Here is a 57671-nt window from a genome sequence, read left to right on the forward strand (position 1 = left end):
AACTATACCACTAAAACCCACAGAGCAACAACAGGAACTTATCTCTATTATCATGAAAATTTAGAGTGGGTGTCCCATCGCACAAAACAGGAAAAAAACTTATCGATTAGAAATTAATCAAAGGGTCATCTTAAATAGTTTGATTTTAACCATCAGTTACTTAATTTTCTAAAAATTTTACATCCAATCCATAATGTTAACCCTGACCGGACAAGAAATTGAAAAAATTGCAGGCTTACTGCAAAAGGGCATGATTTGTTTTTATCAATTGAATAACAAAAAAATACATCACTTGCCCGATGATGAGGATTACTTCAACTATGACCTCACGCCAGAAGAGGAAGATATCTTAGATGAAATAGAAGATAATCCCGACAACTATGCTGAGTTTACCAAGCCAGAGCCTAACCAAGAGCATCAAATGATGGAGACGTTTATTGATCGCGTGGTCAAAGAAAAAGCTTTTCAAGACGAATTAGTCAATGCTTTGAGTAAACCAAAAGCTGCGACAGCTTTCAAGTTTCTGATTGACGATTCAAAGTACAAAGACAGATGGGCTGAATATAAGCTTGACAAATACAAAGATTGGATTCTTGAGCAAGTAGATGCTTATAATTTTGCAGATGAATAAAAAACAAAGGGCTGTGATGTTCACAGCCCTTTGTTTTTTATGTCCTTAGCTCTCTTTAAAGAACGTGGTTTTTTAGACGTTTACATGTCTCTCGGCATGATAAGAAGATCTTACCAATGGGCCAGACTCCACATACTTCAAGCCTCTTTTTAATCCTTCTTCTCTATACATAGCGAAAGTATCTGGGTGAATAAATTCAGCTACTTCAATATGCATTTTGGTAGGTTGAAGGTATTGACCAAGCGTAAGAATATCACAGCCATGTGCTGCTAAATCATCCATCGCTTTGAATACTTCGTCTTGTTTTTCGCCAAGTCCAAGCATGATACCTGTTTTGGTTCTTTTACCATATTCTTTGGTCAATTTAATCTGCTCTAAGGACCTAGCATACTTCGCTTGTGGTCTCACTCTTCTATAAAGACTCTCTACAGTTTCCATGTTGTGAGATACCACTTCTTGTCCACCGCTGATCATCCTATACAATGCATCCCAGTTGGACTTCACATCGGGGATCAAAGTTTCAATGGTTGTCTCAGGAGAAAGATTTTTTGTCTCTACGACTGTTTGATACCAAATTTCAGCACCTTTATCTTTCAGTTCATCTCTATTGACAGAAGTGATAACGGCATGCTTGACTCCCATCAATTTGATTGCTTCTGCTACCCTTCTTGGCTCGTCTGTGTCATATTCTGGTGGTCTTCCTGTAGCTACTGCACAGAAGGAACAAGAGCGGGTACAGACGTTCCCTAAGATCATGAATGTGGCTGTGCCAGCACCCCAGCATTCACCCATATTGGGGCAATTCCCACTTTCACAAATTGTGTGTAATTTATGTTGATCTACGAGCTTTCTGACTTTGGCATATTCTTTTCCTACAGGCAGTTTCACCCTGAGCCAGTCAGGTTTTTTTCTTTTAGTTGCCTCTTCGGAAATTACTGGTAATTCGATCATCGCTTTTTCTTATTGATGGAGCAAAATTAAGGGTTAATGAAATAGAAACCCAATAGATTCCTTACTTCCTGTAGCCGTAGTACAAGGTGAAATAAGCAGATTGGAAAATCTGTCTATTCTCTGTTGTTGGCATCAGTTCAATTTCTTTGTTAAAACCCTCTAATTGGTAACCGAGTTCCAATCCAATGGCGCTAGATTTGAATGTACCAAACTCAAAGAAGAGCGCGGCTTTTGCATTTGCTCCAATGGCAAGCTCTGATTGACTTAGCCCTTCAAAAATTCTTCCTGGACCTAGTATGTTGAATCGGCTTTGATGAACTTCAGGATTGTATTGTTCTCTGACTGTTTCAAGCCTATTCACAGCATATTCCACATAATAAGGAGCAATCAATCCTATCGAAGGTCCTACTGCTGCTAAGGCAGATATCTGAACTCCTTGTTGTGGTGCCTTTTTGAAAAATACAATCTCTCTTCCGTAATAAGGACGTATGGAATAGAGGTAGTTGGATTTCCCAAAAATATAAGAGTTACCTAAAACGGTATTATATCGTACTTCTTTTGGGTTTTTGACATTGGCTAAGTCTAAACCAAAAAACTGGTATTTGTCTTCTTCAATTTGAAAACCAGCTTTGATAGAAAGCCCTCCAATCAATCCGCCATTCGTATTTTTATTGATGCCAAAAAATAACTCTCTTTCGTAGTCATAATTGCCAGCACCCTCTCTCTGGGCTTGACTGACCAGACTGATCAATGCCAAGATGCCTGTAAATAGATATTTTAATCCCTTTGTCATAGTTAGTCAGGAATTTAACGCTAATTTTGGTTTCAAGTTATTTAACCGATAATAAAAGTAAGAGTTTATGCCAACTATAAAAAGTTCATACTTAGGAAATCTCAGAACTGAGATGGAACACCTTCAGTCAATGACTAGAGTACTCACAGATGCCCCTGTAGATAACAATGGTAAAGGAGAGGCATTTTCCCCTACAGACCTTGTGGCTGCAGCTTTGGGGAGTTGCATGGTGACGATCATGGGAATCGTGGCAGAAAGAGAATCGGTTTCTTTGGATTCATTATCCTGGGAAATTACCAAAGTGATGAGTGCTAATCCTAGAAAAATCGAAGAGATTATTGTTGATTTTTCTTGGGAAAAGCCCCTGCAAGATGAGAAAATCATTCAAAAATTGAAGAATGCTGCTAAAACATGTCCTGTTGCCTTAAGCTTGGATCCTGCTATTAAGCAGACGGTTAATTTTAATTTCTGATTTTCTTTCCAGTAATTTTTTTTTCTCTTGTAGCACTTTGGCTGATTCTTGCGTCTCGTATTTGAAGCAGGAAATTATTAATTCTATTCCTTGGAACAGCACCTGATAGAAAAAGCAAAAAATGGCGATAGAAAGGCTATAGAAATGCTTTACAAGCAATTCTATGGCTATGCTATGAGTATTGCGCTCAGGTATTCTAATTCAAGAGATGAATCCTGCGAGATCGTCAATGATAGCTTCATGAAAATGTTTGACAAACTCCACCAATATAATAAAGAAAATTCCTTCAAAGGGTGGTTTAGAAGAATCCTCGTCAATACTTCTATTGATTATTATAGGAAACAAGTCAAGCACTTTGCCATCATGGATATAGATCAACTAGAAGTTGAAAGCCTCAATCCAGAAGTGATAGATCACCTTTCAAAAGAAGATATCCTGACTCTACTTAGAGAACTGCCCGACATGCTCAGAATAGTATTCAATATGTACGAAATAGAAGGTTTCGCGCACAATGAAATCGGGGAACAACTAGGAATTCCTGCTAGCTCTTCAAGAGGCTACTTGGCTAGGGCAAAACAATGCTTAAGAGAAAAAATCTACGCTGTAAACCAAATCAACAATGAAGGAGCAGTTCGATAAAAAACTTTCAAATAAAATAAAAAGTGCTTTTGAAGACCATCAAGAGCCCTTTGACCCACAAGCTTGGGAAAGCTTCTCTGCTGCTTATTTCAAGACAGGACTACCGGGAGGTAGGTCCATTTGGAAATGGTGGCTTTCAGGTATAGCTGCTTCTATTGCTTTAGCTTTTATGGTTTTTGCTTTGCTACCTACTGGAGATTTATCAGAAGATAATTTTCACGTAAATGAAAATAAATCACTCAACCAAGAGGAATTAACTGACACAATTGATTCAAAAAATGATAATTCACCACGAAGTTTTGAGAAAAGGGAGATAGGATCTACTAATAATTCACAGTCGACGAAAAACCAGACTATAGGTGATCCTAGCAAAAATATTGATCCTAACTCCGCTATTTTGGCAGATGTATCAAATAAGGTCGTAAATCCTTCTGGGTTGCTCGTACAAAAAAATGAATCGTTGGCTTCTAACCTTAAAATCGATAGGACTCCTGATTTTAAGTTCGTAAGTCCGGATGATTCATTGAAACAAAATTCTTTGATTGGTTTAGAATTAAAAGCTTCTAAATCTGAAAAGCTAGACCTGATGACTTCCAAATTGATGGCGGAAGAAAGTCAGTTAGCTGAGAAAACCATTCAGCAATGGTTAGAAGAAGCTTCTAATGTTGATGACAGAGTTGTTGATAAGGCAAGTCAGTCTAACTTTAGGTTAGGACTACTGTTGGCACCTCAGTCGATATCAAATGCGACACAAAATCTTAACCTTGGTGCAGGATTGATGTCAGAACTCTCCTTTAGTAAAAGACTGAAGCTTGATATGGGGGTTTCTTATGCTCGTCACAGCATGAATCCGGCTGTGAACTCTCAGGTAATGGCTGCAAATAGTGATTTTGTTCAAGCAGCTGATAGTAGATTGGCAAATTTTAGTAATAATTTTGTAAACGCTAGTTACGAGCTAAGTTTTGGACAACTGGAACTTCCTGTCAATCTGAAGTATAAAATTGTAGATAAGGAAAAAGCAGATGTATATCTAATAACAGGAATTTCTAATATGGTGTATTTGAATCAAAGAAATACAGGGACCTTTACGGCGGCTAATTTCAATACTCTTGGATTGATGACTGGAGACCAGACTGTTCAACGATTTACTGAGACAGCAACACCCAGTGATGTATCTGATGGAGCGGGATCAAATGTGGGACAATTACTAAATTTATCTTTTGGCTATGAGCATAATTTAAAGAATGGCACGTTTTTGTCTTTAGAGCCTTTCTATAAAATGTCCTTGGGAGGGCAGACTTTCGTCAACCAACAATTTGGAATCGGCGGTCTTAACCTTAGAATGAATTTCCAATTTAAAAAGTAAGTATACTGTATGAAATTATTAAAACTGTCAGCAATGACGTTTCTGCTGGCGACAATGGTAGCCTGTTTGCCTGATAACGACTCTGATTATGAGAAGATTGTCGAGAGAGATAATAGACTCCTTAAGGATTATTTAGATAGAAATGGGATTAATGCCATTGAGAATCCATTAGGATTTTTTTATCAAAAAGTAGAAACCAATGATGTAGGAAATCAGATTGTGAATAATGACGTGGTTGGGATTTATTATGAAATCAAAACTACCGATGGGCAATTGATCGACTCTTACCTTGATGAGAATAAAAAACCAAGATTATACAAGCACAATGATGGTGGTCTTGTTCCAAGGGTAATCAACTTCGCCTCAGGAATTGCAAAGGAGGGAGAGACATTAATGATTTACTCACCTTCTTATTTGGCATATCAGCAATACAGTTTTGAACAACTGATCAATGAAAATTCAAATCTTGTCATCAAGGTGAAATATGCCCAAGTATTTGATAATGATGAGATTAAAATCATGGAGCGAGAAATCATTGAAGACTACTTAGCAGATAGTGATCTAAAAGACTTTGAAGTCACTGAGAATGGGATCTTTATCAAGATCATTGGTGAAGGAGAGGGTGAAAAAGCAGCAGCAACAGGTGATGTTGTAGCCTTTGAATTTGAATTAAAACAACTCGGTGAGGATATTGCGATTTCTAAAACGAATAACAATTCACCGATTACTGCAAAAGTAGGAGAGCAAGGCAACTTAGATTTTCTTAACCAAGTATTAAAAGACCGAAAAGCAGAGCAAGAAATAGAAGTCTATGTGCCTTCCCATTTAGCATTTGGAGGATCCACACAGGTTTTTCCTTTTGCTATCAGAAGAGATTTGTTTCTCAGGGGAGCATTGGGGACTGGAGCCCGACCTTATGAACCGATTTATTTCAAAGCAAAAATTAAAGAAGTAAGATAAATTTTATGTCCCCTCTATTCGAGGGGATTTTTTTATTATGGGCTTACTTTTTGTTTTGTGGCCTACATTTTTGAATTTTGTTGTTCTATAAACCCAAATGAATATGAGCTTTCTTTTTAATAGTTTCTCAGGATGGAAGCAATACTGCCTGGACCATAATATTAGCCTGTATGAGGCTGTCATAGAATATGAGATTGCCCAAAGAGGAAAAGAGGAGCAAGCTATATGGGATGGTCTTCTAGCGGCTTATCAGGTCATGAGGGATGCTGTAGAGACAGGTCTTAGGGAAGAGATGACATCTAGATCTGGCATGATCAACAATGGTGCAAAAAAGGTATACAAGCATCCTGTAGCAGTACTCTCTCCAGAATTCCAAAAGTTGATATCAAGAGCCTTAGCAGCTAAAGAAGTTAATTCTTGTATGGGTAGAGTGGTCGCAGCACCGACTGCGGGTGCTTCTGGGATTTTACCAGGTACATTATATACTTTACAAGAAATTCACAGGCTTTCTGATAGGTCTATTTTGGAGGGATTGCTAATTGGAGCAGGAATTGCCTTAATCATAGAAGAAAAAGCGTCTCTAGCTGGAGCTGTAGGAGGCTGTCAAGCAGAAACTGGTTCTGCGGCAGCCATGGCTGCAGGGGCTATGGTTCACTGTTTAGGCGGGACAGTTGATCAGATCTTCAATGCAGTAGCCATTACAATTCAGTGTATGCTAGGTCTAGTATGTGACCCTGTAGCAGGCTTAGTAGAAGTACCCTGCGTAGTTAGAAATGCGAGTGCCGCAGCTATAGCCAATAGTTCTGCCCAGATAGCACTAGCAGATGTAAGTGCAGTGATTCCAGTAGATGAATGTGTAGATGCCATGGGGGAAATTGGTGCAAGTATGGAAAGTAAATACAAAGAAACTGCTATGGGAGGTCTAGCAGCTACATTGACAGGACAGGATATCTCGAAGCGGGTTTTGATTCAGGACATCGAAATGCTTCCAGACGAAGATCTACCTGAGTAAATCCCCTATCATTGGAATGGCGAGAATTTGCTGAATACTTGCTCCAAGAATAATAGCCCAAAATAGACCACTAATAAACATATAAGTAAATACCTTTTTCTTCTCTACTCGGAATGCGGTCATTACGATGGTACCACCTACAGGTGTGAGAAACATTGGTGTGATGGCTGCTATACCTATAGGGCCAAATTTCTGCCATACTTTTACGATTCTTCTAGAGCTTTTGGAGAATCGTTTTTTCTTATTCTGGATATTTATCGTCCAGTTTTTTTTGATCCACTCACCCAGATAAGTTAATGAAAACACAGTGGTCATCAAGCCTCCAACTGTGACTATAATGATTTCCCATAGACTATAGCCTGCTGCAGAGCCCAATATTGGGCCGGCGACAAATTTGAACAAGCAAGAAATGTAGATCACCAAAAATTTGATCAAATATTCTATCATAAAATTGTATAGATATAAATTAAATAAGCAAACAACAAGACACCACCCTCGATCCTTGAAATGTTTAGCTTACTTTTGAGAATAGGGAAGAGTAAAAGTGTCAGCCCTATCATCCAAATAAAATCACTTTTCAAGAATTGATCGGACACAGGAATAGGTTGAACTATTGCCGTGATGCCAATAATACCCAATACATTCATGATGTTACTACCAAGTATGTTACCGATAGCGATATCAGTTTTTTTATTGAATGCCGCAATGACAGACGTTGTGAGTTCTGGTAAGCTCGTGCCAATAGCAATGACTGTGATACCAATCACCCTTTCGCTGACACCAAACTTTCGTGAGATCTCTACCGCAGAATCTACAAATAAATCCGACCCATAGTAAAGGCCTAACACCCCGACTAAAATCAATAGAATAGCCTTAAGACTACTATAATTAACATTGATGTCTCCTTGTGATTCTTCAGAATTGGTTCCTTTTAATTTTTTATAAATGTAAAGGTTTACAGCAATCAAAAGAATTGTCAAAAGGATGCCTTCTAATCGAGAAACTTCCTGATTAAGAGCAATTAAATAGAATAATACAGCGGAGATCAGGGCGAAAAAATAATCAAGTTTGAGGACTGATAGATGTAAAGCAATGGGATAAAGAATAGCACTAATTCCCAAGACCAAGGAAATGTTAGCAATATTGGACCCCACTACATTTCCTATTGCAATGTCACTTGTGCCTTTAAGAGCGGCATTGACACTCACTAAGAGCTCTGGAGCAGAAGTCCCAAAGGCTACTATCGTCAAACCAATCAAGCCAGCACTCAATCCTAGCTTGATAGCAATCGCAGAAGCCCCATCTACCAAGAACTTACCTCCAAGCAGAAGAATGACTAGCCCTAAAATTAAAATTATATAAACCATAATTACAGTTTCTCACCGAATGCTAAATCACCAGCATCTCCCAAACCTGGAACAATATAAGAGTTGGAGTTCAGTTTTTCATCTAGAGCACATGTCCACAATTTATAAGGAAGCTTGATGTTTTGCTCTAAATAGGCAACACCTTCGGGTGCTGCTATGACTGAAGCAATATGAATCATCTTTGGCAGGCCATTTTTCTGAAGGTTTTCTATACTTTTTAGAAAAGATTTCCCAGTAGCTAACATGGGGTCAATCAATATAACTTCTTTCCCATCAATGTTTGGAGCAGCTTGATAAAGCAAGCTGATTTCTATTTCAGCCCCACCTTTTACTTCTTCAGTTCTGTAAGCTCCTATAAATCCAGAATCAGCGTGGTCATATATGTTCAGAAAGCCTTGATAAAAGGGCATCGCTGCTCTTAAAACACTGATCAGAATAGGTTGATCAGAAATTAAATTTATACTGGTGTCTTTCAGAGGAGTCGTGATTGATGTTTGCTTGAAGCTTAGTGATTTGGATATCTCGTAAGCTAATAACTCTCCCAGTCGCTCTATATTTTTTCTAAAACGAAGCCTATCATGCTGCACTTCGACATTCCTTATCTCTGCCAAATATGTATTGGCTATACTGTTTTGCTGATTGAGTATAAACATAGCTGTGGAATTTGGGCATAAAAAAACCCGACCATAAAGATCGGGTTTTATATTGAAATATTAGAATCTTATTTTACTTCGAAGCTAGTTCTTCTTGCAAGTTGACGTGCATCAGCAGATCTCTTATCTACACTTGTATCTTCGCCATAGCCTTTGTAAGAAAGTCTAGAGCCATCAATACCTGCAGCGATCAAGAGATCATAAACAGATTTTGCTCTTCTTTCAGACAACTTCATGTTGTAATCTTCTGGACCTAATTCATCTGCATAACCTTTGATCTCTAGGCTAACACCTGGATTTCTTTTCAAGAAGTTAGCAACATAGTTTACAGAAGAAGATGAGTAACCAAGTGGCTTAGCGCTATCGAAAGCGAAGTATACGTTTACATATCCTTCATTGATTGCTTTCTTGAAGTAGTCAACTTCTTTCACTTCTTCGATAGGACAACCATCATTAGATGCAGGTCCTGGAGCGAATGGACACTTATCCAAGTGATCAGGAATACCATCACCGTCAGAATCTAAAGTTCTACCGTGTGAATCAACTCTTGCACCAGCTGGAGTATTAGGCTCTTTGTCTAGGTAATCTGGAACTCCATCACCATCTGAGTCTTTCAACATGTCTTTGATCTCGCCAATCTGAGAAGCAAGCTCTTCTTTAGTAGCATACTTGTCAGCTGCGATGTACCAGTCAGCGTGAGTACCTTTGCTTCCTAAATAGAAGCTAAGACCTAATGTACCAGTCCACCACTGAGCGCCCATTCCATAAAAACCATTGTTGGTAGATGGATTGACCATTGTTGCTCTTGTGATATTTGAAGCACCGTCAAATGCTGTAGTTTGTCTACCATTTAAGATAGTAGTGATGTCAGCATTTAAGGCAACTCTTTCAGACAATTTCACCTGACCAGTAAAACCAGCGATGAAATTATAAACGTTGTCATTGAAACCTGCATTTGCATTCTCTTGAGGGTTAACTTGTCCTAGACCAGCACCAAAGTGACCCAATAAGTTAACTCTTCTTGTGAATGATTCCCAACCCATGATTCTACCAAGGTTAGCAACCCCTTGAAGGTTTGCTCTCCAGTAATTGGTAGAGAATGAAGGGCTAGAAGTGTTAGCGGCTTCGCTGAATGAACCGAAACCATAATCTAGTTTCGCACCGAATTTCTCGTTGAACATGTATCTAACCCCAAGGTCAGCATGTCCAATGTTTAACGTTGGAGACAAGAAACCTTGAGTCAAAGGAGCCATAGGCTTGTTAAATCCACCGTTTACTTCGAGAGACCACCTGTTGTAGTCAGTCTGGGCGTTTACTCCTAAGGTAAGCGCACCTGCCATTAATGTAGATAGTAGTAATTTTTTCATGATAAAAAGTTTTTTTCCAAAATTTTGAGTGTTTAATTGATTTGATTGCAAATTTATAAACTTTTACTTTTACACAAATGTATATTTAATTTTTAATTCTTTAAACTTTATTCCAATTCTTTTAGAATTTTCACCCTAAATTCGCCGATAAATCTTCATAAACAATGCCAAAAATGAAATTTTTAAAAGATTTATTTGACATCAGAAGTGTATCTGGTGACGAATTCAAGGTGTCTCAATTCCTTCTCAACACCATCCTACAACGTAAGGCTACATGGAAGGTTGCGCCTATTATTTATTCTGGTGAAGAATTTCATGATTGTATCCTTTTAAAGTTTGGGACGCCTAGAACGGCTGTTTTTGCTCATATGGACACCATAGGATTCATGTCTCGTTATGAAAATCAGCTAATTACAGTGGGGGGACCCGAATTAATAGATGGGGCTACTTTGGTGGGTGAGGATAGTATGGGGCCGATTACTTGTAAATTAAAAATTTATAATGGCGATCTATTTCATGATTTTCCTCGTGCTATCGAAAGAGGTACTTATTTGTCATTTGAGCAAAATCTAAAAATAGATGATGACTTTATTCAAGGAGCTTATTTAGACAACCGATTAGGGGTGTATAATGCCATAGAACTCTGTGAAGAATTGGAGCATGGCTGGGTTGTTTTTTCGACCTATGAAGAACATGGTGGAGGAAGTATGCCCTTTCTATTGGATTTTATCATGAAAAATAGTCCAATCAAACAAGCTTTGATTTCTGATATTACTTGGGTCACAGAAGGTGTAGGTCATGGAGGAGGTGTCGCGATCTCCATTCGAGATAAGTATATACCTAGAAGAAAGTTTCTGGATAAATTGATCACTTTAGCCGCGTCGAGTGGTATTGCATATCAGCTGGAAGTGGAAGATGCGGGAGGAAGCGATGGTAGAGAAATACAATTTTCCAATCATGCTATAGATTGGTGCTTTGTCGGTGCGCCAGAAGACAATGTACACTCACCAAATGAACTGGTTGCTATCCATGATTTAAAATGTATGTTAGCCATGTACAAATTTTTAATGGCTCATCTATAATGTATTAGCAATATTGTACATGATTCGGAATCATTTTTTTCTATATTTGTAATGCCCTTCTAAACGAGGGGCATTTTTATTTAGTTATAATGAAGAAAATTAAAGATAAGGAATTCGTTCCATTTATTACTGCTGAAGCAATAGATACAAGACTCCAAGAAATGGGGACCAAGATTTCTGTTGATTTCAAAGAGGATAATCCAGTCATCTTAGGGGTATTGAATGGAGCTTTTATGTTTTTATCTGATTTAGCTAAATACATCAGTATTCCAGCTGAAATATCCTTCATCAAAGTATCCTCTTATCAAGGCACGAGCTCTACTGGTAATGTCAAGGAATTAATAGGCCTTGATGCTGAGTTAAAAGGAAGGAAAGTAATAGTAATAGAAGATATCATCGATACAGGATTGAGCATGACTCACCTGCTCAAAAAACTGGAAATAAATCAACCAAGTCAAATATCAATAGTAACTTTGCTATTCAAACCCGAGGCACTTAAACACGAGCTAGAAATTGATTATGTAGGGTTTGAGATTCCTAATAAGTTTGTAGTGGGATACGGTCTAGATTATGATGGTTTTGGTAGGAATCTGCCAGAGATTTATCAATTGAAATAAATTATATTGTCAAAACATAAAAGACAGTAGCTAACTATATTTATATAATTCCAAAAGTATTCGTTATGCTTAACATCGTATTGTTCGGCCCTCCAGGTGCTGGTAAAGGAACCCAAAGTGAGAAGCTGATTGAAAAATATAACTTGACTCACCTATCTACAGGTGATTTATTTAGGAAACACCTCGGAGAAGGTACGGAGTTAGGAAAGCTTGCTCAAAAGTACATGAATGAAGGGCGACTAGTACCTGATGAAGTGGTGATTGGAATGGTCGAAGAAAAAATCAAAAGTACTCCTGATAGCAAAGGTTTTATTTTTGATGGTTTCCCGAGAACTGTAGCCCAAGCGGAAGCTTTAGATGTGATGCTAGAGGCTTTGGGGATGAAGATCTCTGGGATGATCGCATTGGATGTTCCAGAAGAAGTGCTGAAAGAGAGAATTCGAGAAAGAGGAAAAACATCTGGAAGGGTAGATGATCAAGACGAGACAAAAATCGCTACTAGGATCAAAGTTTATTTGGATGAAACGTTACCAGTTGCTGGGTTTTATGAAAATCAAGGTAAATTGACCAAGATATATGGTGTAGGAACCATTGACGAGATCTTTGGTAACATCACCAGCGTAATAGATCAGTATAAGTAATCAAATTATTGCTAACTTTGCAATCTAAATATTTTGGCTAAGCTTTCAGGCTTAGCCTTTTTTATTATCAATCAAGAAAAAAGTGGCAGATTCCAATTTTATAGATTATGTGAAGTTTTGTTCCCGTTCTGGAGCAGGAGGGGCAGGTTCTGTTCATTTCAGAAGGGAAAAACATGTACCCAAAGGGGGGCCTGACGGAGGGGATGGTGGACGCGGTGGTCATATTATATTGAGAGGTAGTTCTCAATTGTGGACATTGCTCCATTTGAAATATAAGAAACACGTCATCGCTGAGGCAGGTAAAAACGGTGAAGGCGGGAGAAGAAAGGGGAGAGATGGCCAAGATATAATCCTTGAAGTACCACTTGGGACAGTAGCCAAAGACGCTGAAACGAGAGAAGTAAGATTTGAAATTACCGAAGATGGACAGGAAGTTATCCTAACCCCAGGTGGTAGAGGTGGCTTAGGTAATGATCATTTCAAGTCAGCGACTAATCAAGCGCCACATTTTGCTCAGCCTGGTGAAGAGGGGATAGAGGAGTGGATTATTTTGGAGTTAAAGTTATTAGCAGATATCGGATTAGTAGGTTTCCCAAATGCAGGTAAATCAACCTTGCTATCAAGTATCTCAGCTGCTAAGCCTGAAATTGGTGATTATCCTTTTACCACCTTGGTTCCTAATTTGGGAGTAATTCCATACAGAGATGACAAATCTTTTGTCATGGCAGATATTCCAGGGATTATAGAAGGTGCGGCAGAAGGTAGAGGTCTTGGGATTCGTTTTCTTCGACACATAGAGAGAAACTCCATACTGCTTTTCATGATTCCAGCGGATGCAGATAGCATTCAGAGGCAATATGACATCTTACTTGGAGAGCTCGAAAAATACAATCCGGAATTGCTTGATAAAAAAAGACTTTTGGCGATTACCAAGGCTGACATGCTAGACGAGGAGTTGATGGAGCAAATGAAAACAGATGTACCAAAGGATATCCCGTATTTATTTATTTCTTCCGTAAGCCAATATAACCTAGATAAGCTAAAAGACATGCTTTGGCAAGCAATCAACCATTAAGCTGTGTCAGAATGTCAGTTTTGTCCTTATGGCAAGCATATTGATTCCTAGCGTTAGCGAATCATTTGATGACGATGAACCAGGTAATAAAAAGAAAAGTTAAATATGGATAAGGAAAATATCACCTCTGAGGCTGAAGATTTAAAAAACTTGGAAGAAAATCAGCAAGAAGAAGTAGTAGAAGATAAAGTAGAGGATCAAGCTGATGAATTGTCAGTTGAAGAAAAATTGTCAGCAGAGGTTCAGGAATTGAAAGATAAATACCTGAGGCTTTATTCTGAATTTGATAATTTTAGAAGGAGGACTGCCAAAGAAAAATTGGAATTAATCAAAACAGCTTCAGAAGAAATGATATCTGCGATTCTACCTGTGGTTGACGATTTTGAGCGGGCTTTCAAAGCAAACGAATCAGAAGAAGATGCAGCAAAGGTCAGAGAAGGCAATCAATTGGTCTTTAATAAATTCCAAAAGGTACTTGAAGGTAAAGGTCTGAAGGTAATGGAAGGTTTGATCGGCGAACCATTTGATGCAGATACACAGGAAGCAATCACTCAGATTCCTGCTCCATCTGAAGAGATGAAAGGAAAAGTGATAGATGTAGTAGAAAAAGGATACACACTTGGCGATAAAGTGATCAGATATGCCAAGGTGGTCATTGGAGCATAAGATACCATGGCAAAAAGAGATTATTATGAAATCCTTGGCATAGCCAAAAACGCTACCCAAGACGAAATCAAAAAAGCTTACAGAAAACTCGCGATACAATATCACCCAGATAAGAATCCCGACAATCCAGAAGCAGAAGAAAAATTCAAGGAAGCAGCGGAAGCTTATGAAGTCCTGAGCAATCAGGAAAAAAGGCAACGCTATGATCAGTTTGGTCACCAAGGCTTAGGTGGTAATGGAGGCTTTGGCGGTGGAGGGATGAATATGGATGACATTTTCTCCCAATTCGGTGATATCTTCGGTGGAGGAGGAGGCTTTGATTCTTTCTTTGGTGGAGGAAGTCGCGGAAGAAGAACCAAAAAAGGAACCAACCTGAGAGTCAAACTGAAACTCAATCTCAAAGAGGTTGCCAATGGCGTAGAGAAAAAAATCAAAGTAAAACGCCATGTTTTAGCAGATGGGGTGACTTTTACAACTTGTTCCACTTGTCAGGGCACTGGTCAGATCAAAAAAGTGGTCAACACCATGCTTGGTCAGATGGTCTCGGCGAGTACTTGTCATGTTTGTGGAGGAAATGGTCAGATTGTAGACAAAAAACCAGCTGAAGCAGACGCTAGAGGCCTGATCCTGAAAGAAGAAGTAATTGCTATTAATATACCTGGAGGGGTTGCTGATGGCATGCAATTGAGTATGTCTGGTAAAGGGAACGAAACAGCTGGAGGAATTCCTGGTGATCTGTTGATCGTTATTGAAGAAATTGAAGATGATATCTTGCAAAGGGATGGCAACAATGTGGTCTATGACCTGTATGTAAACTTTGTAGATGCTGCACTAGGAGCTCAGGTAGAGGTACCAACCATAGATGGTAAAGTGAAGATCAAACTTGATCCTGGAACTCAAAGTGGTAAAATGCTTCGCCTCAAAGGCAAAGGCATCAAGGATATCAATGGATATGGAAAGGGTGATCAATTGATTCATGTCAATGTATGGACACCTAAACAACTGAGCAAAGAAGAAAAACAAATATTAGAGGGTTTGAGAAATTCTGAAAATTTCAAACCAGATCCAGGAAACTCGGAAAAGAGTTTCTTTGACAAGATGAAGGAATTCTTTTAAGTAAGAATGATGAATTTTGAAGGTTGGAGACAGCGTCTCCAATATGTTTTTTGGATCAAAAATTTAAAAGCTGGAAAATTTTCCAGCTTTTTTTTGTCTTAAACAAACCTTTTGCTTTCGAAAGCGTAATTTACCCGTATGTTGAGAGTATTGTGTTTATTGCTTTGCCTATCTTTCTGGAGCGAATCACCCTTAATAGCCCAGATAAGCAAAGAATTTACAGTCGAAGAGCGCCATGGGTACAACCTTGTACATGTTGATTTCAATGTGTATAAAGGCATCACTGATGTCAAAAGAAAACATGGAGATAGACCCATATATATTCAATCCCATCTTTCCAAAGTAAATATTTTGCCATCTTTCTCTCACGAGATAAAAGATGGAGTGCTGAGGGCACAATTGCATCACAGAAATGTAGAGTCAGAAACACTAGGGAAAAGCCTATCCTACAAGCTCTTTTCCAGTGATAATGAGGATTTTGATCATAAGTGGGATTTAGGACTCAGCTCTAACCATCTTTACGACCTAAACTTGTATTTCGGAATCGGTAAGGCCAATTTAGATTTTTCCAATATACCGGTATCCAACTGCACCATCAGGTCAGCAAGTGCTGATATCAAGCTTGATTATTCAAAGAGAATTGCTAATTCTGTCACCATGGACACCATGGTAGTTGCCATCAATATGGGAAACTTGGATGCTTATAATATTAATTATGCCAATGCAGAGAACATGTTTTTTGAAATCAACTATGGCACACTCAACTTGTCTTTTTCTGAAGGGGTGATTCACGATTTGAAAGTATCAGCTGTCATCGGTGCTGGCAAAGTCAACCTCACCCTTCCAGATCAAAATCAGCCTTATAGACTCAAAATTAAGTCTACACCTATGTGTAGAACAAGCCTTCCTGCTTATCTCAAAGACATAGGAGATAAAACATACGTGAGTAAAGCCTACAAAGCAGACGCCCCAGATTTGGTAGATATGGTGATTGATATTTCAGTGGGGTCATTAGTTGTTAAGTGATATAATTTTTTACTTTTTCATTTTAAAACCCCTCAGTACCTTAAGCAGCGACTGTGATGATAAGAAGAATAATAGTTAATTTATTACTGGCATATACATTCGTCCCTTGTTCTTTTGTACTAAACAAGTGGATTAGAATTGATGGAGAGTTTGGTGAAATAATGGATGTTTTTGAACCGTTCTATTTTCAATTTGCCTCTTTTTATTTAATCTTGGTTTTACTTCCTTTTAATATCGTTATAAAATCAAAAAATAAATATTTGAAGTTTGTGATTTGGAAAAAAATTCTGATTTTAATCATACTCCAACTTTCTATTATCTGTTTTACTGGATTGTTTTCAAACATATGGGCTCATCCAATATGGAAAAATCTTTGGTTTATCGTTTTCTTCATTCCACCAAGTATCATCTTTGCAACAGCGATTCATTTTCTGGTTGATCTGCCAGACATTAGGAAGCTGGACAATATGGTGGAAAAAAATTGATTCTAAAGAATAAGGCGACTTCGTAGAGAGGTCGCCTTATTTTATGGTATACTAACAGTTGGATTATTTCAAATAAGCGGAGAGCATCCACACTACTTTTTCTTTGCCAGTAATGTATTCACTCATCATGGATACGGTACCCTCGTCATTTTGTTCGGCAGCGATTTCCAATACCTCTCTTTCTAAGCTTAATAGTGTATTGAGGTTGTCTCTGACGATTTCCACCATTTCCTTGGCTTCATGTATTTCCTTGGCCTCTTTGATTGCTGCATGGCTGATGTATTCTTCAAAAGAGGAAAGCGGCCTAATACCCAGTGTCAGAATCCTCTCTGCGACCTCATCTATCCCGAGATTGGCTGCATTGTACAATTCCTCAAACTTGGCATGAAGCTCAAAGAAATTGGGTCCAGTTACATTCCAATGGAAGTTTCTGAGATTTTGATAGTAGATTTCATAATTAGCCAGAAGTTCGTTGAGTTTTTTGGCTAATACTTTACTGTCTTTTATTTCTAATCCTATATCGTTTGTGTTCATTTTATTATATTTTTGGTTTTAACATTTCCTATAACTCAAATTTGACGCCAATAGACCCCAAAAGAAAATTTTGTCCGATTGATAATATCTATGGTCAAATTGAGTTCTCTATAGTGTTACGCCCAACCTTCAGAATTGTTACAAAATGAAGTATACCCTTCAGGAAATTGCCACACTAGATTTCTATCAGAATAAGAACAGGATCAAATGGCTGATCTTTATCTGTTCCGTTGTGATTAGCTTTGGATCAATTTATTACACCAATAACTTGGTGGAGGAGCTTAAAGACCGTGAAAAAAGGCAAATTGAATTACTCGCTCGTGCATTGGAGTATGCAGCGATCTATACTGACAACTTGACATTCATCAATCAGGAAATCATTCAGCAAAACAATTCTATTCCATTGATCATCATGGATGAATTTGGGAATCCTGGAGAGTTCAAGAATATTAATTTTGGTAAGAAAACTGCTCAAGCAGAGCAAGAAGAAGTATTAAGAAATGAACTGGTGAAAATGCGGGATCAATATGAGCCCATACAAATGGAAAACGGGTCCTTTATTTTTTACAGAAATTCCGAATTGCTTACCTCACTTCGCTTTTATCCTTATGTGCAATTGGCTGTGATTTTGGTTTTTGGAATCCTAGCCTATGCTGTTTTTAACCAATCCAAGATCGCTGAACAAAATCAAGTCTGGGCTGGTCTGACCAAAGAGACCGCACATCAGCTTGGTACCCCCATAGCCTCCCTGATGGCTTGGATAGATTATCTGAAGAACTCCCCAGTCTGGGACGAAAACAAAGAAGTCATCCAAGAGATGGATAAGGATGTGGTCAAACTCAGGATGGTGACAGAACGATTCAGTTCGATTGGTAGCAAGCCTGTGATTCAAACTGAAAATGTCTTTGGTGTGGTCGATGAAGCTATTGCTTACCTTCGCCCAAGGATAAGCAGCAAAGTAGAGATCAAAGTAAATGGCTATTCGAGAGATATTGAAGCCATGATCAATAAGCCTCTATTTGAATGGGTAATTGAAAATATCTGTAAAAATGCTGTAGACGCCATGCGTGGGCAGGGTCAAATCTCCATCGAAATCATCAAAGAGAGTGAGCAATTTGTGATTGTAGATATCACCGATACAGGCAAGGGAATGGAAAAAAGCATGTATAAGAAGGTCTTTAATCCTGGATTCTCTACTCGTAAAAGAGGCTGGGGGCTTGGGCTAACATTAGCCAAAAGGATCATAGAAGGCTATCACCAAGGGAAGGTATTTGTCAAAAATTCTGAAATAGGCAAAGGAACCACATTTCGAATCGTACTCAATGGCGTTCCGGAACAAATGACCGAAGTCAAAAAAGATGATTTTTTCAAGTTCTAATAGATGAGCTATAGTTGCTTTGCTAGGCACTTTAGAAAAGACTAAAAAACAAAAAAGGCTTCGAAGAAGCCCAGATTAAAGATAAGACAGCCATAGGCCATCAAATCTTTCCAATTATTAAACCTTACTGCTACTAAGGTACTATTCTATACTGATTTATCAAAATCAATCAGTTAATGTTGATAAAACTAGCAACCCCAAAACGTACTCCGCCTCTTTTGAAGCTGTCATTCTCAAAACCCGCGCCCATCTCCAAGCGGAATATCCTAAACAAATTATCCAAAGAATACCCTAATTCCCAGTAATGTGGGGAATTGGCTGTCTTCAGGTAGTTAAAGAAGATGTTTTCTCTCAATCCAGTGAATCTCAACATGGGCAACTGGGTCAGTAAGAATTTTCTGAATTGATAATGAACAATTCCACTGAAATATTCACTTTGCGTGCTGTATTGGTAGTAGTCCAAGAATCGGTAATTAGAAGTCACACCCATGTTGGCGAATATTGTTCTATTGCCTCCAAAATGCATGAAGTCTTGGAAATAGACCTGATTGCTGTTCAAAAAGCTTCCTGCTTTTACATTAAAATCTAGCTTGCCACTGACGCCAAAATTAAAAAAATGCTCCAAGCCTAATTCAACTAAATCAAAATCCGCTTGATTACCTGCATAGCCATGCCTAATGCCCTTGGTATAGCCCAAGTTGATTACTGGAGCTGTTTCGTAGATGGGGAATTTTCGGCCATTGCGAATCCTATATTTCAGTCCAGGCCTCCATCTGATCGTGTTGTTCCATATCATTGCTCTATGATTTTCAAAAGCGGGATCATCAGCTTCAAGATTATCTGGAATATTGGAGGTATAGGTTCTTTCTGGCCTATTGTAAAAACTGAAGTCGCTGTTGTTTTCCAAAGTCCTCCTATCAGCATAAGTTAGATTGGATCGGTATGTGAAAGCATCACTCACGCGATGCGCAAAATACAAAGTGGCAAAATCTTGCTCGTATAGCTTCATGTAATTTTGTCTGAAAAATAAGGAATATAAGGCATTCACTTGTTCGTTGATCGGATTGTCTCCATTGTATTGAAATATGTAGGATCCGCCGCGAAGCCCTAAAGTATAGCCAGGTCTTCCTTTGTTGACAGACCTACGGATATCCATGACACTATATAGTTGATTGCTAGAGAAACCATATCTTAATTCAGGCTCGAAATTCCATGATCGATTATGATATGTAACTGAGTCAGCCATTTTTTCGGATTTTTGAATTCTGTAAAATCCTCCAAGTCCAATTTTATAACCTTCCACAGTATTGAAGGAAAATTTGGTAAAATTCGTTTTGAAACCTGCAGACCTTCCTTTACCAAAGAAATATCTCCCTCCAGTGAGAATTTCTCCTGGTTTGAATTTCCTTTTTGCCCCTTGAGCGATGCTATCATTGTCACTTTTTTTAGCAGCTTCTACGACTGCCAGGCTATCATCTCTTTGGTATCCTTTGAGTTCCGCCTCGGTGAGCTTGACTGGTCTGATACTGTCCCAATAAGACAAATCTCTTTTCTTTGCCAAGGAGTCAATTTTATAATTCCGCTCAGAGATTACTTCTACATTTTCTCTATCCATAGCGGCTTCCTTTTCGTAAGCATTGACGAGTTTGCGGAAGTCTTTCCTACTGAGCTCCTCCGATTGAGCCATTTGATCTAAGGCAGAGAGGTTTTTGTCTAGGCTGATCTTACTTTTGGGTACTTCTTCTATTTTTTCGTCAATGATTTTCGTCTCCACGATCAAGTCAGGGTTCAGCTTTACCTTGTGATCTCTGGCAGAAGCGAGGTATTTGTATTCTCCAGCAAACCCAAAGAATTTTCCTCCAAACACATAAGTGTGCGTAGTGGGCATCCAGACATGCGTAGCTACTTCTGTGTACAATTGTCGCACTGCAATATCAAAACCCAACAAGGAAGTCTTTAAGTCCAAGCTATGTATAGCCCAGTGATCCTCTATGATGAATATAAAACCCTCAAAAACACGCTCACCTCTTGATCTTGGTGTGACACGGATTTTATTGATTGTATAGCCATTCTCGATAAAAGACCCTTCAAACCTGAATCGGTAATAAGCAAAAGCGGATGGAGCCAAAGGAGAGATAGCTTCATTGATTTTTTCTTCGTAGAAACTGCTCACGATATACGGGGCTGGAGAGGTCTGATTATTGTCTCCGTTGGTTCGGATACTGATGACGCGTTCTTCTACAGTATTGGGTTGCTTGAAGGTGATTTCGGAGACCGACTCAGTGGTATAGGCTTCATTCAGCTTAAGTCCTTCTTTTTCTAATTCTTTCTTCACAAAGAATGGAGCATTAGTCAATTGCCCAGTACCCTTGAGGTAGACCATCATGGAGTACTCCTCGACTTGTAGGCGGTGGTATTTTGCTTTGGAGATTGCCTTGCGCATTACTGTCAATGCTGGGTCTTCAGCTTTGCTATTGATCGTCACTTCTTGCAATGCGTATGTTTGTTGCTCTAGTACAAAGTCTAAAGTGACCCAGGTGTCTTTGATCTCCACTGTTTTGACCTGTGAAGCATATCCCATATATTGAACGACTACATCATAGACACCTGAATTCAATTTGTATTCATATTCCCCTTGTTGATTGGTAGGGATGCCGTCTCCGATATTCCTGATGTAAACGGAGGCATACGCGAGCGCATCTCCAGCATCACCTTTGACAGTTCCTCTGATGCCTTGAGCCATCAGCTTCAGTTGCGTAAGACTGACGAGTAGAGTTATAAAAAAGATCGTTTTTGGTAAAAACTGTTGCATACAAATGTATTAGACGAATTACTTGATTCAGTTAGTTAAACATAAAGCAATTCAACGGGAAAATGATGTAAGTGTATGTTTTTTAACAAGATTTAGTGGGGTCTTAGATTAAGACAGACAATTTGGAGTTTTCTTACAATTTCACACCCTTTACAATTGCAGTTATTTACCCTGATGTTGAGACCATCATCTAGCCCTTTCTTAGGTAATTAACTCACCCTCTCTTTTGACAAGTAATTCAGATTCTTTTCAGGGTGAATTTAAAGGGTGTTATGATTTTGTCATATAGGCCATCCCCGTAATTCGATTTAGCAAATTAAGTATGTGCATCTTTCTTTACAAATGCTCAAAGTTCATCAGCATGTAAATACTGATTTTTCCATCTAAAATTTCATAAAGAGCCATTCAATCAGATCATAAGTTTTGCTTATGGCCAATTGAACTTTATTTTTATTCTAATTGGCTAAGAAAATCCAAGTTTCTGATTCATGAATAGTCTATTTTTCACTTTTTTAATAAAACCCAAAAATTTTAACTATTCGAAAAGTTCAATCGTTTTCGGTTGCTGATATGATAATATAATGACAAAATTTTAACAGATTTAGAAAAATACCTTTGTTCTGTTAACACAGCATTCCTCAAATGCCTTATAGTGACTTTGTTAAAAATTGCAAAATTCAATTTTATCAATCAACTTGGTTTAGAAATTAACTATTAAACCAAACCGTTTTTTTCAAAACAACAAACCCTATGAGAAATTATTTACAACAAGTAAAGGCGTTGTTGATGGTTACAATGTTGCTTTTTGCAACTGTGTTATCAGCCAATGCGCAAAGCAGGGAGGTGTCTGGAACAGTTCTGGACAAGACCATGGGCGAGCCCCTTCCTGGAGTAACAGTACTCGTCAAAGGTACAACCCGAGGCGTGACTACTGATTTAGATGGTAAATACACCATAAATCTTCAGCCTGGTGACCAGGTTCTAGTATTTTCTTTTGTAGGCTTTGCCGCTCAAGAAATCACTGTAGGCAACCAAAGTACTATTAACATTGAACTTGATGAGGACATTCAGTCTCTTCAAGAAGCAGTGGTGATTGGATATGGTACGCAGGACAAAAAGGAAATTACTTCCGCTGTGGCAAGTGTCGGAGTCGAAGGATTTAACAAAGGTAACTTCACCAATCCACAAAGTCTATTAACTGGTAAAGTTGCTGGTTTGAACATTTCAAGCCCAGGAGGCTCTCCAAATGCACAGCCAACAGTTAGATTAAGAGGTATTTCTTCTTTTGGTGCGAATTCATCTCCTTTGATTGTATTGGATGGTGTGATTGGTGCTTCTATCGACGCAGTCGATCCCAATGACGTGGAGACAATTGATGTATTGAAAGATGCATCTGCTGCGGCGATATATGGAACAAGAGGAGCTGCTGGTGTGATTTTGATTACGACTAAGCAAGGATCTTCTAAAAAAGGTTTTTCAAATGTGACGATCAATACTTTTGGTTCTGCAGAACAAGCTACAGGATTGATTCCAGTACTTTCTCCGGATGAATTTAGAGCTAGAAGACCTGCTACAGCTGATTTCGGAAATGATACCAATTGGAGAGATGAAATCTTAAGAACAGCGCTTAATGGAACCACAAACGTTTCATTATCTGGTGGTTTTGAAAACACAACCTACCTTGCTTCAGTTAACTATAGAAATAACCAAGGTGTAGTGAAGAATTCAGGAAGAGAGACGTTGAACACTAGATTGAACTTGGGACATGGTGCCTTAAATAACCGTTTGAGAATGAATTTGAATTTGTCATTCACAGATACTGAGGCAAATGATGTTCCTGGTGAGGCTTTGCTTTACGCAACCATCCTCAATCCTACCATGCCTATTTTTGACAATTCACCTAATGGTCTATTGAATGGTGGTTACTTCCAACCTTCAGGTTTTGACAACAATAACCCTGTTGCATTGATCAATTTGAGAGAAAACCAAACTAAAGTTAGAAATGCCCTATACTCATATAGAGCAGAGTATGATATCACAGATGATTTGATTGTTTCTGCACAGTTTTCTCAGGATATCTTGAATACCCTCAATGGGCAGTCAAGATCAAGATTTGATGGTGCACCAGGTGGAGGTAGAGCCAACAATGGTACTGCACAACAGAACACTTATGATAGAGTAAATACCATCCTTTCTGGTAACTTGAGATATGAAAAGGAAGTGGCTGATGGATTGAATATGTCGATCTTAGCAGGTGCTGAAACCCAGCTTTTCAATGAAAGAGGCTTTGGTGCACAATCAAGACAATTTCTTTTTGACCAGTCTTGGAATAACTTAGGAGCAGGCGGTATTAGATTCGGAGAAAACACAAATCTTTATTCATTTGCTAATACTTCAACGTTGAACTCTGTTTTTGGTAGAGCCAACTTCAATTACCAAAACACCTATTTCTTCTCTGCAACAGTGAGAGCAGAAACGTATTCTGGATTTGGTAGAGAAAACCAAACAGGTTACTTCCCTGCATTTTCTGCAGGTGCTGATTTGACCCAAATTTTCGACATGGGAGTATTCAGTCAGTTTAAGTTAAGAAGCTCATTCGGTGTAGTAGGTCAGTTACCTCCTTCTCCAACTTTGGCTTTGGGTGTATACGGCAACGGAAATAGAATTCAATTGGATCCTACGGATATCAACACGGCTTGGGTAGCGCCTAGACAAGTTTCTAACCCTAACCCTCAATTGCAGTGGGAAACCACTACTGAATTTACAGTAGGTTTAGATTATGCCTTATTCAATGGCAAAATTTCAGGTAGCATGGATTATTACCAGAGAAATATTTCTGATTTGCTATTCGAAGTAGGTGTTGGTGTAGGTAATGCCAACCCTTTTGATCCAGGTAACTTTTACACAGCTCCAACCATATGGGCAAATATTGCAAGTTTGAACTCCGCAGGTTTTGAGTTTTTGATGACTGCTGATAGAGTGAATCTTGGTAGAGGTATCACTTGGACACCTACTGCAATCTTCACGATTTACAAAAGGGCAACAATTGGAGATATTGGTACTGGTGGTCTTCAACTTCCTGAAATCAGAAGAGGGGTGCCAGGTTCTCCAGGTGTAAATAATGCACAAGTAATCAGAAATATTGAAGGTGAGCGAGTAGGAGATATTTATGGTCCTAGACTAGAGGGTATCCTTGAAGATGGTCGAACCATCTTGTCTACTGAAAGCCCTGATGAGTTCGAAAGATTAGGGAATGCCCTACCAACTGGTGACTTTGGATTCACCAACCAATTCAATTATGGTAATTGGGATTTGAATTTCATCTTGAGAGGTTCTTGGGGACATCAAATGCTCAACTCCTTCAGATTATTCTATGAAGGCGATGGTAACGCAACTTGGAACTCTGTAATCACAAGAAATACCCCAACCAACCCAGTAATATCTAATGCGCCAAGTCAAATATCTGACTTCTATATTGAGAGAGGTGACTTTATAAGATTGGACAACCTTCAGCTAGGTTATACCCTACCAACAAAATCCCCAGCCATATCTAATTTGAGGTTCTATGCGGGTGTGCAAAATCTGTTCACAATCTCCAGCTTTACTGGTGTAGATCCAGAAGTAAGATGGACTGACGGCGGTGATCAGTTGGCACCAGGTATCGAAAGAAGAGATACTTATTTTATCCCTAGAATCTGGACTACTGGATTAACAATAACCTTTAAATAACATAAACTAAGTATAAATATGTTACGATCAATCAAAACAATATGTGTGGGAGGACTCGTGGCGCTGACAATGGTGTCATGTGAGTTGGAGCAGGAGGTATTGACAGGGGTGACCCGTGATCAATTAAGAGATAACCCACCTGCTGAGTTAGCAGAAGTACTCAAGCAATCTGCTTACAGTAGGTTGATGGGGGACGGTAGCTTTGGCGGACACGGTGGATTCTATAGCTATCAAGAAATTACATCAGATGAGATCGCTATTCCTGTAAAGGGCGGTGACTGGAATGATGGTGGTCTTTGGGTGAGAGCTCACAGACATACTTGGAACGTCGATGATGGAGAATTAAATGGTGTTTGGAGTATTCCTTACAGAGTAATTGCTGAGACAAACTTGTTGATTCAACAATATCCAGATGTTGAGGCGCTTGTGGGGGAAATGAAAGTGTTGAGAGCTTTGGGTTACTTATGGTTATTAGACAACTTTGGAAGTGTTCCATTGATTATCGAAACAACTACGGATCCAGCTCCTCCTTCCAACACACCTCAAGAAGTTTTCAATTTCATTGAAACCAGTATTTTAGAAAATGTAGACTTGTTGACAACAACAAATACTAGAATAAATTTAAACTACTGGACTGCTCATATGATTTTGGCTAAGCTTTACTTGAATGCTGAAGTTTATATAGGCGAGCCAAAGTGGGTTGAAGCAGAGCAAGCGATTGATGTGATTATCAACGAAGGTCCATACAGTTTAGCACCAAACTTCTTTGCGAACTTCGCTACATCCAATGCGAATTCAGTAGAGAATATGTTTACGCTACCCTATGATGCAAATAATGCAGGTGGATTTAATTTAGCTCAAATGACGCTTCATTACGAGTCTCAAAAAACATTTGATCTAGTGGATCAGCCTTGGAATGGGTATGCCGCACTAGAAGAGTTCTATAACAGCTATGATGATGATGACTTTAGAAAAAATGGATTTTTAGTAGGTCCTCAGTTTGAGTTGGATGGTGTTACTCCTTTGAGAGATGATGCAGGGTTTGATGGTGATCCTGATGGCGTTGAAGTTGTCTTCACACCTGAAATCAATGAGCTGGAGCCAAATGCGTTCAGACAAGCGGGGGCAAGAGTTGGGAAATTTGAATTTGCAATAGGTGCGCAACCAGATTTGAATAACGATTTTCCTATCTTTAGATATGCAGATGTCTTGTTGATGAAGGCAGAAGTAAGATTGAGAAGAGGCGACCCTGCTGGTGGTTTGCCATTCGTGAATCAAGTAAGAGAAAGAGCAGGTGTTCCACCTTTCACACAGTTGACAGTGGACAATCTCCTTGCTGAAAGAGGTAGAGAGATGTTTGCCGAAGGTTGGAGAAGATCAGATTTGATTAGATTCAATAGATTTGGAGCTCCATGGTGGGAGAAGCCAGCTTCTAATGAAAACAGAAGAAGGTTCCCAATTCCTTTGAATCAAATCCAGGCTAACCCTAACTTGACTCAAAACCCAGGTTATTAAACCTATTTGATTATATTTCAATAATAAAAGAAGTGTGCATCTGCACACTTCTTTTTGATTTCATACCTAGCAATTCTAAGCTCAATATTTACTCCATCTATGTCTATTTCTAGACTATATCTTTTGATTCTGTTTTTATCTGCTTTTGCTTGTCAATCTGAGGTAGAAAAGAGGACTACTTTATTTGAACTTTTGGATAAGTCTTATACTGGAGTGGATTTCAGAAATGATCTGAACTATAACGAGCAATTCAACCCTTATACTTTTAGAAATTTCTATAATGGTGCTGGTGTCGCCTTGGGTGATATCAACAATGATGGTCTTGTTGATATCTTTCTAGCTGGCAATCAGACTGGTAATAAACTTTATCTTAATAAAGGCAATTTTCAGTTTGAAGATATCACCGAAATAGCCGGCCTCGCGGTTCCTGGTATTTGGTCTACTGGGGTAAGTATGGCGGATATCAATGGAGATGGTTTGTTGGATATTTATATCTGTAAGTCTGGCCCCCTTGGTGGTGAACAAAGGCATAATGAACTTTTCATCAATAATGGAGACCTTACCTTCACAGAAATGGCTAAGGAGTATGGCATAGCCGATGAAGGTCTCTCTCAACATGCTGTGTTTTTTGATTATGATAGAGATGGTGACCTGGATATGTACCTACTCAATAATTCTGCTCGTTCTGTTGGAATCAATGATTTGCGAGATGGGCAAAGAGATGTGAGAGATCCACTGGGCGGAAATAAGCTTTACCGAAACGACAATGGGAAATTTGTTGATGTCAGTGAAGAAGCTGGTATTTATGGCAGTGCAATTGGTTATGGGTTAGGTGTAACAGTTGCTGATGTCAATCAAGATGGTTGGCCTGACTTGTATGTATCGAATGATTTTTTTGAAAAGGACTACCTCTACATCAATAATGGAGACGGGACTTTCAATGAATCTTTAGAGGAAATGATGACCGAAATCAGTATGGGCTCTATGGGCGCGGATATCGCTGATTTAGACAATAATGGATGGCCAGATATTTTCGTCACAGAAATGCTCCCTGCTGACATAGAACGGGTAAAAACAAAAACACCGTTTGAAGAATGGGATAAATATCAAGCTAATGTGAAGGCAGGCTATTATCATCAGTTTACAAGAAATACCCTACAAAGAAACCTAGGATATCAACCTGGTTCCGATCAAGTTCACTTTATCGAAGTTGCGAGGCAAGCTGGTGTTCATGCCACTGACTGGAGTTGGGGGGCTTTGATTTTTGATATAGACAATGATGGTCTCAGGGATATTTTTGTAGCCAACGGTATCGTCAAAGACTTGACTGATTTTGATTATGTAGATTATTATGTCAATAATCAAAATCTTATTGCACAGTATCGGAAGGATTCTGTATTGTTGACTAAAATGATCGATGAGTTTCCATCTGTTCCATTACAGAATTATTTATTCAAAAATAAAGGGAATTTCTATTTTGAAAATATTGCATCTGATGCTGGTATGTCACAGTTATCCTTTTCTACTGGAGCGGCTTATGCAGATTTAGACAATGATGGAGATTTAGATTTGGTGGTAAACAACCTAAATGGTGAGGTTTTCATTTTTAAAAATAATGCAAGCGAGCTATATCCAGAAAATCGTTATTTGCAGCTTGATTTGGGAAGCAACTTTGGTACAAAAGTGATTCTGCATGCTGCTAATCAGAAATTTTACGCAGAGCATAACCCTGTAAAAGGTTACATGTCCTCGATTGACCACCGCATGCATTTTGGCCTAGGAAATATCAAGCAGCTGGACTCTTTAGAGATTTTCTGGCCAAATGGGACCTATTCGACTCAAAGGAATGTAGAAACAAATCAATTGCTAGATTTTCAAAAGCTGGTATCAGACAAAACTTGGCCCCTAAAAAAAAGAGCTAATCAAAATCCGCTTTATAACTTGAGTGAAAATCAAATCCCATGGAGTCATCAGGAAAGTAATTTTATAGATTTTGACAGAGACAGGTTGCGGTTTCATATGATAAGCAATGAAGGTCCGAAAATCGCAGTAGGAGACCTGAATGGGAATGGGCTCGACGACCTCTGCCTACCTGGTGCCAAAGGGCAAGCATCCGAGATTTGGCTACAGCAGGAGAATGGGGTATTTGTAAAGTCACAGTTATTGGAAGATGGAACTTCAGAGGATATTCAAGCATTGTTTTTTGATGCAGATGGTGACGGGGATTTAGATCTTTATCTTGCCTCAGGAAGCATAGAGTTTGGAGCAGGGAGCCCCAATTACCAAGATCGTTTATTTATCAATGATGGACGAGGCAGATTTGAGCCAAAGGATGATGCACTTCCTCAGATTTATGAAAGCACAGCTTTTGTGAAAAGCTTTGATTTCAACCAAGATGGAAGCATTGATTTACTAGTCGGTGGCAGGGCAATTCCATTTGCACATGGATTGCCACTTGATCTAAGAATCCTTGAAAATGACGGAAAAGGGAATTTCAAAACTGTAGACTCCCCAGTAGCAGAAGAGTTCAAGAAACTGGGAATGATGAGGGATGCTGTCATTGCAGACATTGATGCAGATGGTCAAGAAGAAATCATCGTGGTCGGAGACTGGATGGAGATAAAAATTTTCAAACTTATTGATAATAAATATCAAGATATAGCTCCAGAAATAGGATTACAAAACAGCGCAGGCATATGGAACACCATACAGCTGCTTGATATCAATGGTGACGGACACATGGATATCCTTGCTGGAAATATGGGCTTGAATACCAGGCTAAAAGCCAGCCCAAAGCAGACATTGAAGTTTTATATCAACGACTTTGACCAAAATGGCAGCATAGAGCAGATTTTGACCCAATATGAAGGTGATGAAGCCTATCCACTGGTTTTAAAAGGAACATTGCTGAAGCAATTACCAGGTTTAAGAAAGCAAATTTTAAATTACGATGCTTATAAGGATAAGCGAATGGAGGATTTGTTTCCAATGGAATTGTTGAGTAGAAGTCATTTGCTCAGCGTGGAATCCTTAGCTTCTTCCTTGTTTATCAACAATGGAGCAGGTAAGTTTACAGCCCAGCCATTGCCTCCAATTCTGCAATCTGCCCCGATTCACGCAATCAAAGCCATCGAAGGAGCCAATCAAATCTGGCTGGGGGGAAATCAATCCAAAATCAAGCCCGAGCTGGGAATCAATATGGGCAGCTATGCTTGGGTAGTTGATTTCTCAGAAGGTGTAAATGTACTCTCAGCTGAAGAATCGGGTGTGATGGTGCGAGGTGAGATTAGAGATTTACAGTTGATTAGAACAAGAAAGGGCCAGAAAATAGCAGTAGTAAGAAATAATGACAGTATCCTTCTTTATGACAAGAATTAAAATGAATACAGTAAAAGTTGATTTCAAACAGTTTCAAATCTTAGTGATAGTAGCATTTTGCTTATTAAGTTCCTGTACTTTGGAGACTGAATATGAAAAGATCAAAAAGAGAGAACTTGCCTCAGGGAAAGTCTACAAGGATCTTTTTCTCGGATTAGAGTTTGAAATGGCTAGAAAGCGATTTTTTGAAACTTGTTGGGAACTGAATCAGCAAGGGATTTTGATCAATGGAGCACATGAGTTAATGGTCAGGTATCAACCTGAGCTACCTTCAGGCAATCCAGTCAATATGTTTTTCTATCCTAGATTTGAAGAGGAAAAGATCTATTACATGCCGGTTGAATTTCAATACCAAAACTGGTTTCCAACAAATCAAGAAACAACTGCAGAGAAGCTCGTTGCTGATGTGGTTGAACTTTTTGAAGGCTGGTACGGTCAAGGTTTCTTTAAGGTAGAAGATAAATCTGGAGCTTTTGCTATGGTGAAAATCGACGGAAATAGATTAATCAGAGTCTACATCAAAAGTCTGAGTGCTGTACGAGTAGACATACTTGATATGAGAATTAAGGACATTAAGGATGTAAGTAAATGAATAAAGGGAATATATATCGCGTATTGGTTTTATTGCTTTTGACAGTTGGCTGTTCAAAAGTAGAAGAGCAAAAAGACACCCTTTTTGAAGCAATCCCTTCATCATATTCTGGTGTAGACTTTAGCAATGACCTAGAATTTGACGAGGCATTCAACATCTTCACCTATCGAAATTTTTACAATGGAGGAGGTGTAGCTTTGGGTGATGTCAATGGAGATGGGCTTTTAGACATCTACCTTACATCTAATCAAGGGGAGAATAAACTATACCTCAACGAAGGTGACTTCAAGTTCAAAGATGTAACAACAACAGCGGGTGTAGCAGGGAAGAGAGCATGGAGTACAGGTGTTGCCATGGCAGATGTCAACGGAGATGGACTTTTGGATATTTACGTCTGCAATTCTGGTGACCTTGCAGGAGATAATAAGCAAAACGAGCTTTTTATCAATAATGGAGATGGAACCTTTACAGAAATGGCCGAATCCTATGGACTTGCTGACCAAGGTTATTCGACTCATGCTGTGTTTTTTGATTTTGATAACGACGGAGACTTAGATCTTTACTTGCTCAACAATAGCTATACAGCTATCGGTAGTTTCAATAAGATGCAGAATGAAAGACCTAGAAGGGATCCTGTGGGCGGAGACAAGCTTTTTAGAAATGATGGTGATCGATTTGTGGATGTTTCCGAAGAAGCAGGGATTTATGGTAGTTTGATCGGATTTGGCTTGGGCATTACCATTGGGGATGTCAACCAAGACGGCTGGATGGATATTTTTATCTCCAATGACTTTTTTGAAAAAGATTACCTCTACATCAATAATCAAGATGGTACATTCACAGAAAGCTTGGAGACTTACATGCGTTCGATCTCTGCAGCTTCTATGGGTGCCGATATCGCAGATGTGAATAACAATGGTTTCTTGGACATATTCGTAACAGATATGCTTCCAGAACCACTTGAGCGACTCAAGCAAGTGACGACTTTCGAAAATTGGGACAAGTTTCAGTTCAATAGGCAGCATGGCTACTACAATCAATTCAACCGCAACATGTTCCATGTCAATAATGGTGACGGTACTTTCTCAGAAGTGGGCAGAATGGGAAATATGGAAGCGACTGATTGGAGTTGGGCAGCCTTATTTTTTGACATGGACAATGATGGGCTCAAGGATGTATTTGTGGCAAATGGCATCTACCAAGATATCACGGATCTGGATTACCTTAATTTTATAGACAATGAAGAGACCAAAAGAAAGATCATCACCCAGCAAGGTGTGAACTACAAAGCCTTGGTTGACCCAATCCCTGTGACTCCTGTATCCAATTATGCATTCAAAAATCAAGGAGACTTGGTTTTTACCAATGTGATTCATGAATGGGGTATGGGAGACCCGATTCATTCCAACGGTTCAGCTTATGGAGATCTGAACAATGATGGAGCTTTGGATTTAGTCATTAATAATGTGAATCAGAAAGCATTGATTTATAAAAATCGCAGTCGGGAATTTTATCCAAATAATCACTACCTGCAAATACAGATCAAAGGAAAAAATGCCAATACCCAAGCCATAGGGACGCAGGTAAGGTTGCTGTCCGAAGATCAGATCTTCTACCAAGAGTTGATGCCCAATAGAGGTTTTCAATCTTCGGTAGATCCCAAGCTCACTTTTGGGCTTGGCTCAGTTGCAATAATTGATGAAATACAAGTAAGGTGGCCTGATGGCCAAGTCACAGTATTGAAAGATATTTCTGCAAATCAACTCTTAGAGATCGATTGGGAAGAGGCTGAGGAATTAGCAGACTTTGATTTTTTCCAAACTACTTCTAATCGACAATTTGAAAAGGTTGATTCAAAGCAAATTCTTGATTTTACTCATGTAGAAAATCCTTTTGTGGACTTTGACAGGGATAGACTTACATATCATAAATTATCTACAGAAGGTCCTGCTTTCGCATTCGGAGATGTCAATGGTGATGGCCTGGAGGATGTATTTATTGGAGGAGCAAAGGGACAAGCAGGTCAATTGTTTTTGCAACAAGCCAATGGAAGTTTCAAAGCTTTGAATAACCAACTTTTCGAAACAGATAAAAATGCGGAAGATACCGATGCCTTGTTTTTTGATGCTAATGGGAATGGTTTTTTAGATTTATATGTCGCTTCTGGAAGTAGTGAGGCATCGTTCAGTTCATTAGATTTGACCGATAGGCTTTACCTCAATGACGGTAAGGGTAGCTTTAGCAAAGCTACTGGGAATGGCTTAGAAAACTTCCGATACAGTACATCTGTAGTGCAAACCATCGATGTCAATGGGGATGGCGCTTTGGATTTGTTCTTAGGGGCAAGATTGGTTCCTTTTGTTTATGGGGTCAATGCAAGTTCTCTGATTCTGATCAATGATGGAAAAGGAAACTTCTCGGATCAAACAGCGCAATTTGCACCTGCCTTGAAGGATTTTGGTTTGGTCACTGATGCCGTGGTGGTAGATTATGATCAAGATGGCTTACAGGATTTAATCGTAGTAGGCGAATGGATGGAACCCAATGTTTTCAAAAACACAGGACACCAATTAGAACGCATTGAAATACCCGAATTAGCAGGGTTCAAAGGATGGTATAGGACCATTGAAGTTGGAGATTTCAACAATGATGGTTTACCAGATTTTGTTCTAGGTAACCATGGGCTTAATTCTAGATTCAAGCCAAGTCTGGATTCACCGATCAAGATGTTTGTGAATGATTTCGATCAAAATGGCACCGTTGAGCAAATCTTTACCAAGAAGGTAGGAGAGCAACACGCACCATACATTCTCAAGCATGAACTAGAGAAGCAAATACCAAGTATCAAAAAGAAATACCTCAAATACAGCAACTACAACAAAGAAATGCTAGAGGATATTTTTGAGGCTCCTGTATTGGCGAATGCTGTTGTTCAAGAGTTTAATTATGCGGCTTCTGCTATTATGCTCAATCAGGGCTCTGGAAAATTTACTATACAGCAATTGCCTAGAATGGCACAGCGATCATGGATCTTTGCTGCGGAAGTGGTAGATATAGATGGGGATGGCCATCAGGACCTTATTCTAGGAGGCAATCTCAAAGGCGCCAAACCTGAAGTAGGGCAATATGATGCCAGCTATGGTGAAGTACTCTTGGGTAATGGAGATGGTACATTCAGGTACTGGGAAAATCGGCAACATGGTCTCCAACTCCATGGGGATATCAGAGGAATCAAGGTACTGGAAAGCCACGGTCAACGTAGACTGATGATAGTGAAGAATAATGACGCAGTAGAATGGTGGAAATTTTAAAAAATTCAATTACTGCTTTGCGTGCTTATTTATTACAAGCATACTTGTTATTGTTACTTTTTTCATGTGGAGAACAGGAAGAAGAAAAGCTTTTCACCCTGCTTCCTGCCTCAGAGACTGGAATTGATTTTAGCAATGACCTGACCTCCACTGTGGACATGAACATCCTGGAATACCTCTACTTTTACAATGGGGGTGGCGTAGCGCTTGGGGATATCAATAACGATGGGCTGATAGACATTTACTTTGCTTCTAACCAAGGGGAAAATAAACTGTATCTGAATAAAGGAGATTTTCAATTTGAAGACATCACTGCTCAGGCTGGGGTAGATGGGGGTGGTGGCTGGTCTACTGGGGTTACCATGGCAGATGTCAATGGGGATGGATTACTTGATATTTATGTATGCCAAGTTGGAGATTACAAAGGTATCAATGGGAAAAATAAGCTTTATATCAACAATGGCGATTTGACCTTTTCGGAGCAAGCTGAATCATATGGCATAGCTTTCGAAGGGTTTTCAACCCATGCCTTATTTTTTGATTATGACCAAGATGGCGATTTGGATTTGTATTTACTCAACCATTCTATCAAAAAACCAGAGGTCTTTTCACATGCTGATACCAAATTTGAGGATCAGGATGAAAAAGGAGGGGATAAGCTGTACCAGAGTCAACTTGCTCAAGGTGCTACAAAAATGATAGAAGTGACCGAAGAAGCAGGGATTCTCTCTAGTAGCTTAGGTTTTGGATTGGGTGTGGGAATAGGAGATGTCAATGGAGATGGCTGGTTGGATATATATGTGTCCAATGATTTTACAGAAGATGATTACCTCTACCTCAATCAGGGTGATGGGACATTTAAGGAGTCACTACAGACCATGATCAGCCATACCAGCAGATATAGTATGGGCAATGACATCAATGACCTCAACAATGATGGATTTCCTGAGATTTTCACGACAGACATGCTTCCAGAAGATCCTGTAATCTGGATGAAGTCAATAGGAGAGGATAAGCAAGAAGTGTATGATATCAAAAAGAGGTTTGGCTATGGAGATCAATATGTCCGCAATCACTTGCAGCTCAATATGCAAGGGGAGCGATTCTCAGACATTGCTTTATTGACTGAGACTTTTGCCACAGATTGGAGCTGGTCTCCCTTGATTTTTGATATGGATAATGATGGGCAGAAGGATATTCATGTCACTAACGGGATTGTCAAGCGGCCAAATGACCTTGATTTTGTGCAATACAGTCAGTCCCCAAATGCGGCTCTCTCTGAGAAGGAACTGTATGAAAAGTTGGTTTCCATGCTTCCCACCATGAAGCTGTCGAATTATGCTTTTCACCAACTAGACTATTTGACCTTTGAAAATAAAGCCAAAGCTTGGGGGCTAGATCAACTGTCCTATGGGTCAGGGTCGGCTTATGGAGATTTGAATAATGATGGCGCTGTGGATCTGGTCATCAATAACATAGATCAAGTAGCCTCCATTTATAGAAACAATGCTCAACAAATAATGAAGCATCATTTTTTTCAGGTGGATCTAGAAGGAGATGCGCAGAATCATTTTGGAATAGGTGCACATGTGCAGATTCAGACTGCTTCGGGGATGCAGCATCAACTCCTGAGTACTTCAAGAGGGTTTCAATCAGGGCCTGCACCTACCATACATTTTGGTCTAGGTAATGAAAATAAGATTGAAGAAGTACAAGTAAGGTGGTCTTCTGACTTTATAGAATCATTTGGCCCATTTGATAGCAATCAAAAGGTCAAACTCAAAAAAGGAGGTGGAAAGCGTGTTTTAAAAGAAGCTAAAGAGCAACTGAAATCTTTTGAGCAAGTAGAAGTAGGGTTGGACTGGAGTCATGCTGAGAATCTGGAATTTGACGACATGCGCAGAGAGTACCTGATCCCAAGAAAATACAGTACCGAAGGACCAGCTTTGGCAGTGGGTGATGTCAATGGAGATGGGCTTGAAGATATTTATCTCGGGGGAGCCAAGGGGCAGGCTGGTGCATTATACCTACAACTCAAGGATGGGACTTTTCAGAAAAAAGAACAAGCCTTGTTCGAACAGATGAAGCCAGGAGAGGATGTGGTTGCTGAATTTGTCGACCTCAACGGCAACGGGCATCTTGATCTTTATGTGGGAAGTGGAGGTTACGAAAATCCCCAAGGGCATGTTTTTAACTTTGATCGCGTCTATTTCAACGATGGTAATGGAAACTTTAGCTTCTCACCTAACGCTCTACCTCCACTTGGAGAAAATACCTCCTCAATAGCAATTCATGACATCAACGGAGATGGTGCGCCTGACATATTTATAGGGTCTGCTGCTGTGACTGGTAATTATGGAGCAGAACCTTATAGTTACCTGCTGATCAATGATGGCCGAGGTTTTTTTACAGATCAGACCAAAAAGTATTTTGGAGAAGCTCCAGCATTTGGAATGCTCCAAGCGGCAATTTGGCAAGATACAGACGCAGATGGGCAAAAAGAACTGGTACTTACAGGTGAATGGGGAGAGGTTCAAATATGGAAGCAAGAAAAGGATCAGTACTTTAGCAAAATACCAAATCGCTCCCCAAGAGGAATGTATCTTTCTGCATTACCGATCACTTGGAATGGACAGTCGGCTGTATTGCTTGGGAACATGGGGACTAATCAAAAATGGAAAGCCAGTGAAAAAAAACCGCTTTGGTTATACCATGCAGATTTTGATGGAAACGGTCAGGAGGATCCCCTGATTTTCCACTATATGGGCGAAAAGTTACTACCATTCGCTACTCGAGATGACCTCATCAAGCAGATTCCAGCGATCAAAAAGCTCCATGGAAACTATCTGGAATATGCTCAGATCAATAATCCATCTGGGATTTTGAATTCCAAGCAAATCGAAGAAGCTAGAAAGCTTTCAGTGGAAAATTTGGAATCAGGGATCTATATATACGGGGATGATAATTTTATCCCATTGCGTATTGAAGGACAATTTGCTCCAATTCAAGCTGCGTATGTCTGGGAGAATCATGGGACTACACATTTGCTGACAGTGGGTGGTTTTTATGGCTATAGAAATGACTTAGGGCGTGCTGATGCCATGCCTATGGCCCTCTTCGTATTAGAAGAAGGAGCATTTAAGTTCAAAAGCTTACCTTTGGGACAGATAGGTGGGGAGTATAGACAACTCAAACCTATCATGATCAAAAATCAGCTTCACCTCATCGCTTTGCGAAATAATGATAGTCCTATAGTGCTGAAGTTGTAGTTTTTGTCTCTCTGTCAGCTATTTATTAAATTTGAAATTGAAAATCACAATATCCATGAAATTATATAATCACCTTTTGTCAGCTTTGATCTTTGCATCACTTCTTTTGTCTTGCCAAGAAAAGGATTATTCCCAAGTGATCACAAATGGGGATTATCAGTTTGCTGCCCAAAAAAAGCTGACGGAGATTATCATACATGATATTTTTTCTCCCCCAGTGGCGAGTAGGATCTATGCTTATCCCTCGATAGCAGCCTACGAGGTAGCGGTATTGTCAGGAGGAGATTATCAATCGCTGATGGGACAGTTGAATGGTTTTGAAAAGAAGGACTTTCAAGCGTCTGAGGATGTCTACTTCCCTTTGGCGGCTTTGGCTGCCTATTATAAAGTGGGTACTTTGCTAATTTTTTCAGAAGAAATGATGCAGGAACACCGAGACGAAGCTTTCAAAGCCATTAAAGCACAGGGTGTTCCGAGTCGCGTGATGGAGGCCTCGATTGCGTTTGGAGAAGAGGTGGCAGATCACGTGATTGCATATTCCAAGCAAGACAATTATCATCAGAGTAGGTCATTTGAAAAATATACGATCAGCTCCGATCCTAACGCATGGCAACCAACACCACCCATGTATATGGAGGGCATTGAGCCGCATTGGAATAAGATCAGGCCATTTGTGCTGAAGTCTGCAGATCAGTTCAAGTCTGTGCCACCTACGGCATTCAGTACAGAGGTAGACTCTGATTTTTATAGAGAAGCAGAGGAAGTCTTCAAAATCACCAAGAATCTCACCAAGGAGCAAAGTGACATCGCTTACTTCTGGGATTGCAACCCATATAAAGTGAATGTCAAAGGCCATGTGATGTTTGCAGAAAAGAAAATCACCCCAGGAGGACACTGGATGGGGATAGCAGCTATTTCTTCCAAGACTGCTCAGCAAGATTGGAAAGCAGCGGCAGAAACTTTATCGATGACCAGTATAGCCCTATTTGATGGATTTATCGCTTGCTGGGATGAGAAGTACCGCTCTGTGTTGATCAGACCTGAGACTTATATCAATAAGTATATCGACGAAGATTGGTTGCCCTTATTGCAGACCCCGCCTTTCCCGGAATACACTTCAGGGCATAGTGTGATCAGCAATGCAGCTGCTGAGATCCTTACCAAGCTTTTTGGTGATAATTTTCATTTTGTGGATTCCACCGAGGTCGCTTATGGGCTTCCAGTGAGGGAATTCAAGTCCTTCAGATTGGCCGCAGATGAAGCTGCGATCAGCAGGCTTTATGGAGGCATTCACTACATGCCAGCGATCGTCCACGGCTCCACCAAAGGCAAAAAGCTTGCAGACCATTTCCTCCAGACAGTTCAATCGAAAAGTGAAAACTTGGCTTCAAATTAAAAGCCAAGAGTTTGAGGTTAGAGTTTTTTCAGTTGGTTGAAATAATGACATAAACGTTGGCTTATTTTACAGCTAGTATTGTTGCTGAGCGAATGTTTGTAGTGGGTATATTGAAGTTGGCTCTCATTTAAAACAGTACGTGTTTCAAAATTAAAATAAAACACGTATTTTTATCAAAAAGATAATTGATATGAATACAAAATTAACTTTGACAATAGAAAAAGAGGTCATTGAAATTGCAAAAGAGTATGCAAAAGAAAAAGGACAAAGTCTTTCAGAATTGGTAGAAAACTACTTCAAGTTTGTTACTGTCAAAAGAATGAAAATCAAGGAAAAGCAACTTTCCCCTAAGGTTAGAAAACTAAGAGGAATTATTAAAGCCGATGATAATTTTGACTACAAACAAATCTTAACCGAAGAACTTTCAAAAAAATATGGAGTATAAACTTTTTTTGGATTCGGATGTAGTTATTGACTTTTTTACTGACCGCGAACCACACGTAAATCCTGCAAGTGAACTTTTTGAACTGAATGAACAAGGAAATGTAAGATTGTATCTATCTGCTGTAAGTATCAATAACATTTATTACATAGTCAGGAGATTTTTAGGAAATAAAAAAACACTCGATGTTATTGAGACATTGACTGAAATGACAGAAATTGTTGGGACAACAAAAAAAGAAATCATTCAAGCGTTAAAGAATAATTTTACAGACTATGAAGATTCTATTCAATATTCTTCCGCCCTAACAATTAAGGATTTAGATGTAATTATAACACGAAATATAAAAGATTATAGGAATTCTTCAATTGCAGTTATGACACCTTCGAGTTTCCTGAAAATGATAGAAAAAAACGAGAGCTAACATTTAGGCCCCGAGCAAAAAGCCCTCAAAAAAATCCCTGATTGATAAATTGTAATAATACTTAATGGTAAATCTAATTTAGTGGTCAGACCATAACTCTATAACTAAGTGTTTTGTAAAGATCAGTATTTTAAGCCAAATCTTTACAATCGAAAGACATTCATTTCCCCTCCAAGCAGGTATATTCTAATATTCACCCTATTTTTGTGAGAAATTAGATTTGAACATACATGGACCTGATACTTCAACACTTTCCCAACCTGACTGAAAAGCAAATAGAGCAGTTTGCAAAACTTCAAACGCTCTATGCCGAATGGAATGACAAAATCAATGTGATCAGCAGGAAGGATATGGATCATTTTTACGAGCGCCATGTCTTGCACTCTTTGGGTATAGCTAAGGTGATGCAGTTTCAGCCAGGTACCAAAGTATTGGATATCGGTACAGGTGGAGGTTTCCCAGGGATTCCATTGGCTATATTATTCCCTGATACACATTTTCACTTGGTAGATTCTATTGGCAAAAAAATCACTGTGGTAAAAGATGTTGCCAAGCAACTCAAGCTTTCGAATGTAGAAGCGCAGCAAGCTAGAGCAGAATCGCTGGTCAGGAAGTATGATTTTGTGGTGAGTAGAGCAGTGACCCGATTCACCAACTTTTTTCCTTGGGTCAAAGGGAAGTTCAAAAAAGAAGACTTCAATGAATTTCCCAACGGCATCTTGCTACTCAAAGGTGGTGATGTAGACGAGGAGATGGAAGAAAGAAATGTAGGTTATGTGACTTATCACCTCGACGATTACTTCCAAGGAGAGTTTTTTGAAACCAAAAAAGTGGTTTATGTCCCTTGGGAAGGGAAAAGGTAAAAACTAGGTGTGTTTCATTGCTACTATCGTGATAGATGAATGATATTTTGATTTCAAAGTGTATTCATCAAATAAAAAAGGCTCCTGAAATCTCAGAAGCCTTTTTTAATTTTTATTTCAATTATTTCGAATTTAAGCTGAAGAAATCATGACAATTTCTGCCAATACTATACCCACTTGCGGGGATGTTTGTTAATTTAGAATCCCCAAATCGATAGCGTAGATATGTATATAATTTTTGATACCGAGACCACTGGATTACCAAGGAGTTATGATGCGCCCATGGCGGCAGATGACAATTGGCCAAGATTAGTTCAACTCGCTTGGCAGCTTCATGATGCTAAAGGAAAGCTGATTTCCAATAATAATTTCATAGTAAAGCCAGAAGGGTTTACTATTCCTTACAATGCTGAGAAGGTTCACGGTATATCTACAGATAGGGCATTGAAAGAAGGGCATGACCTGGCCGAGGTTTTGGCGATCTTTGATCAAGATGTAGCCAAAGCAAAGTATTTGGTTGGTCATAATATCGGTTTTGATATCAATGTGGTTGGGTCGGAATTTTTGAGAAAAGCTGTCCCTATGCAGCTTCCTGAAAAAAAGGAGCTGGATACCAAAGATATCTCCACCGAATTCTGTGCCTTGCCTGGAGGAAGGGGTGGTAAATTCAAATGGCCTACGCTGACAGAATTGCATCAGAAGCTTTTTGGAGTTGGCTTTGAAGATGCGCATGATGCGGCCTACGATGTGGATGCGACCGCAAAGTGTTTCTTTGGCTTGATTACCGCTGGTGTACAACCAACGGAAGGAAGTGTTGCTGTGCAAGATGTCATCTACGAAGCACCAAAGTTGGAAGAGGCCAATTTTGCGGTAGCAACTCAGGATGACAATAAAGAGGCAGCCAAGGATGTGCTCAGAGCGGCTGGGAAGGCGGATATTTCAGATTTGAAGGATGTGCCTTTTTCGCATTTGCACGTGCATACACAGTACTCAATCCTCCAAGCTACTTCGGAAATCCCTGCGATGATCGCCCGCGCCAAAGAGTACAATATGCCAGCTATTGCCATGACAGATCATGGAAATATGATGGCAGCTTTCCATTTTGTCAGGGAGGCATTGGCCAAAGAGATCAAGCCTATCGTAGGGTGTGAATTTTATTTGGCTAGGGATAGAAAGAACAAAAGCCAAAAAGACGATGGCTTTCAGACAGTATTATTAGCCAAAAACAAAGCAGGTTATCACAACTTGGCCAAGCTAGCATCTTATGCTAATATTGAGGGTTTCTACTATGTGCCAAGAATCGACAAAGAGCTACTAGTCCAATATAAGTCTGATATCATTGCTACCACAGGTGGACTTTGGGGAGAGATTCCATTTTTGATCCTGAATGTAGGGGAAACACAAGCCGAGGAGGCTTTTGTCTGGTGGAAGGAGCAATTTGGTGAGGACTTCTACGTAGAACTCAATCGTCACGGAGTGCCTGAAGAAGAAAAAGTCAACGAAGTATTACTTCAGTTTGCTCACAAGTACGGAGTCAAGTATTTCGCTGCCAACAATACATATTACAATTCTAAGAATGACGCAAAGGCCCATGATATTTTACTTTGCGTGAAGGATGGAGAGCTGGTAGAGAAACCCAAGAAATATATTGGCAAGCGTGGGAGAGAATTTCGCTATGGATTCCCCAATGATGAGTTTTATATCAAGAGTCCAGAGGAGATGAAAAAGCTCTTTGCTGATCTTCCCGAAGCAATAGCTTGTACCAATGAGATTGTAGAGAAAATCGAAAGCTATAAGCTCGCAAGGGAGGTATTGCTGCCGAAATTTGATATTCCAGCTGAATTTATAGATCCACAAGATGAACTGGACGGAGGAAAGCGTGGAGAGAATGCCTATTTGAAGCATTTGACTTATGAAGGGGCCAAAAAGCGTTATCCTGTCATTACTGATGAAATTAAAGAGCGGTTGGACTTTGAGCTGAAGACCATAGAGATGACTGGCTATCCGGGTTACTTCTTGATTGTCCAGGACTTTATCGCCGCTGCACGAAATCTAGGAGTTTCGGTGGGGCCAGGTAGGGGTTCGGCGGCTGGTTCAGCGGTAGCCTATTGCACAGGAATCACCAATGTAGACCCTATCGCCTATGATTTGCTATTTGAGAGGTTCCTCAATCCAGATAGGGTTTCACTTCCCGATATTGATATTGACTTTGACGATGAAGGTAGGCAGCTGGTGATTGATTACGTGATCAATAAATACGGCTCCAATCAGGTAGCGCAGATCATCACTTATGGTACCATGGCGGCTAAGTCAGCGATCAGGGATACTGCTAGAGTTTTGAACTTGCCACTATCCGATGCAGATCGATTGGCCAAGTTAGTGCCTGACATCAAGCTCAAAGCGCTTTTTGACCTTTCCAAAGATAGGGCGAAGCTTTCAGACAAGCTCAAGGGGAATAGTGAAGATATTGGCAAAGCCGATGAATTGATTCGTATTTCCAAAGGTAATGACGAGAGCTCCAAGACGATCAATCAAGCCAAGGTATTGGAGGGCTCTGTGAGAAATACTGGTATTCACGCATGTGGTGTGATCATCACACCGGATGATATTACCAACTTTGTACCTGTGGCATTGGCCAAGGACTCGGATATGGTATGTACCCAGTTTGACAACTCTGTGGTGGAGAGTGCTGGATTGCTCAAAATGGACTTTTTGGGACTGAAGACACTTACCCTGATCAAGGATGCAGTTAAGATTGTCAAGGAGCGTCATGGGATCACTTTGGATCCGGATACTTTTCCCATAGATGATGTCAAGACTTACGAGCTTTTCCAGCGGGGAGAAACTGTCGGAATATTCCAATATGAATCCCCCGGTATGCAGAAATACATGCGAGAGCTGAAGCCATCAGTTTTTGCGGATTTGATTGCCATGAACGCCCTCTACAGACCTGGGCCATTGGAGTATATTCCTTCATTTATCAAAAGGAAGCATGGGGTAGAACCGATCACCTATGATCTGGATGACATGCAGGAATACTTGGAGGAGACCTACGGGATCACAGTTTATCAGGAACAAGTGATGCTTTTGTCCCAGAAGCTGGCAGGATTTACCAAAGGTGAGGCCGATGTATTGAGGAAGGCCATGGGTAAGAAGCAGCGGGATGTGTTGGATAAGATGAAGCCCAAGTTTGTCGAGCAGGCTTCTTCCAAAGGGCATGATGCTAAAAAGCTTGAGAAGATATGGAAGGATTGGGAAGCATTTGCCTCCTATGCCTTCAATAAGTCCCACTCTACCTGCTATGCTTGGATTGCCTATCAGACAGCCTACCTCAAGGCACATTACCCAGCAGAGTATATGGCATCCGTGTTGAGTAATAATATGAATGATATCACCCAGGTGACATTCTTCATGGAAGAATGTAAGCGAATGGGTATCCCAGTTTTGGGGCCTGATGTCAATGAATCCAAGAATAGTTTCACTGTAAACCAAGAAGGTCAAATCCGATTTGGGATGGCTGCCATCAAGGGAGTAGGGAGTGCAGCAGTAGATGCCATCGTAGAAGAGCGAGAGAAGAGTGGTAAGTTTCCCAACATCTTTGAGTTTTGTAAAAGAGTCAGTGCAAAGGCACTCAATAAGAAAACGCTAGAATCTTTGGCCATGGCAGGGGGCTTTGACTGCTTCCCGCAGCATCATAGACGCCAATACTTAGAAGCAGCCGATGGGGATCATAATCTATTGGAAAAGGCAGTGAAATATGCCCAAAAAGTACAGCAGGAAGCTGATAGTTCACAAGTAAGTCTCTTTGGTGGAAGTGGAGGAATGGAAGTGCCGCTCCCTACTATAGCACCCCTCGAACCTTTCAGTCAGTTGCAGGCTCTGAATATTGAGAAGGAAGTTGTAGGGCTTTATATATCAGGACATCCATTGGATCAGTTTAGGGTTGAGATGGAGTCATTTACCAATACACCCATGACTGATTTCAACAACATAGATGTGCTCAAGACCAAGGGCGATATCAAAGCGGCAGGAATGGTGACCTCTTTTGCACATAGAACGACAAAGACTGGAAAACCCTTTGGAACGCTGACCATAGAAGATTACCATGGTGGACATACTTTCTTCATCTTTGGCGAAGACTATATCAAATTCAAGGAGTACTTCATGACAGGCTGGTTCCTTTACCTAACGGGCTCAGTGCATCCCAACAAGTGGAAGGAAGGAGAATTTGAATTCAAGATCAACAACATGTCCCTGCTCAGTGAAGTGAGGGGAAAAATGGTAAAAGGCTTGAGGGTCAACATTGACCTAGATGACCTTACATTGGACTTGATGGAGAAGTTGGAGAAAATTACAGAGCGGTACAAAGGTGATGCAAAGCTCTATATCAACATCATCGATAGAAAGGAAAATATCACCCTCGACCTGATGTCCAAAAAGTATCAAGTAGACCCATCCAATGAAATGATTCAGGAGCTAGGGCAATTGCCTGAGGTGGTGTATCAGATAGTTTAAGCGTTAATGTTTAGTTGATAACTGTTTAATCGATTAGGGAGAGCTAGCGTTTTGATATTGTAGTTTTATGAAGGGATACAAAGCACTCCAAGAAGCACAAAGACCACAAAATAATCATGGTGCTCTTAGAGCCCTAAAAGGAAAAAAAGTGTTTAACTGGCTTATTGATTAGGAAGTAGGTCTTTTTAGAGTATAGTTCTATGAAGCGTCGCTAAGACTTCAAAGAAGCACGAAGATCACAAAATAATCCACTAGTGCTCTTTGTGCCTCCTTAGTGTTCCTAGCGTTCCCAACCAAATGAACTCTAAACTTCAATAACCCCTAATTCTTCCCTTGAATGAACTTATTAGAGTAGAAATGAATTTAGTAGTATATTCGGCATTCGAAAAACATAAAACAGATATATAAAATGGCAAAAGCAATTGAAATTACTGATTCTAACTTTGAAGAAATCATGAAATCTGAGCAGCCAATCCTAGTGGATTTTTGGGCTGAGTGGTGTGGACCTTGTAAAATGATCGGCCCGGTAGTGGAAGAGCTAGCAGGTGACTACGAAGGTAAGGCTGTAGTTGGTAAAGTAGATGTGGACTCCAACCCTGCGGTAGCAGCTCAATTTGGAATCAGAAGCATCCCAACCCTTTTGTTTTTCAAAGGTGGTCAGATTGTAGACAAGCAAGTAGGAGCAGTTCCAAAAGCTGTCCTGGCTCAAAAACTTGACGCGCAACTGTAACTCTAATTTACAAAAGCATAAAAAAACCGTTAGCTGGACGCTAGCGGTTTTTTTATGCGATTTGCTTTCTTAGAATCGGGCAATATTCTTGGTATCAATAATTAATCTATATGATTTTCCACTTTCTTACCAGTGGAACATCAAGGTGGTATAAACCTCTGATTTCAAGCCAATATCAATGAGTAACTTGTCCGCCTTGGCGGATCCAATATCTATTAGTATCGGATTCATCTAGACTCTTATTTAATTTGGTTAGGAGAATAATTGCGGATATGCATATTAATCTACTTTGCTCAAGTTAGACACTCCGCCTGATACTATAAATTTCATCACGTCGGAGCTGCTTACATTTTTGAGTATGCGGACATTTTGCTTAGGTACCAGGTAGAGGTTGCCAGAGAAATTATAGCTATGTGGGAAATAAATGGCCACAAGCTCGGTTTCCTCCAATACACTGAGGTCGTCTTGCGTAATGAAGCCCATTCTGGACATTCCTTCGGAGAGTTTGACGATTACAGGTGTATTGAATTTTTTCTTATCTCCCACAAAAGCCGACATCAAATCCTTGATGCTCGTGTAGAGGATATTGACGAGGGGGATCTTGAATACCCAGCGCTCAAATAGGTCAAACAGTGGCTTGGTGATGAATAAGCTAGCCAGATAGCCTACAAAAGTGATGAAGCCCAACATGATCAAAATCCCGAAACCAGGTACAGGGATTGGGATGATTCCATCCAAGAAATTCAAAATCAAAATGATCACATAGATGGTCAGCGCGATAGGAACCACAAAGAGTAAACCTCTTAGAAAAAAAGTAATAACCCGCTTGTATGTAAATCTCATGGTTTATAAGTTTTTGTTTTCACCCCAAATCTAGCTAAAGAATTTTTAAAATATTTTAAACTAAAAATTTGCTTCTTTCTTTCTTTCTTTCTTGTTTCCAGCTTTATTAGTGGTCAAACTTTTAGAGTCATTAAAATCATATTTTAACCAAAACAAAAATTGTTATGAGAAAAAACATTTTAAGTATTTGTTTGTCAGTACTGTTTTTAGTGCCATTCGTGGTTAAGGCAGGGACTTGTAATGTGACTCCTACAGCAGGGAAATTGTATGAGGCTGGTTTTTGTATTGATACAGTGAATATGTGTTTAAAGCTGCCAGATGGTATTTTGTTTGGAGACTGTTTTATTGAAGTAGTGCCACAGGTAGGTGATTAATTGTGAATTAACCCAGAGTTTAATTAAACTCTGGGTTTTGATAAATTTGTATATGAAGAATGCATTAAACTTAATTTTTGTCATGGTGATATTTTTTTCATGCAAACAAAGCCAAAATTCGGAATCTGGAGTAGTTAATGCCATTTCACTAGTTCCTGTCAAGGAAGTTTCAATAGACTTAGGGAGTACTTTTCCTAAACTTCATGGTAACCCAATATTTCTAAATGATGGAGATCGTCCTTACTTTTTTATTCAAAGTATGAAAGGTATTGGGAAATTTGATCTTAGAAAAGGCGGGGAAGCTATGGAAATATTGGAGTTAGGTAATATCAATGGTTATGTGACACCTTACGAGTCTGGAAATACATTGATCACACCTTTAGAGAAGAATAAGTATTTATCGTATCATAATAATCGAGCGGAACTCTATTTAATAGAGAATAACGAGATCAAATTCAACACTAAAATTTCTAAATATGACGCTGATGCATTTTTCTTGTCAGCAGGGTATTACAGGCAGATGGATTTTAACGAAGGAGTGTTCTATGGATTATATCAACCTTCATACATTTACGGGGGGCCACCATGGAAGTATGAAAGCTTGACTCAATTAGTGATGTCCTTGGATGTAAATCAGGAAAAAGTAGAAAAGCTATTTCAGTTACCCGAAGCTTACCTGATGAAAAATGTTAATGTTTTAGATATGTTAATTAGTTTTGTAAAGCGCCCTGATACTGGTGAATATCTAATTAATTTCCCAATTACTGATGAAATTTACATCACGAAAGATTTTAGAGAAGTTGAGCATTTGATCCTTTCACCAAAAAAAGACTTTGTCGACATGTCAAATAGAAAAGGCGAGAGACCAAATGAATGGAAGAAGGAGTATTACACAGGTAATGCTTTTCAAACCGTCTATTACGATCAATATAGGAAACTGATCATCAGACATTACAGAAAAGCCTTGAGCGAAAATGAGTTTGAAAGGATTAGCCAAGATTCCTTTAAAATGCTTGATGATAAGCATGAGAATAGGCTTTTGTTTTCAGACATGAATGGTAATGTACTAGCCGACGTTGATGTGTCAGCATTTAATTATTGGTACATTCATTTTGCCGAGGAAGGTATGTATATACTCAATGATACCGATATGATAGGAGAGGACAATATGACTTTTACACTTTTTGAGATTAACCTCAATTAATAAAATCAGACCATTTCTCTGCGTTTCATTGCGCCCTCTGCGGTTTGATATTATTTTCACCGCAGAGAAACACAAAGTGCCGCAAAGAAAACATCACCTATCCAAACCTCTCTTAGTCCCATCGGGACGGCCTACATATTAACGGTAGGTTTCAAACTACCGTCCCAGATGATGACTAAGACGACCAAGAAGTCCCATCGGGACGAACGGTCTAAATGAAGTAGAGCAACCAATGCACTCAAGCCTATCCCCAATCAAACTGAAATACCTCAAAGACTTTTAACTTTTTTCAAACTAAAAATATCAAGTACAAACAAATGAAATATCACTTTAAATAGTTTAAATATGTAGATAACTGTCATTTTGTTGTTTTTATGAGCTTAAATTTTTTAAAATATTTTAAACTAAAAATTTGCTTCTTTCTTTCTTTCTTTCTTGTAAACAGCTTTATTAGTGGACGCATTTTTAAAGTCATTTAAATCATACTTTAACTTTAAAAAACTAAAATGAAAAAAATTATTATCGGATTTGGACTGATATTAGGCGCAATAATTTTTGTTGATTCGCCAAGTCTTGTTTATGCTAATGATCAGGATGATTCTCTTGAAGAAGGGGGTGGTAATAGTGGATGTAAAACAGGACAAGTGAATGATGCTACTTGTAGATCAGGGTATCCAGCCTGTGGATTTATCATGAGCTCTGAACAAGTAAAGGATTGTAATTATTCAAGATCAATTGGTGCATAAAATCAAGACCCTTGATGATACTTCATCAAGGGTTAAATTCGGAAAAATGATAAAGTATATAAAATTAATCGGACTTGGCTTCTTGTTTTTTTCTGGTTGCACTTACAAGGAACAAGGAAATTCTTTAGGCGAATTATTAGAAGTCAATAATATTATTAAATTTGAATTAGACTCTCTAACACCTAATTCATTTCAAGTAATAGAAATTTTAGAACGTAATGAGATTACTTATTTTACTTTTTTAAACAATATTAATAATACTATTTACTATTACAATTTTGAAAATCAAGAATTAGTTAAAACCTTAAAGTATGAAATTGGCGGAGATGGGTTAAGAAATGGTATAATGTCGTACAACCACCATTCAAATGATTCAATATTGCTTTTTGGCACTGGTTTGTATTCATATTTAACTAATGAAAAAGGCAAAGTCTTAAAAGACTTTAAACTTATAGATTTAAAATATCAGCAAAGTCCATATGCTTCCATGCAAAGTCCTGTTATTTTAACGGATGGTTACATTTATTATAATTCTTTGGTTTGGGGTTGGTACTCTTCAGAATATCAGCCTTTTATGAAGTATGATTTAAGTTCCAGTCAAGTAAATCTATTTGGAGGTTTACCATTGACTTATCAGGAAAATGGGGATTGGGGATCTCAAAATTATGATTATGCATATCAAGTATTTGATAAAAAAAATAGAAAAATAATCTATTCATTTCCAGCAGCAAATACATTGTTTGAATATGGAATAAATAAAAATGAGTTTACTGAAATAAAAGATAGTTATACTTTTGATGAAATCTCTCCACCTTTTAAAGATGATAATTATGTATATGATTCTGAGGAATGGCATTTCTCGATGAATAATACTGAAATTTATGGAAGCTTGTTGATTGATTATGATCAATCAAAAGTTTATAGGTGGTATAAACTTCCAGTAGCTTCTTCAGAGAAAAACCCTAAAAGGGAAACATTATTGCTGGTTTATGATTATCCAAATTTGAAATTTTTAAACTCTTTTCGACTTCCAGATTTTAATTATATTACTGAAAACTCATTTATTCAAAAAAATCAAATTTATGTCAGGATTCAAAACAGTATTGAAGATGAAATTGAATTTCAAAGTTTTAAAATATTCTAATTTAATTGTTTTCGTTCTGTTTTATATTATGAGCTCTTGTTATACTAATTCTATTAAAACGGAAGAATTTTTAAAGGTGAAAAATGCAGATAGTGTCCTTGTATTTATTGATTTAGAATCTTGTAGCTCATGTACTGAAAAAATTTCTGAATTATTCAGAGATTACTTTGAATCGGAAAAGTTTGATTTTGTGTTTATCGAAAATCAAAATCTTAAAGAATTTAAAATCATCTCTGGAGTCAATTTTAAACAACAATTTAATATTCATAAAATCACCAACGAAAATTATTTAAAATTGAATGGTGGTTATGGCTCCTATTTAGCAATGAACAGTGGTGGCTATATATTAAATCCAAAAAAAGTAACGCCCTCAAATTTTGATGGTTTAGTAGAGATTTATTCTTCGTTTCTCTTAGATATGGCTAACTAAAAAAACTTGCTCAATTTAATCTAGCCTGCTTTTCCTCATTCTGTCTTTCTTTATGTTCTTTACAGTCTAACCGTTTTCATCATCTAACAACCCGAGTCGCCTAAGCGTAGATTGCATCTACGCTTATCTATCCATGGAATTTGCAATTCCACATTAAAATAATAATACCCACGCTGGCAAGATATTTGAGGTGTAGTTTGTAACTACACCTAGTTGGTTTGTTGTGTGTTTTATCACCCTTCCTTTAAAAGTCCACTCACCAAACTTTCATGCTCTTCAATCCATCGGTCATATAATCCTCCAGTCCCAGGGCCATTGAAGCCTGTGTGGATATAACTGATTTTGTCATTGCATTCCATCTTATTCTTGGTGTTTTTCTTTTTATTAACCGGAGAAGAACAAGTGACCCAAAAAAATGTGTTCCCAAAATCCCTCTAAGTCCCATCGGGACGACCGACATCCTAACGGTAGGTTTCAACCTACCGACAAAAATCGCTACCACCAACCAAAAGTCCTATCGGGACGAACGGTCTAAATGAAGTAGAGCAACCAATGCACTCAAGCCTATCCCCAATCAAACTGAAATACCTCAAAGACTTTCAATTTTTTTCAAACTAAACATATCAAGTACAAACAAATGAAATATCACTTTAAATAGTATAAATATGTATATAACTGTCATTTTGTTGATTTTATAAGTTTAAATTATTTAAAATATTTTAAACTAAAAATTTGTTTCTTTCTTTCTTTCTTTCTTTCTTGTTAACAGCTTTATTAGTGGTCAAACTTTTAGAGTCATTAAAAATCATATTTTAACATAATTCAAAAAAAGATGAGAAAATTATTACCAATCGCAATTTTTATTGCTGGAATGTTTTTTGGCTGTTCTGCATTTGAAGAAGAATTGTTCAAAGAAAATGACCTTAATAATCATTCGATTGAACAAAAAAATAGACTAAAATTCAATTCTTATGATTCATTTACAAATGCAATTTCTGAAATTGGGCAAAACTCTAATGCTAATTCAAAAAGTATTATTGAAAAGTATGCTGAAAAACCCGAATATTTTAATTCATTAAAAAGTTTAATTGATTCAGAAAGTTTTGAACGTATCAAATTCAGAACGAATTCAGAAAATAATGAAAATCTTAATCCTGAACTTTACTCTGAGATGGTTCCTGATTTAGTATTTGCTGAGTTATTAAATGAAAATTTAGAAATTGAAGTTGAAAATGTTATTTTTAAAATAACCCCTTTTGGGACTTTTTTTTCTCGTACAGAGAATTACGGGAATCTTATTAAAATTGTTGATGACTTTAAAATTTCAAAGCTTGAAGATCTCCGAAATACAAAAAATACCAATGCAAGAATGGATTTCCAAGAACCTTCACTTTATGAAGATGCTTATCTTTTAGAAGATGATGTTTATCTTTTTGATACGTATTATGATTATGATTTTGATGACGAAATTATATTTAATGTGCCTAATGTATCAATAAGTAGTGAGTTTTATCAATTAAACAACTTTTGTGGGGTTTGTGCACCAGTTGTAAGTTGGGCCCTTCCAGATTCAGAATATAACAAGTTTCAAGAATATAGTTTTGGGAGAAAAACTGATGTTGGGAAATTAATGGAAGGGATTGTTGGAAATAACAAAGGATTTACTTTGAATTTTTCAGATAACTATAGGTTAAAAGCTAAATTATATGCTTTTAATTATTGGCTATATCAAAGTGTTGGTGTAAAAGGGAAAATGCAAAAAAGAGGCTGGACAGGGTTTTGGGCGAAACATAAAGATTCTCGAGCGGATAAACTTGTAGTTGGTTGGGATGTTATGTTATTTAATATTAATCATCCAATATCGCTAGATCTTAGATATACTCAGTTACCCTCAAAAAAAATAGCTAAGGAGATTCTTAAATTTTCTAATTTTGATATGGCAGTAGCGTCTTTATCGGATGCTAGGTTAGTCTTAGGCAATGTTCAGCTGATAGATTATAATGATTTAGAAAAAGCTTTGAATGGTACGGTTAAATTGTCCCTAGCAAAACTTACAGAAAAGGTTTGGAAAGAGGCTGAAAAGTCTTTTGCAACTGCTTCTTATGAAATAACTCAAGAAAGAATAAAAACCTACAGAAAAATCTTTCCAAACAAGACAAAAATGATGTTAAGTAGATTTGAAGCAGTATTGAATAACTCTAATGAAATAAATCTGAACATTGATAGACAGTTTAGAGTAAGTTATAACAACCAATCAGGAGATGGCTTCTATGAAAATTTAATTATTCCTACTCTAGGACAAAAAAAGATGTACGATATTGAAGGAGCATCAGTTTATGCAGCAGCTCAATTTAGAAATCAAATAAAAGGTATTAGAATAACCAAGGAAATAAATGATTAGATCTATTGTTTTTATTTGTTTTTTATTTTGTTTCATTGGTAACACCTTTGGACAAACAGAAAATGTTATTAGAATAAACTTCTTAAATCCAAGCCTTACAATAGAAAGGGTTCTAAGTCCAAAAACAACTTTTGAGGCTGGTGTTGGTTTTGGGTATAATGGTTCGTATCCTGATTTGGCATTTGCCTCAGAAAGTGGGATTCAATATATATTTGCAGGGTTTGTGGATCTTCAGAGCAGATATTATTATAACCTGGAAAAACGACAAAATAAGGGCAAAAATATAGGGTCAAATTCCGGAAATTTCTTTGCCTTGAGAATGCTTTATACAGGCCCAGATGTTGCAAGTAATTTTATTCGATTTGATAATAATTCATTTGCTGTAGGACCTACTTGGGGGATTCAAAGAGCTTATGGGAAGTTTAATTTAGCTTATAGTATGGGTCCAATATATTATTTTAACACTAGTGGAAGTCACAATTGGTTTCCTCTGATATTGGAAATAAATTTTGGGTATAATCTTGGACGATAAATTCTTAAATAGGGAGGCAAAAAACCTCCCTATTTTATTTGAAAATCTATGAAGAATATTACTAGAGTATTAATCGTTTTAACAATTTTTATTTGCTCCTGTCAAGCTACCAAAACTTCAGTGATTCAGTATTGTAAAATTTGTTTGGATGTAGAAGACGGGATTATAGTGGATGATTTGAATAGTCCTTTGCTTTCTGAAAGGAGGAATAATGATCTTAGAGTTCTTATCATCGCTATGCTTCAATCTGAAGGTATGATCAATGTTTATGATAAATACGAGCTGGATTATGAATTTTTAACCAATAATATCAGAGGAATCGAAAGTACAGAAGATAGAGAGCAACTCAATAGAAAACTGAATATCAAATATATTCTTAAGCCCACTGTTTTGAATTTGAGAGAGGCAGAAGGATATGATGTGATTTATCCAAGTGAGTCAATTTACCCTATTCCTAGATCGCCTCAACTAAACAGATCACTGCTAGAATTTGAGTTGATAGAGACGGCTACCGAAGAAGTGGTTTATAAAGTAGCTTTTAATAACAGTGACAAGGAATATAGCAAAAACAACGAGGATGATATTGAATTTTTCAACTTTGGGTCATCTTTTAGGACATTGTGGAGCGGTGCTAAAAAAGGAAGTAAATTTACAGTTGCTGATTGTACTTGCCCAAAAGGAAAGTACTTAAAGCGAAGAAAATTTTGGGAGAAAATTGGGTTTTGATATAAACAATCAGAATAGATTGGTTTTCTCTTTAGCGTCTTAAAGGGTCCACTTTAGTTTTCCTTTTAGCTATAGAGAAACACAAAGTGCCGCGCCCTCTGCGGTTTGACCATTATTTTGACTGTGTCGCCTAGGCGTAGATTGCATCTATGCTTTCATATCCATGGAATTTGCAATTCCACTTTCAAATAAAAGAACCCAAGCAGTCAAAATATTTAGAGTGTAGTTGCAAACTACACCTAGTCGGTTAGTTTTGTTTTTAAGGTTTTCTCAAAAAATGGGATGATCCCTAAGCGTAGATTGCATCTACGCTTTCATATCCATGGAATTTGTAATTCCACTTTCAAATAAAATGACTCACGAAGTCAAGATATTTAGGGTGTAGTTGCAAACAACACCCAGTCGGTTAGTAGTTGATTTTAAGGATTTTTCAAAGGATATGAGTGTGCCCTAAGCGTAGATTGCATCTACGCTTTCATTTCCATTGAACTTGCAATTCCAATCCAAGAGGATTATATTTAATAATGGGTGATGCTTTTCAAATTAGAGATCAGGAAATGCCTTATTTTTTGACATTCCAAGTCGTAGGATGGGCAGATGTTTTTACCAGAAAGAGGTATCGAGATTTTATTTTAGAAAATTTTGCGTATTGTAGAAAATCAAAAGGGTTGTATCTATTTGGTTATGTAATTATGAGCAATCATATTCATTTGTTGGTACAACAAAAAGATGGTAGGTTGTCAGATTGGGTTAGGGATTTCAAAAAGTTCACAAGTAAGAAATTGATAAAAATGATTTCAGAGAACCCTGATGAAAGGAGAAAAGAGTGGCTTCAAATGATTTTTGAATATCACGGTAAGTTTAATAAGAGGAATAATGATATTCAGTTCTGGACTCACGAAAACCATGCTGTTGAAATGTATAATGTCGGCATGATTGAAAGTAGAATGAAGTACATTCATGAAAACCCTGTTAGAGCTGCTATTGTTGAAAAACCCGAGGATTATTTGTACTCCAGCGCAAGGGATTATTCTGGATTAAAGGGATTGATCGATTTAGATTATTGGTGATTTAGAATACCCCTAAGCGTAGATTGCATCTACGCTTTCATATCTATGGAATTTGTAATTCCACTTTCAAATAAAATGACTCACGAAGTCAAGCTATTTAGGGTGTAGTTGCAAACAATACCCAGTAGTTTATTGGTTACAAACAACACCCAGTCGGTATGTTTTGTGTTTTATCAGCCTTCCCCCAAAAGCCCATTCACCAAACTTTCATGTTCTTCAATCCATCGATCATATAATCCTCCTGTCCCAGGGCCATTGAAGCCGGTGTGGATATGTCGGACTTTACCTTGGCGATCGATATAGATAAGGGTTGGGAAAGCGACTACGCTATTGAGAGCAGGGAGTGCTTCAGATGCCTTTTCCTTATTGCTCACACCAGCGATGAGGAAGGTATAGTTGGCTCCCAGTCGCTCAGCAGCGTTCTTTACCCGCTTGCTTGCATAATCAAACTCAGGCTTGCTCTCAAAGGCCAAGCCGATGATTTCTATTCCTCGATCCTTGTTTTGCTCGTACCAAGGAGCAAGGTATTTGGTTTCATCCATGCAGTTTGGACACCAGGTGCCAAATAGCTGCACCAAGACCACTTTGTCTTTGAATTGCTCGTCTTGCATGCTCACCATTTTCCCATCGGTATCTGGAAAGGAAAATTCCAAAGTTTCATATCCCTCTTTCAAATAGGTCAAGCTTCCAGCATCTGGCAGCTCAAATTCCTCATCTCGGACAGCAATAAATGTCTCTTGATATCTAGGGCCGCTTCTAAATCTACCCTGCATTGAACCATCTTCTAGCACATCTCCCTGAAAAAAGAATGCATGACTGCCATCAAAAGCACTCAGGTAAAAGGTATCCCCACTGACATTGCCTTCCAGAAATCTGTAATCACCCAAAGCGGTAAGAAAAGTGCCCGTAATGCGATCTCCTGCTTGATCCAATACAGCAATGGCCTCATAAGTTTTGCCTGAGTTGTCCTGAAAGACCGTCTTCCACCTTCCAGAGAAATCAGTACTTGGCGGTTCGCTGGTATTGAATCTTTTGCGTTCTGATGACTTGCTTGCAGAGAATGGCATAATATAGTCACTGGCATAATTCCTAATATAGCTTCCTTTCAGTTCACCAGTTGCGGTGATTACCGCCTTGATATCCGAATCAAAAATGCCCAGTGGTATCCAGACAGAATCCGAGCTCACTCGTATACCTTCTATTTCTAAGCGTTCCTCAGCGTTGATCAATACTGCTCGCCACTTTTCCCCACTTTGGATCAGCTCCAATCCAAATGGCAGTACATCTGGAGCCATGTCCAGCTCAGCATGCCAAATGCCAGACAGGTCTGTGGTTGAATCGTTTTTTGAGGTATTGCATGCCGCTGTGATGATTATAGTGGCAAGGATCAGCAATCGTATATTTTTCATAAGGGTGATTTTCGCGGCACTAAATTAAGTCATTAATTATTTTATCCTACTAAGCCTATGGGAAAATTTAACATCTCATGCTTTGGGAAATTCCCCCACTTTTTTCCCAAATCAAATCATACTTTGCCTTAGTTTCATTTACCTTTGAAAAAAATCCCTTTTAAATGCATTTTTAACCTTTTTTAAGTGGATCAATTCACCGTCCTTGTTATTGTCAATACCTTGATCATCAAGCAAAAAAGTGATGAAATTTTCTCAAAAAAATTGTGATAATTCAAACTTTTAGATACTTTTAAGAAAAAGTGGTGAAAAGTGGGGAGAAGTGGTGGGATGTGTAAAACCTTTTATTACTTTTGTATTTATAGAAAACTCAAGTGTAGCACATGGGAATGTTTAACAGTCGATACGAATGCAAGGTGGACGCCAAGGGTCGTCTGGCATTGCCTGCCAAAATCAAGGCGGCGATTCCAGAGTCCAATGGTAGCGAGCTGTATTTGCGTTTCGGTGATGACGGCTGTCTAGCATTGTATCCAGAGCAGGAGTTTAAGAAGCTCTTCAATCAGATCAATGGGCTTTCTGATAGAGATCCGATCCATAGAAGGATCAAGAGAAGTTTTTTTGACAGCTTGGTCAATGTGGAGCTAGACAATGCGGGAAGATTTTTGATTCCCAAAAATTTCATGGCCTTTGCAGGGATCGATAAGGAAGCTTATGTGATTGGAGTTGGTTCCTACGTGGAAATATGGAGCCCAGAAAAATATGAAAAGAATATAGTATCAGATCAGACCGAGTTGTCCGAACTGATGGATAAATACCTCTCTTAAGGCATGACAGATCAAGTTTACCATATCCCCGTGATGCTACATGAGTGCATTGACGGATTGGCGATCAATCCGAATGGCATCTATGTAGACCTTACTTTCGGAGGAGGTGGTCATTCCAAGGAGATTCTCAAGCATCTGGACAAAGGTCATCTTTATGGCTT

General features: G+C 38.6%; 49 protein-coding genes (1 of these 49 running past the window's edge). 38 read left to right on the plus strand and 11 right to left on the minus strand.

All coding sequences use genetic code 11. From position 1 onward, the window contains the following. Positions 1–193: 193 nt before the first annotated feature. Positions 194–631 (plus strand): UPF0158 family protein, encoded by a 438-nt coding sequence (locus tag BW935_RS07010; protein ID WP_076499952.1) that lies wholly within the window; start codon positions 194–196, stop codon positions 629–631. A 72-nt stretch (positions 632–703) separates the two neighbouring features. Here BW935_RS07010 and lipA read toward each other — a convergent pair whose 3' ends face one another. Both lipA and BW935_RS07020 read right to left on the minus strand, forming a co-directional pair. Further along, complete coding sequence (gene lipA, locus BW935_RS07015; RefSeq protein WP_076499954.1) at positions 704–1582, minus strand: lipoyl synthase; 879 nt, start codon at positions 1580–1582, stop codon at positions 704–706. A gap of 61 nt (positions 1583–1643) precedes the next feature. Further along, positions 1644–2375 carry a hypothetical protein gene (locus BW935_RS07020; RefSeq protein ID WP_076499956.1) on the minus strand — a complete coding sequence of 244 codons (732 nt, stop codon included), beginning with the start codon at positions 2373–2375 and terminating at the stop codon, positions 1644–1646. A 67-nt stretch (positions 2376–2442) separates the two neighbouring features. Here BW935_RS07020 and BW935_RS07025 point away from each other — a divergent pair, with 67 nt between their 5' ends. From BW935_RS07025 to sdaAA, 5 genes are all read left to right on the plus strand, one after another. Beyond that, positions 2443–2847: an OsmC family protein gene (locus BW935_RS07025; protein ID WP_076499958.1), complete on the plus strand. Its 405-nt coding sequence runs from the start codon at positions 2443–2445 to the stop codon at positions 2845–2847. A 90-nt stretch (positions 2848–2937) separates the two neighbouring features. Further along, positions 2938–3486, plus strand: coding sequence for an RNA polymerase sigma factor (locus tag BW935_RS07030; RefSeq protein ID WP_076499960.1), 549 nt, complete (start codon positions 2938–2940; stop codon positions 3484–3486). After that, a complete protein-coding gene (locus tag BW935_RS07035) occupies positions 3467–4852 on the plus strand; it encodes an outer membrane beta-barrel protein (RefSeq protein WP_076499962.1) in 1386 nt (461 codons plus the stop codon). The genes BW935_RS07030 and BW935_RS07035 overlap by 20 nt, the downstream gene beginning before the upstream one ends. A gap of 9 nt (positions 4853–4861) precedes the next feature. Beyond that, positions 4862–5812 (plus strand): FKBP-type peptidyl-prolyl cis-trans isomerase, encoded by a 951-nt coding sequence (locus tag BW935_RS07040; protein ID WP_084565861.1) that lies wholly within the window; start codon positions 4862–4864, stop codon positions 5810–5812. A 103-nt stretch (positions 5813–5915) separates the two neighbouring features. Then, positions 5916–6824, plus strand: a complete 909-nt coding sequence (gene sdaAA, locus BW935_RS07045) for an L-serine ammonia-lyase, iron-sulfur-dependent, subunit alpha (protein WP_076500423.1) — start codon at positions 5916–5918, stop codon at positions 6822–6824. Here sdaAA and BW935_RS07050 read toward each other — a convergent pair. The 4 genes from BW935_RS07050 to BW935_RS07065 form a co-directional block, all read right to left on the minus strand. Beyond that, entirely contained in the window at positions 6813–7271 is a 459-nt protein-coding gene (locus tag BW935_RS07050) for a hypothetical protein (protein WP_175606648.1), read from the minus strand. The genes sdaAA and BW935_RS07050 overlap by 12 nt on opposite strands. Further along, positions 7268–8191: a calcium/sodium antiporter gene (locus tag BW935_RS07055; RefSeq protein ID WP_076499964.1), complete on the minus strand. Its 924-nt coding sequence runs from the start codon at positions 8189–8191 to the stop codon at positions 7268–7270. Before BW935_RS07055 ends, BW935_RS07050 begins: the two co-directional genes overlap by 4 nt. 2 nt (positions 8192–8193) lie before the next feature. Next, entirely contained in the window at positions 8194–8844 is a 651-nt protein-coding gene (gene upp / locus BW935_RS07060) for a uracil phosphoribosyltransferase (protein ID WP_076499965.1), read from the minus strand. A gap of 68 nt (positions 8845–8912) precedes the next feature. After that, positions 8913–10211 (minus strand): OmpA family protein, encoded by a 1299-nt coding sequence (locus BW935_RS07065; protein ID WP_076500427.1) that lies wholly within the window; start codon positions 10209–10211, stop codon positions 8913–8915. Positions 10212–10384: 173 nt separating this feature from the next. On the opposite strand from BW935_RS07065, the gene BW935_RS07070 reads away from it, so the two are divergent. From BW935_RS07070 to BW935_RS07105, 8 genes are all read left to right on the plus strand, one after another. After that, complete coding sequence (locus BW935_RS07070) at positions 10385–11293, plus strand: aminopeptidase (RefSeq protein WP_076500429.1); 909 nt, start codon at positions 10385–10387, stop codon at positions 11291–11293. A gap of 89 nt (positions 11294–11382) precedes the next feature. Further along, positions 11383–11910 (plus strand): hypoxanthine phosphoribosyltransferase, encoded by a 528-nt coding sequence (gene hpt, locus BW935_RS07075; protein ID WP_076499967.1) that lies wholly within the window; start codon positions 11383–11385, stop codon positions 11908–11910. Between the two features lie 65 nt (positions 11911–11975). After that, positions 11976–12551, plus strand: coding sequence for an adenylate kinase (locus BW935_RS07080; protein ID WP_076499969.1), 576 nt, complete (start codon positions 11976–11978; stop codon positions 12549–12551). Positions 12552–12633: 82 nt separating this feature from the next. After that, on the plus strand, positions 12634–13626 hold the full coding sequence (obgE, locus tag BW935_RS07085) for a GTPase ObgE (protein WP_076499971.1): 993 nt from the start codon (positions 12634–12636) through the stop codon (positions 13624–13626). Between the two features lie 105 nt (positions 13627–13731). Next, on the plus strand, positions 13732–14292 hold the full coding sequence (locus BW935_RS07090) for a nucleotide exchange factor GrpE (RefSeq protein WP_076499973.1): 561 nt from the start codon (positions 13732–13734) through the stop codon (positions 14290–14292). Between the two features lie 6 nt (positions 14293–14298). Continuing rightward, positions 14299–15408, plus strand: a complete 1110-nt coding sequence (gene dnaJ / locus BW935_RS07095) for a molecular chaperone DnaJ (protein ID WP_076499975.1) — start codon at positions 14299–14301, stop codon at positions 15406–15408. 138 nt (positions 15409–15546) lie between these two features. Then, entirely contained in the window at positions 15547–16434 is an 888-nt protein-coding gene (locus BW935_RS07100; RefSeq protein WP_076499977.1) for a hypothetical protein, read from the plus strand. A gap of 56 nt (positions 16435–16490) precedes the next feature. Then, positions 16491–16919: a hypothetical protein gene (locus BW935_RS07105; protein WP_076499979.1), complete on the plus strand. Its 429-nt coding sequence runs from the start codon at positions 16491–16493 to the stop codon at positions 16917–16919. Between the two features lie 63 nt (positions 16920–16982). Here the strand turns inward: BW935_RS07105 and BW935_RS07110 are convergent, their stop codons facing one another. Further along, a complete protein-coding gene (locus BW935_RS07110; RefSeq protein WP_076499981.1) occupies positions 16983–17453 on the minus strand; it encodes a Dps family protein in 471 nt (156 codons plus the stop codon). 145 nt (positions 17454–17598) lie between these two features. Here BW935_RS07110 and BW935_RS07115 point away from each other — a divergent pair, with 145 nt between their 5' ends. Next, positions 17599–18831 carry a sensor histidine kinase gene (locus BW935_RS07115; RefSeq protein ID WP_076499984.1) on the plus strand — a complete coding sequence of 411 codons (1233 nt, stop codon included), beginning with the start codon at positions 17599–17601 and terminating at the stop codon, positions 18829–18831. A 169-nt stretch (positions 18832–19000) separates the two neighbouring features. Here the strand turns inward: BW935_RS07115 and BW935_RS07120 are convergent, their stop codons facing one another. After that, entirely contained in the window at positions 19001–21643 is a 2643-nt protein-coding gene (locus tag BW935_RS07120) for a DUF5686 and carboxypeptidase regulatory-like domain-containing protein (protein WP_076499987.1), read from the minus strand. Between the two features lie 750 nt (positions 21644–22393). Here BW935_RS07120 and BW935_RS07125 point away from each other — a divergent pair. The 12 genes from BW935_RS07125 to trxA all read left to right on the plus strand — a co-directional run bounded on the left by BW935_RS07125 (position 22394) and on the right by trxA (position 45807). Beyond that, a complete protein-coding gene (locus tag BW935_RS07125; protein WP_076499989.1) occupies positions 22394–25372 on the plus strand; it encodes a SusC/RagA family TonB-linked outer membrane protein in 2979 nt (992 codons plus the stop codon). 18 nt (positions 25373–25390) lie between these two features. After that, positions 25391–26887, plus strand: coding sequence for a RagB/SusD family nutrient uptake outer membrane protein (locus BW935_RS07130; protein ID WP_076499991.1), 1497 nt, complete (start codon positions 25391–25393; stop codon positions 26885–26887). Positions 26888–26986: 99 nt separating this feature from the next. After that, complete coding sequence (locus tag BW935_RS07135; RefSeq protein ID WP_076499993.1) at positions 26987–30265, plus strand: VCBS repeat-containing protein; 3279 nt, start codon at positions 26987–26989, stop codon at positions 30263–30265. Position 30266: 1 nt separating this feature from the next. Continuing rightward, a complete protein-coding gene (locus BW935_RS07140) occupies positions 30267–30857 on the plus strand; it encodes a hypothetical protein (RefSeq protein ID WP_245802662.1) in 591 nt (196 codons plus the stop codon). Further along, the gene (locus BW935_RS07145) at positions 30854–34168 is read left to right on the plus strand and encodes a VCBS repeat-containing protein (protein ID WP_076499997.1); all 3315 of its coding nucleotides are present in this window, start codon (positions 30854–30856) and stop codon (positions 34166–34168) included. The genes BW935_RS07140 and BW935_RS07145 overlap by 4 nt, the downstream gene beginning before the upstream one ends. Then, the gene (locus BW935_RS07150) at positions 34153–37437 is read left to right on the plus strand and encodes a VCBS repeat-containing protein (RefSeq protein WP_076499999.1); all 3285 of its coding nucleotides are present in this window, start codon (positions 34153–34155) and stop codon (positions 37435–37437) included. The genes BW935_RS07145 and BW935_RS07150 overlap by 16 nt, the downstream gene beginning before the upstream one ends. Before the next feature lie 55 nt (positions 37438–37492). Beyond that, entirely contained in the window at positions 37493–38833 is a 1341-nt protein-coding gene (locus BW935_RS07155; RefSeq protein WP_076500001.1) for a vanadium-dependent haloperoxidase, read from the plus strand. 190 nt (positions 38834–39023) lie between these two features. Beyond that, positions 39024–39278: a DUF6364 family protein gene (locus BW935_RS07160; RefSeq protein WP_076500003.1), complete on the plus strand. Its 255-nt coding sequence runs from the start codon at positions 39024–39026 to the stop codon at positions 39276–39278. Then, positions 39268–39699, plus strand: coding sequence for a type II toxin-antitoxin system VapC family toxin (locus tag BW935_RS07165; protein WP_076500005.1), 432 nt, complete (start codon positions 39268–39270; stop codon positions 39697–39699). Before BW935_RS07160 ends, BW935_RS07165 begins: the two co-directional genes overlap by 11 nt. A gap of 230 nt (positions 39700–39929) precedes the next feature. Next, a complete protein-coding gene (gene rsmG / locus BW935_RS07170) occupies positions 39930–40562 on the plus strand; it encodes a 16S rRNA (guanine(527)-N(7))-methyltransferase RsmG (RefSeq protein ID WP_076500007.1) in 633 nt (210 codons plus the stop codon). A gap of 225 nt (positions 40563–40787) precedes the next feature. Continuing rightward, entirely contained in the window at positions 40788–45077 is a 4290-nt protein-coding gene (gene dnaE, locus BW935_RS07175; protein ID WP_076500009.1) for a DNA polymerase III subunit alpha, read from the plus strand. A gap of 391 nt (positions 45078–45468) precedes the next feature. After that, positions 45469–45807 carry a thioredoxin gene (gene trxA / locus BW935_RS07180; RefSeq protein ID WP_262484357.1) on the plus strand — a complete coding sequence of 113 codons (339 nt, stop codon included), beginning with the start codon at positions 45469–45471 and terminating at the stop codon, positions 45805–45807. Positions 45808–46086: 279 nt separating this feature from the next. Here trxA and BW935_RS07185 read toward each other — a convergent pair whose 3' ends face one another. Then, complete coding sequence (locus tag BW935_RS07185) at positions 46087–46650, minus strand: DUF502 domain-containing protein (RefSeq protein WP_076500013.1); 564 nt, start codon at positions 46648–46650, stop codon at positions 46087–46089. A gap of 164 nt (positions 46651–46814) precedes the next feature. Between BW935_RS07185 and BW935_RS07190 the strand changes: the two genes are divergently transcribed. The 5 genes from BW935_RS07190 (at position 46815) to BW935_RS07210 (ending at position 50548) form a co-directional block, all read left to right on the plus strand. Then, on the plus strand, positions 46815–47024 hold the full coding sequence (locus BW935_RS07190; protein WP_076500015.1) for a hypothetical protein: 210 nt from the start codon (positions 46815–46817) through the stop codon (positions 47022–47024). A gap of 52 nt (positions 47025–47076) precedes the next feature. Beyond that, a complete protein-coding gene (locus BW935_RS07195; RefSeq protein ID WP_076500017.1) occupies positions 47077–48228 on the plus strand; it encodes a DUF4221 family protein in 1152 nt (383 codons plus the stop codon). 506 nt (positions 48229–48734) lie between these two features. After that, on the plus strand, positions 48735–48974 hold the full coding sequence (locus tag BW935_RS07200) for a hypothetical protein (RefSeq protein ID WP_076500019.1): 240 nt from the start codon (positions 48735–48737) through the stop codon (positions 48972–48974). 46 nt (positions 48975–49020) lie between these two features. Next, positions 49021–50118 carry a hypothetical protein gene (locus BW935_RS07205; protein ID WP_139325515.1) on the plus strand — a complete coding sequence of 366 codons (1098 nt, stop codon included), beginning with the start codon at positions 49021–49023 and terminating at the stop codon, positions 50116–50118. After that, positions 50084–50548: a hypothetical protein gene (locus tag BW935_RS07210; RefSeq protein ID WP_076500023.1), complete on the plus strand. Its 465-nt coding sequence runs from the start codon at positions 50084–50086 to the stop codon at positions 50546–50548. Before BW935_RS07205 ends, BW935_RS07210 begins: the two co-directional genes overlap by 35 nt. 233 nt (positions 50549–50781) lie before the next feature. On the opposite strand, the gene BW935_RS18775 is transcribed toward BW935_RS07210, so the two are convergent. Further along, positions 50782–50907 (minus strand): hypothetical protein, encoded by a 126-nt coding sequence (locus BW935_RS18775; RefSeq protein WP_262484355.1) that lies wholly within the window; start codon positions 50905–50907, stop codon positions 50782–50784. A 473-nt stretch (positions 50908–51380) separates the two neighbouring features. On the opposite strand from BW935_RS18775, the gene BW935_RS07215 reads away from it, so the two are divergent. The 4 genes from BW935_RS07215 (at position 51381) to BW935_RS07230 (ending at position 55277) form a co-directional block, all read left to right on the plus strand. Next, positions 51381–52949, plus strand: coding sequence for a hypothetical protein (locus BW935_RS07215; protein WP_076500025.1), 1569 nt, complete (start codon positions 51381–51383; stop codon positions 52947–52949). After that, positions 52942–53481: a hypothetical protein gene (locus tag BW935_RS07220; protein ID WP_076500027.1), complete on the plus strand. Its 540-nt coding sequence runs from the start codon at positions 52942–52944 to the stop codon at positions 53479–53481. The genes BW935_RS07215 and BW935_RS07220 overlap by 8 nt, the downstream gene beginning before the upstream one ends. 48 nt (positions 53482–53529) lie before the next feature. Further along, positions 53530–54207 (plus strand): hypothetical protein, encoded by a 678-nt coding sequence (locus BW935_RS07225; protein WP_076500029.1) that lies wholly within the window; start codon positions 53530–53532, stop codon positions 54205–54207. A 524-nt stretch (positions 54208–54731) separates the two neighbouring features. Beyond that, a complete protein-coding gene (locus BW935_RS07230) occupies positions 54732–55277 on the plus strand; it encodes an REP-associated tyrosine transposase (RefSeq protein WP_076500031.1) in 546 nt (181 codons plus the stop codon). A gap of 173 nt (positions 55278–55450) precedes the next feature. Here the strand turns inward: BW935_RS07230 and BW935_RS07235 are convergent, their stop codons facing one another. After that, entirely contained in the window at positions 55451–56686 is a 1236-nt protein-coding gene (locus tag BW935_RS07235; RefSeq protein WP_076500033.1) for a peroxiredoxin family protein, read from the minus strand. 383 nt (positions 56687–57069) lie between these two features. On the opposite strand from BW935_RS07235, the gene mraZ reads away from it, so the two are divergent. Further along, a complete protein-coding gene (mraZ, locus tag BW935_RS07240) occupies positions 57070–57510 on the plus strand; it encodes a division/cell wall cluster transcriptional repressor MraZ (protein ID WP_076500035.1) in 441 nt (146 codons plus the stop codon). 3 nt (positions 57511–57513) lie between these two features. Continuing rightward, on the plus strand, positions 57514–57671 hold the start of the coding sequence (gene rsmH, locus BW935_RS07245) for a 16S rRNA (cytosine(1402)-N(4))-methyltransferase RsmH (protein WP_076500037.1). The gene runs 748 nt beyond the window's last position; 158 of the gene's 906 nt are visible here — the first part of the coding sequence; the start codon lies at positions 57514–57516; its stop codon lies off the right edge, out of view.

The organism is Belliella pelovolcani (assembly GCF_900156785.1).
GTDB lineage: Bacteria > Bacteroidota > Bacteroidia > Cytophagales > Cyclobacteriaceae > Belliella > Belliella pelovolcani.

Coding starts and splice junctions, on each gene's coding strand:
- BW935_RS07010 (WP_076499952.1), top strand. CDS start 194: ATGTTAACCCTGACCGGACAAGAAATTGAAAAAATTGCAGGCTTACTG.
- lipA (WP_076499954.1), bottom strand. CDS start 1,582: ATGATCGAATTACCAGTAATTTCCGAAGAGGCAACTAAAAGAAAAAAA.
- BW935_RS07020 (WP_076499956.1), bottom strand. CDS start 2,375: ATGACAAAGGGATTAAAATATCTATTTACAGGCATCTTGGCATTGATC.
- BW935_RS07025 (WP_076499958.1), top strand. CDS start 2,443: ATGCCAACTATAAAAAGTTCATACTTAGGAAATCTCAGAACTGAGATG.
- BW935_RS07035 (WP_076499962.1), top strand. CDS start 3,467: ATGAAGGAGCAGTTCGATAAAAAACTTTCAAATAAAATAAAAAGTGCT.
- BW935_RS07040 (WP_084565861.1), top strand. CDS start 4,862: ATGAAATTATTAAAACTGTCAGCAATGACGTTTCTGCTGGCGACAATG.
- sdaAA (WP_076500423.1), top strand. CDS start 5,916: ATGAGCTTTCTTTTTAATAGTTTCTCAGGATGGAAGCAATACTGCCTG.
- BW935_RS07050 (WP_175606648.1), bottom strand. CDS start 7,271: ATGATAGAATATTTGATCAAATTTTTGGTGATCTACATTTCTTGCTTG.
- BW935_RS07055 (WP_076499964.1), bottom strand. CDS start 8,191: ATGGTTTATATAATTTTAATTTTAGGGCTAGTCATTCTTCTGCTTGGA.
- upp (WP_076499965.1), bottom strand. CDS start 8,844: ATGTTTATACTCAATCAGCAAAACAGTATAGCCAATACATATTTGGCA.
- BW935_RS07065 (WP_076500427.1), bottom strand. CDS start 10,211: ATGAAAAAATTACTACTATCTACATTAATGGCAGGTGCGCTTACCTTA.
- BW935_RS07070 (WP_076500429.1), top strand. CDS start 10,385: ATGAAATTTTTAAAAGATTTATTTGACATCAGAAGTGTATCTGGTGAC.
- hpt (WP_076499967.1), top strand. CDS start 11,383: ATGAAGAAAATTAAAGATAAGGAATTCGTTCCATTTATTACTGCTGAA.
- BW935_RS07080 (WP_076499969.1), top strand. CDS start 11,976: ATGCTTAACATCGTATTGTTCGGCCCTCCAGGTGCTGGTAAAGGAACC.
- BW935_RS07090 (WP_076499973.1), top strand. CDS start 13,732: ATGGATAAGGAAAATATCACCTCTGAGGCTGAAGATTTAAAAAACTTG.
- dnaJ (WP_076499975.1), top strand. CDS start 14,299: ATGGCAAAAAGAGATTATTATGAAATCCTTGGCATAGCCAAAAACGCT.
- BW935_RS07100 (WP_076499977.1), top strand. CDS start 15,547: ATGTTGAGAGTATTGTGTTTATTGCTTTGCCTATCTTTCTGGAGCGAA.
- BW935_RS07105 (WP_076499979.1), top strand. CDS start 16,491: ATGATAAGAAGAATAATAGTTAATTTATTACTGGCATATACATTCGTC.
- BW935_RS07110 (WP_076499981.1), bottom strand. CDS start 17,453: ATGAACACAAACGATATAGGATTAGAAATAAAAGACAGTAAAGTATTA.
- BW935_RS07115 (WP_076499984.1), top strand. CDS start 17,599: ATGAAGTATACCCTTCAGGAAATTGCCACACTAGATTTCTATCAGAAT.
- BW935_RS07120 (WP_076499987.1), bottom strand. CDS start 21,643: ATGCAACAGTTTTTACCAAAAACGATCTTTTTTATAACTCTACTCGTC.
- BW935_RS07125 (WP_076499989.1), top strand. CDS start 22,394: ATGAGAAATTATTTACAACAAGTAAAGGCGTTGTTGATGGTTACAATG.
- BW935_RS07130 (WP_076499991.1), top strand. CDS start 25,391: ATGTTACGATCAATCAAAACAATATGTGTGGGAGGACTCGTGGCGCTG.
- BW935_RS07135 (WP_076499993.1), top strand. CDS start 26,987: ATGTCTATTTCTAGACTATATCTTTTGATTCTGTTTTTATCTGCTTTT.
- BW935_RS07140 (WP_245802662.1), top strand. CDS start 30,267: ATGAATACAGTAAAAGTTGATTTCAAACAGTTTCAAATCTTAGTGATA.
- BW935_RS07145 (WP_076499997.1), top strand. CDS start 30,854: ATGAATAAAGGGAATATATATCGCGTATTGGTTTTATTGCTTTTGACA.
- BW935_RS07150 (WP_076499999.1), top strand. CDS start 34,153: ATGGTGGAAATTTTAAAAAATTCAATTACTGCTTTGCGTGCTTATTTA.
- BW935_RS07155 (WP_076500001.1), top strand. CDS start 37,493: ATGAAATTATATAATCACCTTTTGTCAGCTTTGATCTTTGCATCACTT.
- BW935_RS07160 (WP_076500003.1), top strand. CDS start 39,024: ATGAATACAAAATTAACTTTGACAATAGAAAAAGAGGTCATTGAAATT.
- BW935_RS07165 (WP_076500005.1), top strand. CDS start 39,268: ATGGAGTATAAACTTTTTTTGGATTCGGATGTAGTTATTGACTTTTTT.
- rsmG (WP_076500007.1), top strand. CDS start 39,930: ATGGACCTGATACTTCAACACTTTCCCAACCTGACTGAAAAGCAAATA.
- dnaE (WP_076500009.1), top strand. CDS start 40,788: ATGTATATAATTTTTGATACCGAGACCACTGGATTACCAAGGAGTTAT.
- BW935_RS07185 (WP_076500013.1), bottom strand. CDS start 46,650: ATGAGATTTACATACAAGCGGGTTATTACTTTTTTTCTAAGAGGTTTA.
- BW935_RS07190 (WP_076500015.1), top strand. CDS start 46,815: ATGAGAAAAAACATTTTAAGTATTTGTTTGTCAGTACTGTTTTTAGTG.
- BW935_RS07195 (WP_076500017.1), top strand. CDS start 47,077: ATGAAGAATGCATTAAACTTAATTTTTGTCATGGTGATATTTTTTTCA.
- BW935_RS07200 (WP_076500019.1), top strand. CDS start 48,735: ATGAAAAAAATTATTATCGGATTTGGACTGATATTAGGCGCAATAATT.
- BW935_RS07205 (WP_139325515.1), top strand. CDS start 49,021: ATGATAAAGTATATAAAATTAATCGGACTTGGCTTCTTGTTTTTTTCT.
- BW935_RS07210 (WP_076500023.1), top strand. CDS start 50,084: ATGAAATTGAATTTCAAAGTTTTAAAATATTCTAATTTAATTGTTTTC.
- BW935_RS18775 (WP_262484355.1), bottom strand. CDS start 50,907: ATGGAATGCAATGACAAAATCAGTTATATCCACACAGGCTTCAATGGC.
- BW935_RS07215 (WP_076500025.1), top strand. CDS start 51,381: ATGAGAAAATTATTACCAATCGCAATTTTTATTGCTGGAATGTTTTTT.
- BW935_RS07220 (WP_076500027.1), top strand. CDS start 52,942: ATGATTAGATCTATTGTTTTTATTTGTTTTTTATTTTGTTTCATTGGT.
- BW935_RS07225 (WP_076500029.1), top strand. CDS start 53,530: ATGAAGAATATTACTAGAGTATTAATCGTTTTAACAATTTTTATTTGC.
- BW935_RS07230 (WP_076500031.1), top strand. CDS start 54,732: ATGGGTGATGCTTTTCAAATTAGAGATCAGGAAATGCCTTATTTTTTG.
- BW935_RS07235 (WP_076500033.1), bottom strand. CDS start 56,686: ATGAAAAATATACGATTGCTGATCCTTGCCACTATAATCATCACAGCG.
- mraZ (WP_076500035.1), top strand. CDS start 57,070: ATGGGAATGTTTAACAGTCGATACGAATGCAAGGTGGACGCCAAGGGT.